This window comes from Desulfovibrio gilichinskyi (assembly GCF_900177375.1).
In the GTDB taxonomy this organism is placed as follows: domain Bacteria; phylum Desulfobacterota; class Desulfovibrionia; order Desulfovibrionales; family Desulfovibrionaceae; genus Maridesulfovibrio; species Maridesulfovibrio gilichinskyi.
The window spans coordinates 865,074-922,744 of record NZ_FWZU01000001.1 but is presented as its reverse complement, the minus strand read 5'-3'; the positions used below and the strand labels follow the sequence as shown (position 1 = coordinate 922,744).

Genomic DNA, 57,671 nt, shown 5'->3' with positions numbered 1-57,671 from the left:
CCTTGTTGATGGTCCCAACACTAACGATGCTGATGCAATCAGCATGGAAAATGACCTTGGCGGACGCTGTTACGTCGTTGACCCGTGGGTAAAAGTTTATCGCAACGGGGTTTATGTAAATGAACCGCCATCCGCGCGCGTTGCAGGGCTGATTGCCAAGATTGATAATGATAAAGGGTTTTGGTGGTCGCCATCTAATCAGGAAATTATGGGTATTTCCGGCACGGCCCGCCCTGTTGATTTTGCGCTTGGCGATGCAAATTGCCGCGCCAACCTGCTTAATGAAAAGAATGTAACCACTATCATTAATGAAGACGGATTCAGGCTTTGGGGCAACCGGACTTGTTCATCGGATGCTAAATGGGCTTTCCTTTCTGTTCGCCGTACTGCGGACATGATTAATGAATCCCTGCTTCAAGCTCACCTTTGGGCCGTGGATCGCAACATAACCAAAACATACATGGAAGATGTAACCGAGGGCGTTAATAACTATCTTCGTTCTCTGGTTAATCAAGGCGCAATACTTGGCGGCACTTGTTGGGCTGATCCAGAACTTAATTCACCGGATCAGATTGCGGCAGGTAAGGTATATTTTGACTTTGACTTTACCCCGCCAGCACCCGCCGAACACGTAACTTTCCGTAGTCGTATGGTTAACGATTACTTTGAGGAGATTTTCTAATGCCAGTTGCAGATTATATTCTGAAAAATTTCTCTATTTCGGTTGATGGTAAAGGTTATGCCGGAAACGCTGAAGAGTTTAAGCCCCCAAAATTGGGGGTTAAAACAGATGATCACCGTGCCGGGGGTATGGATGGTCCAATAGCAATTGATATGGGCATGGAAGGCCTTGAAACATCATTTGTTTTGACCGGGCATTTCCCTGAAGTTTTAAGCTTATGGGGTGTTGCCGTTGGTGAAAAAACACAGCTCACCGCGCGGGGCGCGCTGGAATCTTGGGACGGTTCTGTAAAGCCCGTTGTTATCAATATGCGTGGGACCGTAACATCTATTGAAGATGGGTCTTGGAAAGCTGGCGAAAAGAATAATCAAACATTTACCATGAAGCTTGAATATTACAAACGGGAACAGGACGGCACAATCCTGCATGAAATTGATATCCCGAACATGAAGCGCGCTATTAACGGTAAAGACCGTCTTGAAGAAATTCGCAACGCAATAAAAGTATAAATCAAAACGGTTATAGGAGAATTTAAAAATGAGTGAAATTAAACTTGAATATCCGGTTGAGGTTGGCGGGGTTCCGCTAGATAAAATTAATATGCGTCGCCCTAAAGTTAAGGATCAGCTTGTCGCTAAAAAATCCAGCAAGTCGCAGGATGAAATTGAAGTACAGCTTTTTGCCAATCTTTGCGAAGTTGCTCCGGCAGTGATCGAAAATATGGACATGAAAGATTATTCAAAGCTTCAAAAAGAGTACCGCAGTTTTTTATCCTAGAACCTAAAGAGGTTCGGCAAAGGGTGTTGGCTCTGGCCCATTTTACAGGTTGGAGCCGCTCCGAAATTATGGACATGGATACAGAAGATTTTCTTGATGATTTAAGCGAGGCAATGAGGTTGCAAAGTGGCAAATAAAAAGTTTTCCGCAGTTGTTGAGATAGGCGGAGCCGTGAAAGAATCCTTCCGCTCAAGTATTAAAGTCTTGGGCGGTGATCTTTCCGGAGTTGGTGATGCTGTTCGCAACACTAAAGATAAACTTGATATGCTTGAAAAGTACGATCCTCAAGCTGTTGGTAAACTCGGCAAAGAGTATGACGAACTTAAGCGCAATGCCGCTAAGCTTCGCAAAGAGCATGAAGCAACCTTAAAGCCTTCTAAAAAAATGACTGCGGAGCTGGCCCGTGCGGATGCCGCCGCAGAGAAAGCCGGACGGGCTTATAATGCAGGTCGTGAAAAGCTAAACGATATGGGCGCGGCCTTGCAAAAGGCGGGGGTAAAAACCTCTAATCTTACGGGCGAGCATATTCGCTTGTCTGCTGAACTGAGCAAAGCCAAGCGCAATATGGATAGCCTGAACCGTGCGGTTGAAGCTGGCAGCAGAATGAAAAGCCAGATAGGTGACGCGGCCCGTATCGGGGTTGGTGTTGCTGCTGGAATTGGTGTTGTTGGCGCGGCTGTCACTATGACAAATAAGGCCACGGGTGAACAAGTGGCCCTCGCCCGATCACTGAATATGTCTGCGGACAGTCTTCAGGCGTGGGGCGGAGTTGCCAAAGAAGCCGGGTTTGAAATCGACAATGTGGGCGACCTTGTTGAAGAAATGAATAACAAGCTCGGTGAAAGTGCCGGGCTTGAAGAAACAACACCTGTAAAAGAATCACTTGAAATGCTCGGTCTGTCTTTTGAAGAGCTTAGAGATATGAAACCGGAAGAACAGTTCCGGGAAATAGCAAAAGCCATCAAAGATATGCCTGATCAGCAGGCGGCTGTTTCCGCCGCTGATATGCTGTTCGGCGGTGAAGCTAATAAATTTTTTGGTTATCTTCGATCACGTAAAGAGGGCATTGATGAAATTCTAGATCAGCAAATGCGGCTAAATGTTCTTTCTGACGAAGGGCGGGCAGGTGCGGCGGCGTATAATACGGCCTTTTCACATCTCACTACCGTTGTCGGGTCTGTTACTTCTGAATTTTTTGGTTTGATAGGTGGTGCAATTGCTCCGCTGGTTGATGAATACGGTCCAAAGCTTGCCGATTGGGTTACAAGTAACAAAAAAGATTTGATCGGCATAGGGGATGCCGTCAAGGATTCAATACCGGGCTTTCTGGCATTTGGGCGCGGAGTTTATACCGTTGTTTCAACAATAGGTAGTGCGGTTTCGACGGTAGCCTCATTTGTTGGCGGTTTTGATAATCTCGCTATTGCTATCGGGTTTGCTTTTGGAGCCAAAGCCGCATTGGGTATTGGACGCTTTGCAACTAATCTTTTCACTGTGGGCAAGGCTATTGTCCCGATTGTTTCAACTTATTTTCCGGCGGTTGTTACGGGCATTCGTGCAATAGGTGCGGCAGTAATGGCAAACCCTATTGGGCTGGCTGTTACTGCGGTAATCGGCGCGGCTGTGCTTGTCTGGAAATATTGGGACCCGATTTGCGACTTTTTCGGCAACTTTGGTTCAATGATTGGCAATGCTGTTTCCGACGGATTCGACTTTATTAAATCTGTCTTTATGAACTTTACCCCGTTGGGGCTTGTCATTCAGCATTGGTCGCCAATCAAGGCTTGGGTTGGCGATTTATTCGGCTGGATTGGTGACAAAGCCGCCGCTGTTTTTGGCGGGATAGGTTCGGCAATTTCTTCTGTAGCTGGTTTTTTTGGGTTTGGTGATGATGAAGAAAAGGATCAAACGGTTATAGTTGGTAAGGCCGTTGCTAAAGCTATCCCTGTTGCGACGGCCCGTGCTGAAACAATAACCGAGGCAATGCCTGTTGAAGCACGTTCAGTACAAGCCAGTTCTTCAACATCATCTAATAAATATACTATTACTATTAATGCCGCACCGGGGCAGTCTGCCGAAGAAATAGCGGATGAAGTTATGCGGAGAATTGAAGAAAATAATCACGATAATGCACGCCTTGCCCTGCATGATTAGGAGTTTTTTATGGCAATGCTGAAACTAGGTGAATTTCTTTTTAGTGTTGATACAGCCGCATACCAGACCTTGCAACGTTCAACGGCTCAAAGGTGGGGTAAAATTAATAGGATAGGTAAACGAGCCGCTATGCAGGATTTGGGGCCGGGGGATGATTCAATAACATTGCCCGGTGTTATCTATCCTCATTACAAAGGCGGTTTAGGACAGATTGATAAAATGCGGGCAATGCAAGCGAAGGGCGACCCGCTGATGCTGGTAGATGGGCTTGGCAATGTCCATGATGAATGGGTGATTCTTTCCGTTGGTGAAAAGGACAGCGTGTTTTTTAAAGATGGTGTTGCCCGTAAGCAAGAATTTACACTTAAAATTCAGCGGTACGAAGAATGATTTACAGAACTAAAGACGGCGATTTGTTAGATAGAATTTGCTTTAAATATTACGGGCGTGAATCTGCCGTTGCCACTGTGCTTGAAGCTAATCCCGGCCTTGCTGATAAAGGTCCGGTTTTTGATGCTGGTATTGAAATTGACTTGCCGGAACTGGCTACACCGGAAAAAGATCAAGGCATAAGTTTATGGGATTAACTCACAAGCCAGCATACAGAGTTGAAGCGGACGGAAGCGACATAACCGAAGCTATTCGGGAAAATTTAATTTCTTTGACTATAACTGATGAAGCTGGCGTAAAATCTGATTCTTTGTCTATTTCCCTGCACGATAAAGGGTACAGGCTACCGAAAGCAGGTGGACAGCTTAAAGTATGGCTTGGTTACGGAGAAGCGGCAACATATATGGGGCTGTTTGTTTCGGACGAAATTACGCTTTCAGGTCCGCCGGATAAAATGTGCATTAAGGCGGCGGGCGCACCGCAGGAAAAGAGCAAGGCGTATTATCATCTTCAGACACAGAAAACACGTTCATGGCTACCGCAAACGATAGGCGCATTAGTGGCAACGGTAAGTGCTGACCACGGACTTGACCCTGCCGTTGCTTCTGATTTGTCCGGCGTAGGTTTACCGCATATCGACCAGATAAACGAATCTGACATGCATCTATTAACCCGCATAGCCAAAGATCACGACGCAATAGCCAAGGCTAACGGGGGCAAGCTTGTATTTGCTCACAAGGGGCAGGGTAAAACTATTTCCGGCAAATCAATGCCTACCGTGGCCCTGATCCCCACAGACGTTACAAATTACCGTGTAACTATCACCGCCAGAACTGACTATAATCAGGTCGTTGCTATCTGGCGTTCTGTAGAATCTGCAAAGGATATTGAAGAGATTGCAGGAGCAGGGGAACCCATGCGTCGCATTCGGCATATTTACCCCACGCAGGAGTCAGCGGCAAAAGCGGCAAAGGCTAAACTAGAGGCTTTCCAAAGGGGTAAGCAAAGCCTTTCCGTAAGCCTTCCGGGAAGGCCAGAGCTAAGGGCAGAATGTAGGCTTTCGCTTTCCGGTTTTCGTGATGGGGTTAATGGTCTTTGGAGTGTTACCCGTGCGACTCATAAGTTGGGGAGTGGGGGGTATGTTACTAGTGTTGAGGGGGAGAGGGTGTGATTTGTTTTTAATCCATAATATATTTATATCTAAGTAACTATGACTAATTGTTTGAAAAAAAAGTGTCGTCAAGGTTTGCTTTATCAAAATTTGCCTCCGCAAGGTCTACTCCTCCAAGGCCTGCCCATTGAAGGTCTGACTTCTTAAAGTTTGCCCCTTTAACGTCTGCATTTTTGAATCCTGCCCATTGAAGGTTTGCTCCTTCAAAGTTTACCTCTTTAAGGTTTGCGCCTTCAAAGTTAGCCTCTTTAAGATTTGCCTCCTTAAGGTCTGCCCCCTCGAGATTTACATTCCAAAGTATTGCCTTTTGAAGATTTGCGCTCTGAAGGTTTGCCCCCTGAAGCGTTGCTTTCCAAAGGGAGGCCCCTTCGAGGCTTGCCCTTTGAAGTTGTGCTTCTTCGAGTTTTGCATTTTCAAGATCTGCATTATTAAGGTTTGCATTTTCAAGGTTTGCCTTTTTAAGATTTGCGTTGTGAAGGTTTACACCTTCAAGGCATGCCCATTGAAGGTTCGCTTCCTTAAGGTTTGCACTTTGAAATATCACACCATCAAGTTCTGCCCCATAAAAGTTTGCTTTCTGAAGATTTGCGCTTTCAAGGTTTGCTCCTTTCAGATTTGTGTCCTTAAGGTCTGCTCCCTCGAGGTTTAGATAGCTAAGGCTTGCGCCCTCAAAATTAACATTCTTAAGGTTTGCCCCTTTAAGTTTGACTTCCCAAAGTCTTGCCCCTTGAAGGTCTGCCCACTGAAGGTCTGCCTCATGAAGATCTGTTCCCTGAAGGACTGCTCTTTGAAGGTTTGCGTGCTGAAGGTTTGTCAGTATAAGGTTTGCACACATAAGGTTTGCCTTTTTAAGATTCGCCGTATGAAGGCTTGTACAATTAAGATTTGCATTATGAAGGCTTGCATTCTCAAAGTTTGCTTTATCAAGGTTTGCCCTCTGAAGGTTTGCTCCATAAAGGTTTGCCCCTTTAAGGTTTGCTCCATGAAGGACTGCTTCCTTAAGGTCTGCCTTAACAAGGTCTGCCTCATTTAAGTTTGAATTTTGGAGATTACAAGGATAATGTTTAGTTAGCTCAAAACTTGAAATATTTTTTGTAATTAAGGTTAAACAAATTTGTACATCCTCTCGTATTTTGTTTTTTTCGTGTATTTGTTTTATTTTCCCATATTTATTTTTTAGATTAAAGTGTTCTAAATCATGATCACTTCTGGTTGGGCTACGAATATATGCACACAGCATATCTAAAATCATGATTTTATCTGTTTCTAGTTTAGTATCTTGTGCTGTTCTCCATAAAGTATATATAGCGCCAATTCGAACATGGAGTTCTGGACTTCCTAATTGCTCAGTCGCTTTTATGATCCTATCTGTGATGTGCCCTTGTTCGGCAACTGTTGCTTGTCTTGAAAGACTTTTTGAACGGGAATAGGCAAAGCTAAGCCCTATCAGTCCGGCAATTGAAAGGCCCATGTTTCTGTATATTATATAGTTTGCAACTTTATCCTTACCACCGTTAGCACCTTTTTTGAGGTGCTCTATTGTACTAGACAACCATTCGGGCCATATTGCTGTCAGTGTTATGGCTATAACACCAAGTGTTAAAATGGTTATTATGATATAGGGGTGGTTTTTTTGGGATTTAATAAATATTTTTTTCATTCTTCAATTCTCCGGGTCGTTATATGCCTTAATTGTGGATAGGTTATGCTTGAAATAAAAGCAAGATGTTGAAGATACAAAATCAATTTATGATGATTATTTAGATAGGTGATAGCCTCTCACAGAATATTCTGCGAGAGGTTGAATCTTTTACTTCCGCACCAACTCCAAAACCGCCGCAGGCTTACCCTTCCTATCCTTTTTCTTTTGCTCTTCCACTTCGTACATACTAAAGGCTTCGGCACCTTCTGAAACTTTCTTTCGTATTAAGTCTAGTAGGTAAGCTTCGCCATAGCGGTGTTCCAGTTCCATTTGGTCCCGTAAATATTCGAGGGAACAAGCCGCTGACATCATATCCGAAACGTGGTGGCATAGATCATTACTATTCATTTTCTGCCTCCACACTTAAAACCTGTTCTGCTTCAATAAGGGCATCGTAGGCCATTAGCATTGCTTGGCGTTCTGCTCTTGGGAGTTGTTCCAGATTTTGGAATATGATCGTTTTTGCCGTAGCTATGGAATTTTTCGGGGAGCTATGGCCATAAATCTCTGGTTCGGTTTTGGGCGCAGGAAGCTTGGGAACTTTTGATGGTGCATCGAGCTGAGGATATGGCGCAATGCCTAAAAGCATACGGCAACGATGCCCGTCTATGCGTGGCCGTGTTTCTCTTACGTCTTTGAGCATAGAGTATAGATCAGCAAAAAAGCGTGCACGGTGCATGGCCAGTTCGTCGTTCCGTTCGCAAAACAGTTTGTAATATTGATACAGCTCTGTTTTTGAAACTCGGCCCCATGATGCTATTTCGCACGCTTCATTAATAAATGCATGCACGGTGTTGTCACGTATCAAGCAATCCGAAATAGCCTGTATGGTTTGGTTGTGGCTTGTTTTGTTCTGAATCCGTAGAAGCTCTTCTTCCATTGTATTAAACGCTTCAAGATAACGTATTTTCCATGCGGATGCTTTTTTGCCAGTAAAGCCCATGACCAGATAGGCGAAGCCGTCACGAGTGAGGTTATAGCAGGGCATTTCTTTGTTCTGAGCATTGACATAAGAGGACTCCGCAAAATTGCGGAGTCCAAAATCATCCGGAATATCGAGCTGTTTAATCTTTTTAAGCACGTCATCATGGCGTTTGCCAAAATGTTCAGCAATCGTAAGGGACGAAACAACGGGCTTACCATCAGCAATAGCAAGCGTAGGGGAGCTAACAACTGAACTGTTGTCAGAAGTGTGTGAATTGGCTAAGTTCTTTTCAGCCATAACGTACCTCCTGTTAAGGTCGTTTTTGGTTAGGCTCGTCTAGGTGGTGGTACACCTTGGCGGGCCGTCTTTTTTTGGGCTACTTTTCTTCTTTTTCTTTCTTCTTTGCCTCTGCCATTCGCTTTTCCATACATTCAATGAACATGTCTTTAATGGTCATTTCCTGCTCTGCGGAAAAGATTTTGATGCGTTTGTGTAGGTCTTTGTCCATACGCATTGAAAATACAGTTTGTTCTTTTGCCATATGTAAGTTGTAAAGCTGTCAAGATTGCTTGTCAATGTTAAATTATAATTATTTGTTGAATTTATAGGGTGGGGTGGTTGGCAAGGATGTTGGAGGTTCACGTCTTTCAAATTGAATGTTTAAGCCCCTTGCAACGGAAGTTGCGAGGGGCTTTCTTGTTAGAATGGAATCAAAATTAAAATGGTTGCCCATTATTAATTTGAGAATGAGCTGATACTAGTCCAATTGAGTTGCCTCCTGCATTCCTCAATAGACCAATAAGTGCTTTATGAGGTTTTGGATCACTTGAACTCCATTGAATATATGCATGCCCAATTCTATATTCTTCATTATTAGTTGTTTCTAAACTGAAAATACGCGTAGAATGTGCTGGTATGTCAGCTTCTCCCGTTCCTGCTGCGAGAATAATCTGCCATGAGGCTGAGGAACCTGATCTAATTTTTATACGTGAAGACATATCGTTACCGTCGTGGTCATAAAAACATACACGACATCTTATGGTTTCATTCGTAATATTAGATAGATATAATGCTGAAGACAGTGAAAAACCACCATGTTTACCAAATTCTATACCGGGGACTAAAGCGCTTCCTTGTGCATTAAAATCATCCGCCCCCGCAGTTCCGCACACCAACATCAACATTGCCAAAGACAATACATATGCTTTTATTAAACGTTTCATAATAAAACCTCATTAATTAATAGTTATATTACAATGTTATTATTGCAATATAAGTTGTGTATAAAGAGTGTCTTTTAATGTCAATATATAGCTAATGATTGGAGTGGATTATGAAAGTAATTTATCCATTTAAAATAGTAAGCCCCTCACAATGTTAGTTGCGAGGGGCTTGTTATGGTTGTCTTTTGGGAAAATAGTTTAAAAAGGATCTCCGTGATTAACAAGGAAGTTTCCGTGGCTGAAATTAGAATTGCCCATTACAAAAAATGTCCATCCTCCTGCAATAAGGGCTTTCCTTAGTTTTGCGTCATCAGCGGACCATTCAATAATGGCATGTGCAATAATGGACTTAAGTGGATAGGTATTAGCTAAATGGAAAAAGCGTGATCCGTGAGCTGGAATTTCAAAATCAGCAGAACCAGTAGAGACTGTGGCCCAATTTCCATTACCACCTGTTAACGCTATACCATATGAGCTTATGTCGTTTCCTGAATGATCATAGACCAATACCCGGCATTTTACTGCAACATTGGTTATATTTGTAATTGTTATGTATGAGTCTATGCTTTGCTCGGAAGACCAAAATTGATACAATAAGTTAGGAACAATTGCGCTTCCTCTAACCGGAAAATCTTGTGCTCCAGCCGCCCCGCACATAAGTACTAGCATTGCAACAGACAGCATGCCTAATCTCATTAAACGTTTCATAATAAAACCTCATTAATTAATAGTTATATTACAATGTTATTATTGCAATATAAACTGCGTATAAAGGGGGTCTTTTAATGTCAATGGATAGCTAATAATTGGAGGGTATTATGAAATTAATTTATTAGTGAAGTTCTTTATGGTGTGAATCGAATCTAATAAATTTTGCTCACTTTAAAATAGTAAGCCCCTTGCAATGTTAGTTGCAAGGGGCTTTGTCTGCTGGGATGTAATAAGTATTAGAAAGGTTGTCCGTTATTAATGAGGGTCCATCCCATAATAGTATTTGTCCATTGTCTCATCGCACCTATAAGGGCCTTTCTTGTCTGTGTATCATCAGAAGCCCACTCAACTATGGCATACCCCACAGTCCAAATCGGTACAGTCGATTTGAGAGTTACTTGTCTAGTTGCTCGTGCAGGAAGCTCAAAATTTCCTGTGCCAGAAGAAATAAGCTTATAGGTAGTTCCTCCTGAATAAATCTTTACATAGGAGGTGATATCCGCTCCTTCATCATTATAAAATGCTACTCGACACTGAACCTTCTCACTTGTAATATTGGTTAACACTAAATCAGTAATATTCCCTTTCCCATTACTAAACGAAAGGGTTACTCCAGGGACAAGGGCGCTTCCTTGTGCATTAAAGTTGTCCTCGGCATTTACAGCACCGCACGCCAACATCAACATTGCCAAAGACAATAAATATGCTTTTATTAAACGTTTCATAATAAACCCTCATTAATTAATAGTTATATTACAATGTGATTATTGCAATATGAACTGCGTATAAAGGGGGGCTTTTAATGTCAATGGATCAATAAAATCCTACTCACGATTTACTCACCTTTCCACCTGAAAAAGCCAAATTTTAAGGGAATAGAATGGGTGTTAACTAGCTGAAATAACATGATGCACATTCGCTTTCATGGCCTCCGGAGCTGAAGGTCGCAGGTTCGAATCTTGCATTGCCCACCATAGAAATCAAGGGTTTACGTTGCTAAAGCATCGTGAACCCTTTTCTTTTTGCTACCCTAATGCTACCCAAAATTCTGAAATGTGCTCTGAGGTTCTGGTTGAAACCTCACCTGTTTAAAATGCTATTATTGGTTGTCTTGCGATAATGCGGGAAATGTCATTCAATAAAGTTTACACCACAAACCCTGCTATAGTCATCGCAACCAGCACCAGCGTTACAACTCCTTCAAACCATTTTAAATCGCTCAAAAAAGTAAACCGCATGTATCCGGTTTCATCCTTTGGAAATGGGCTTAATTTTGGTATTCCCATCGGGGTTATGGCATCTAACAGTAGATGTGATGCCCAGCCTATCGCTACAGGTTGAAGTCCTATAGCGTAAAGTATGATGGGGATAACCCACCAATGGGTTAGTTTTCGATGTATTGCCCACCATGATTTTTTTGCTTCAAGCATTTCGCTGAATTCTCGTTCTGAAAGCCATTCGCCCGCATTTTTTTTGTATTGCAAGTGTGTCGCCCGCTTGTGGCCTGAGAACGCTCGATCAACTATATCTGGCAGAATTGCGCCAAGAATCATTAATAATAGTGCAGCAAATTCATGATGTAACCAAGTGGGAATCCATGATGCACTTGCGCAGTATAGATTTCTCATTTCATGCCTGAAGTGATCTGGGGTTTCCATTAAACCCATAATATTTATTGGGAGTAAGGCGTGGGCTAGTGTGTTCATGGGCTATGAGTTTAGCTGATTAATGGTCTAAGTGTCTAGGCGTATTTGAATAGAATATTTATAGTGTGAGGTTATGCGGACTCCGGTTACCGTATCGCCTAAGTGAGATGGGGGATTAAGGTTCGGTCTCATAAGTGTAATAATGATGGGCTATTGCTTGCTGAGATGGGACAGGGTATTAAGAGTATTCAGGGGATTTATAATGACAAAAGCACAAAACATTCCATTAGCTAAAGATCAAGTTGGATGGCTTAAACGATACGTAAATTGTACTAATTTTATTCGATTTTATGCCAAATCTGTTTCTATATCGAAAGTTTTTGATGAAGATAAAAGGGGTCCTGATTGTTGGAGATATACAGTAAAAGATGGTGAGAGGACAAAAGCTGAAGTTAGGGAGAGCGGGACCCTTGATACACTGGGTTCTTGCAATGTCGCAGATTATTGTTGTAAAGATGGTAATGTGATATTGCTTTTGTTAGAATTTCCACATTATAAAGAATATGATGGTCTTGATCCTGAAGGAATGAGGCCTATTGCTCCTGCTCAAGGTTCTACAGGGAGTAGGATTCGTAATCAGCTGATCAAAAAACTCGAAAGTTGCAATTTGGAGACAGGTAAGGAATACCACGTGGTTATTTCAAATCCTGTTCAATTTCAAGCTTCGCTATATAGTTTGCATGGTCAGTCGACTAGGGGAAATATCAAAGCAGGTTCTTTGCGAGATGCGGTTTGGAAAGCCTTAATGGTACGAGAAAAAAATAATTTTATTGAAAGGCTAAAAAGTTATGATCCTGTAATTATTATTAACGCCTGCACTAAAGGGGTAACGGAAGATGTTGATTGTTTAGTTTATGAATTTTTCTTTAATGCAAGAAAAAACAATGTTAAGCTACCTAGGTACTTTCATTCTAGTGCTCACCCAAGCTCTTGGGATAAATACACTACAATTGAAGAACTTTAGTTAGGATGATTTAACTAATTCTTTCAGTTAAGAAAACCCGCCTTCCGGCGGGTTTTTTCATGGCCAATTATATTCCCATCATGATTCCATTGTATATTTTATACAGTAATCTCATGAACACGTTTAAGTGTGATGGGTGGACGAAGAATCTTTATATGTGGAATCACCTAGCATGCTTTTAATCATACAAGGGGGATTTTTTATTGCTGCACTAACTCAGTAGTCGTAGGTATTCTGAAATCAAAAGGATTTTTGTACCCAAAAAAGCGAAGCGGCATAATAGCTTCTTTGAAGTGTCCGAATTTTATATCTGGAGTTCTGTCACAAATTAAAGTTAGTCTTCTACTTTCATCAGGAGCAATATTAATCCAAGCTCCTGATGAAATGATTTTACCATCGATATTTATTTTTTTAGCATAAAAATGTGTTCCTCCGTTAGACAAGTAGGCTCTGTCGAAGTCGCCTGTCTCAAATTTTCTATCCTTATCTGTATTAGAAATTAGTATTGTGCAATACGCTTGCATCCCTTTTATTTGAATGTCTTCAAGTTTAATTACTACTTTTCCATGCTCTTGTGCATTCTCAGTTGGTTTCATATGTTCAACTTTAACTTTTGGATAATCGTAATTAATGTAATACCTGTTATCATCACAAACTCTAAATTTCATGAGTACAGATTGGAGAAATGGTACGTTCTTTTTTACGAGAAATCGTGTCGTGAAGGATCGCACAACATTTTTAGGAATATAAATATCCTGATTAGCATGTACTTCCTCGTTATTAATTCTAATCTTTTCTATGTTTATTGCTCCACCGTTGGCTACTATTTTTGATTTCTCTGCCATGTCTAGTGTGATATCCTCACTTGTATTGTTGAACATATCAAAGAAACATTCGATTTCATCTCCAGATTGGCGGGCTTCTTTCAAGGTAAGAATAATATCATTTTGGTCGATTGGTCTAAGTTCAGCTGTTTTGGTAGTTATACTTAATTTACCATCTGTGTACGTAGCTGCTGATCCTAGCGCTAATAGTGTTTTGTTTAATAGATTTTCAACTTCTTTTGATTTAGGTTTATAAGCATTTGCGAGTGTGAAGAAACCAAATGCAGCATTGTAATTTTGAGTGTCGAGAGCTTGTTTACCTTCAGAAATGAGTTCTTCGAATTTTATGTTGGCTGCTTCCAAGTGTTTCGCTTCAACTAATGATTCAAACGACTTGCCTTCTTTTTCTAGTAGGTTTTCAAGTCCTGTTTTTAAAGCACTTTTCACACCATTAGTAGCTAAATCGTTTTTGGTTATATTTAATTCATCAAGAAAACCATTAAGTGTGGCGTTGAGTTGTTTAACTTCTATTTCTCTTTTTTCTGCTATTATAGTTTGTTTTTCTGCTATTAGATTTTGTTTTTCTGCAAGCTTTGTTTGTTTTTTAGCATCAAAACTTGAGTATGCGCCAAAAATACCAAATCCTATTGTTGATATTATTCCAGCAATTGCAATTATGTTTGTAATAGTCGGCCCAAATAAGAATTTTTTCATAATTATTTCCCCTTTTATATTTCATAAGTCTAAGAATGATCGTTTGTATAAACAACGCATTATATTTTGTCACCACCAAAATATAATCCCCACTTAACTTTTTTGCATGCCCGTACAGCCATATGCTTATGGCTAATTAAAAATCAGCGTTACTTATCAAACTAAACACGGAACCACACTAGCGTTACAAACTATACGCAGTGGAGCACGGCCCCATAAAAAAGGCCCGGAACGGTGCGCCAACACCAGAACCGAGCCTGAATATAATTTAGATTTTACCTAATTTATTACGTGCCTTACTCCCACATACCCATCCCGCGCCCATGCTCCGCAGGAACACATATTAACTGATCGCCCATGCCGTTCATTTGCAGGCAGCTTCCGGTGATAGTCCTGCGCGGAGTTTGAAAAGAACACGGGTCTCCCCGAGACATGTCTACGCATGCAGTTGTGGCTTGTGGTGGAGGGCCTTGCCGCATGCCTTGTCCTTGACCCTGCATCATACCGTTTCCGTTTCCATATCCCATACCTTGCCCACGCCTTTGACCTTGGCCGTTTCCATCCATTTGACCGTACTGTCCCATTCCGCTCATATCATTTTGCATTTGATTATTCCCTCTTGGCGGTGGCGGAGGGGGTGGCATCATTCTATTATTGCTTGGTCCATTGGTGCTGTATAACTCCGGTGATGGCGGTGGTGGATTATCCGGTATTGCCTGTCCGCCGGAAACGCAGCGTACATAATTATTAATGCGGATATCATCTCCCTGCGGGCCGTGTCCGTTCGGGAACTGCTGCGGATCACCAGTTTTAGGGTCACTGCGCTGTGCGCCTGCTCCGTGAACATCCATCCATCGACCTTGAGAACTTCCGGGCCGTTTCATATACCCCATTGCACGTCCGAAAGCGATATACACGGCGTTGCCCGGTCTTGGTCCGTTTAGGTGAGTGGTTGCGGTCCAGTAGTATGATTCTTTACTTGTTACGGAAAAGATCGGGTCGATCGCGGCAGAATCCGTTGCTGCGGGGCTGCGCTTATAGTCCACTATGGATTGAAGCTCTTTCGCATTGGGTAAACGCCAGTCTGAACGGCCCGCAAGACTTAGTTTATCGCAATAGTTGAGAGCTTCTTTCCAATCTAATTTTGTTGTGCTGTCATCCTTTTGCCAGATTAAACCTGTGGCCGTATCGGTTACAGTCTTGTCGCTGTTATCAACAAAAATATTTTTGCCGTATTCCGGGTTGCCGCGTACATAACGAATATAAAGTTTATTCTTTTGATTGTTTTGATGTTTAATTATCGGATACCCTTTAATGCGCCCATCTGCGAAGTTAACGCCGAAGACTGTGGGATTTCCGTTCATGGTTGTTCCAGTATACTTTGTCGCGGACCAGTCCTGACAGTCTATGTCCCGTTCGCCGGCCTGTGTGTTACCATATTTAAAGTCGAAATATTGTGTATTGATAAACGGCTTACCGCTTGGCGCGGCAAACAGCCATCCGTTAAAATCAATTAATGAGTATAGTTCTTTAATTGTCGGTGTCCGCCAGTCGGAATAACCGCCGACTTTGCAGGATTCAGCTCCGCTTAAAGCTTGATCCCATGTAACCTTGTTCCCGCGATTTTTTACCCACATCAACCCTGTGACAAGGTCGCTGACGGTTCCATCTCCATTGTCGCGATAGGTCGGCTGGTTTCCTTTGTACTGAGCATCCTGACCGGAAAAATCTGCACCGGGTGCGGGGCAGGGGATAGGTGATGTGTTATCGAAGCAGGTAGTTTGTCCCGTATCTACAATAGGATAAGTGTAGTCTTGCGCAAAGCTGGGTGATGACAGGAACAGCAAACAGATAACCAGATTTGTGATGAATTTTTTATGGTTCATAATTACTCCTATGATTGTTTACTACATATCATAAGCAATGTTAATTTAACAGGCGATTTTTGAACTTAGATCATTGTCGGATAATGATCTGATTTAAAGAGGCGACCTTAATCGTTTGAAGCTTTTTAAAATTAAAGTAAAATTACATTGACAATGAAAATCAATTTCAATAAATAAAGATTATTGTTCGAGCAAATTAAACGCTAACTAATAGAATTAAATAAGATATTATATTTTAAGGAGCAGACTATGTGCGGATTCAGCAATGCATGGAAATTAAACAGAGAAGGGATGGCAGCGTGTAATGAAGGTGATTTTGATAAAGCCGAAGAGAATATTTTAAAAGCTATCAACCTTGCATCTTGCAATTCCCGCAAAATTCATCGGGCTACAATGTATAATAATTTGTCGGTAATATATCAGATGAGTGGCAGGATTAATGACGCTGTGCAGGCATATGGCACTGCAATCAGTTATTTAAATCCATCACATAAAGGGCAGGCGGCATTAATTGCCCGAATGAAGGGTAAAATTGAATCTTTAAAAGATATAGCTGCATAAAATAGGTTTTCTTATTTCGTAAAATTCCGGTAAATCTGAAAGGGGTTGCCGGAATTTTATTTTTTCCAAAATCAATTATCCATATATTTTAGCCTAAATCCTAAACGAAACCGTAACAGGGGTTGACTTTGTATGGAAACTGCCTAAATAATCCCAGTTCTTTTGCTATCGAATGTGAAAGGGTTCACTAACCTAATTTTATAGCATTGCTTACGTACACAACCGTCGTATTTTTCGACCACGGCGAATATATTTTAGAAGGAGTACATACAATGGATTTTAATATTGAAGAAGTTTCCCCGGTAGAAAGAACTGTCAAGGTTACTGTTGCCGCTGAAGAAGTAGGCGCAGCACTGGATGCCACTATTGCGCTTTATAAAGTGCAGACACCTATTAAGGGTTTCAGAAAGGGCAAAGTTCCTACCTCTGTTGTTCAGTCAAAATACAAAAAACAGATTGTCGGCGAAGCTACAACTGACCTGATCAATTACCAGATCAATGAAATTCTGAACGGTCAGTCGATTGTTCCTGTTTCTAAAATAGATGTTGATGCTGCTGAACTCGTAAGAGGCGAAGACTTCACTTATACTATCAAATTTGAAATTGTTCCTGAATTTGATACTCCTGTATACCTTGGACTTGCTGTTGAAGAAGAACGCGCAGAAGTTCCTGAAAGCGAACTTAAAGATGTTGAAAAAAGACTTCTCCAGAACATGGCTAAAATTGAGCCTATCGAAGAAGATCGCCCTGCAAAAGACGGCGAACTTGCTTCTGTAACTTTCTCCGCTGAAATGAACGGTGAACCTATTCCCGGTGTTCAGGCAGACAACTTTGACCTTCCTATCGGTGAAGGCCACTCCCTGCAGGAATTTGAAGATTTCGTAAAGACTCTCAAATCCGGCGAATCCGGTCAGACTGATATTACTTTCCCTGAAGATTTCATAAACGCTGATCTTGCAAACAAAACAGCTACTATGAAAGTTACTGTTCACGCAGTTAAAGAACGCAAAATGCCTGAACTGACTGATGACATTGTCAAAAAAATCGGCGGTTTCGACTCAGTTGAAAAAATGCGTGAAATCATTAAACAGTCATACACTGCCAACCGCAAACAGCTTTGCAAGAGCGCAGCTCTTACTAAACTGATCAGCGCTATTGTTAAGGATCTTGACTTTCCGCTTCCTCCTTCTCTTCTTAACGACCGCATCGACCGTATGGTTGCAGACGTTATTACCCGTGCTGAACGCTCAGGCCGCAGCTTTGAATCACTCGGTAAGAGCATGGATGAACTTCGCGCAGAACAGACTCCTCTTGCAGAAGAAAGTGTCCGCACTGAAATCTTCCTTCTTCATGTTGCCAACCGTGAAGAACTCACTGTTGAACCTCAGGAAGTTGAAGGAGCTCTTCACCAGATTGCTCAGCAGACCCGTCAGGACTTCAGCTCTGTTAAGTCTTACTACGAAGAACACAATCTCATTATGCCTTTGAAAGATAGACTTATTGCAGATAAAGCTGCTGAGTTCATCTACGAAAACGCAAATGTTACTGAAGTAGAACCTGAAGTAAAAGGTGATAATTAATATCTCAGTTTTTTTATAAGCAAAAAATGGCGGCACAGTTTATCAACCGTGTCGCCATTTTTATTTTTCCGGGAAAAGGGTTGTCTATGATCGTATATCTAGTTAACTAGTTAAACTAGAAAGGACGAAGTCGGAGTTACTCTGATTTATACTTGAACATAGACTTTCAAACGATTAGAATGTTCTTTGGAAAAATGGCCCTTATGAGGGGTGGTTTAGTTCGCACTTATGAGAATTTCACCCTTTTTAATTATATTACATTTCTTCTCTCGGGAGATATAGATGTCTGGAACCATACCTATTGTTATTGAAACCACAGGACGCTCTGAACGCGCTTACGATATTTACTCACGCCTTCTGAAAGACAGAATTATCATGCTCGGAAGCGCGATTGACGACCATGTTGCAAGTGTTATTTGCGCTCAGTTGCTTTTTTTAGAATCAGAAGATCCTGAAAAAGAAATTTTTATGTATATTAATTCTCCTGGCGGGGTTGTTACTGCCGGTATGGCGATTTATGATACCATGCAATACATTTCAGCTCCTGTAGCCACCCTTTGTATGGGGCAGGCCGCCAGCATGGGTGCATTTCTTTTATGTTCCGGTGAAAAGGGCAGTCGTTACTCTTTGCCGAACAGCCGTATCCTTATCCATCAGCCACTCGGCGGTGCACAGGGACAGGCTACTGATATTGAAATTCAGACCAAAGAACTTCTTAGAATCAAGAACAACCTGAACAGCATAATGGCTAAGAATACAGGTAAGACTCTTGATGAAATTAAAAGAGATACAGATCGCGACTTTTTCATGTCTGCCGAAGAAGCTATTGAGTACGGACTTATTGATAAGGTTCTTACTTCGCGTGGAAATCTTGAAGCCAAGGAAGGTTAATTCCTGATGAGTAAAGATAAAAAAGGTTCAGGACAGGACCTTCATTGCTCCTTTTGTTCTAAATCTCAGGATGAGGTTCAGAGACTGATTGCCGGACCTGATGTTTATATCTGTGACGAATGTGTTCAGCTCTGTAATGACATCATGGCGCAGGAAGCAGTCAGCGAGGAGTTTGATGCAGGGAACCTGTTATCCCCACAAGAAATTAAAAAACTGCTTGATGAATACGTTATCGGACAGGATCATGCTAAAAAGATTTTGGCTGTTGCTGTTCATAACCACTACAAGCGTGTTTTCTATGCTAAGTCCAGTTCTGATGATGTTGAAATAGACAAAAGCAACATCCTTTTGATCGGACCTACCGGTTCAGGTAAAACTCTGCTTGCACAGACTCTTGCAAGGGTTCTTAAAGTTCCTTTTGCAATTGCAGATGCAACAACTCTCACTGAAGCCGGCTATGTCGGTGAAGACGTAGAAAATATCCTTGTTCAGCTTTTGCAGAATGCTGACTATGATATCGAATCTGCTTCTCGCGGAATTATCTATATTGATGAAATAGACAAAATTTCCCGTAAAGGTGATGGACCGTCTATTACGCGTGATGTTTCCGGTGAAGGTGTGCAGCAGGCATTACTGAAAATAATTGAAGGAACTGAAGCTAATATTCCTCCTAAGGGCGGCCGTAAGCACCCTCAGCAGGAATTCATTAGACTTGATACTTCAAATATTCTGTTTATTCTCGGCGGTGCATTTATCGGACTCGATACGATTGTACAGCAGAGATTGCAGGGATCAGGAATAGGTTTCGGTGCAAAAGTTGAATCCAAAAAAGAACTTGGTGTCAGCGAAATGTTCCGTAAGTCAGAACCTGCCGACCTCGTAAAATTCGGTTTAATTCCTGAATTTGTAGGTCGTATTCCTGTTCAGACCGCTCTTTCTGAGCTTACTGAAGAGGATCTCATCCGCATCCTTCAGGAACCTAAGAATGCACTGATTAAACAGTACAAAAAAATGTTTGATCTGGATGGCGTGCGTCTGACATTTACATCAAATGCTCTTAACAGCATTGCCCACATGGCTGTAAAAAGAAAGACCGGTGCCCGCGGACTTAGAAATGTTCTTGAATCGATCATGCTTGATATTATGTACATTCTTCCTTCTCTTACCGGAGTAAAAGAGTGTGTCATCAATAAAAGTGTTGTTGAAACAGGAATGGAACCTTTGCTCATTTATCATAATGAAGTAAAAAGTGCATAAACTTACAAACGCCTTCAGCCGATAAGACTGGAGGCGTTTTTTTTCAGTTCGCCTGCCTTGATCATTTTTCTATATCTTATTCCTATTTTTTGTTATTTTTTAAAATTGAAACAAATATCCATTTCAGGATTTGACAAAACTATTGCGGGTATTATTTCACTTACTCAGAGTTATTGTTAAATTCGAAAACTTTTCCAGATTAAAAGCAGGAGGATAAATGTCGTCCACAATATTCGAAGGTGGCAACGAATCCGCCGAAAAAAATATTCTTCCAATGATGTCACTGCGGGAAGTCGTAATGTTCCCGCGTTCTATCGTACCCCTTTTTGTAGGGCGCGAAGCTTCTATAAAAGCCATTGAAGAAGCTATTTCGGAACATGATAAAAAGATTTTCCTTGTAACCCAGCAGTTTCCAGAGAAAGAAAAGCCAGAACCTGAAGATTTATTCAGAGTAGGTACTGTAAGTAAAATTCTCCAGATGCTCAGGCTTCCTGACGGCACAATTAAAGTCCTTTTTGAAGGTCTTTACCGTGCGCAGTGGGACCCGAAGGCTGACGGGGACACCTTTGAAGATGTTTTCCCTTTGGTCACTCTTGAAACGATTGACGATCTTCCGGCTGATGTAAATGTCACCGAAGCTCTTGTCCGGTCAGTTCACGGCGCGCTGGAAAATTTTGGAAAAGTTAATAAAAAACTTGCTCCGGAAACAATTCTGGCCATTTCGACCATTAGAACTGCGGGGAAACTTGCTGATTCAATCATGCCTCATCTTAAAATCGAGTTTACCAAGAAACAGACTATTCTTGAAATGGTAGATCCGATTAAGAGACTTGAAGCTGTGTATGAGCTTTTGCTCGGCGAAATTGAAATCGTGTCCATTGAAAAGCGTGTTAAAAATCGCGTAAAAGGGCAGATGGAGAAGAATCAGCGCGAATACTATCTTAACGAACAACTCAAAGCCATCAATAAAGAGATGGGACGTGAGGATGATCCGCAGTCTGAAGCACAAGCTCTTGAAGAACAGCTTGATGCTAAAAAGATGGGAGATGAATCACGTGAACGTGTTCGTAAGGAAATTAAAAAACTGCGCCAAATGGCTCCTTCCTCAGCCGAATACACAGTTGTACGCAACTATGTTGACTGGATTATGGAGTTGCCTTGGAATGAGTATAAATCTGTTAAGCTCGATATTGCCGAGGCTCGCAGAATTTTGGATGAAGATCATTACGGTCTTGAAAAACCAAAAGAACGCATCCTCGAATATATGGCTGTTCAGTCTCTCGTCGAAACTATAAAAGGACCTATTCTTTGTTTTGTAGGCCCTCCCGGAGTAGGTAAGACCTCAATTGCCCGTTCCATTGCAAGGGCTATGGATCGTGAATTTGTCCGTCTGTCTCTCGGCGGAGTGCGTGATGAAGCTGAAATCAGAGGGCATCGCCGTACTTATGTAGGCGCGCTCCCGGGTAAAATCATTCATTCACTCAGGCGTTGCAAATTCAGCAACCCTGTTATCTGTCTTGATGAAGTAGACAAAATGAGCACGGATTTCAGAGGAGATCCATCTTCTGCATTGCTTGAAGTGCTAGACCCTGAACAGAACAGCACTTTCAGTGATCATTACCTTGACTTGGATTATGATCTGTCAAAGGTCTTTTTCATAACAACGGCTAATGACTTGAATTCTATTCCCGGTCCATTGCAGGACAGAATGGAAATCATCCGTCTGCCGGGGTATCTTGAAACTGAAAAGACTCAGATTGCCAAGGACTTCCTTCTGCCTAAACAGATTGAAGAGCATGGGTTGAAATTAGAAAACCTTGCTGTTTCCGACAGCGCAATGCTTGAAATTGTTCGCACATATACAAGGGAAGCCGGAGTCCGAAGCCTTGAACGTGAGATTGCAAAAATCTGCCGTAAAACAGCAATGAAAATTGTTGAAGCAGACGATAAGTCTCAAAATATTCATGTCACCATGAACAATCTTGCAAAGTTACTTGGTGTTCATAAATACAGTCATGGTTCCAGTGAAGAAAAGTCGCTTATAGGTGTTTCAACAGGGCTTGCGTATACGCAGGTCGGCGGTGAAATGCTTATGGTTGAAGTTGTCCTTATGCCCGGCAAAGGTAAAGTTGTTATCACCGGTAAGCTTGGGGAAGTTATGCAGGAGTCTGCGCAGGCTGCTCTTTCATACATTCGTTCGCGCTCGGATCTGTTCGGGCTTAAACCGAACTTTCATGAACATATAGATATTCATGTTCATGTTCCTGAAGGAGCAACTCCTAAAGACGGACCTTCAGCCGGTATTACTCTTTGCACCGCGATGGCGTCAGCGTTCTTGAACGTTCCGGTACGGCACGATCTGGCCATGACCGGAGAGATCACACTGCGTGGAAGGGTTCTGCCTATCGGCGGACTGAGAGAGAAGCTTCTTGCTGCCCATAGAGGGCTTTCAAAAGTAGTTCTGATTCCTTCTGAAAATGAAAAAGATCTTAAGGAAGTTCCGGATGCAATTTTAAAAGATCTGGAAATATTCCCGGTTGAAAATATGGATCAAGTTTTAAGTCACGCTCTTGAGAGCTTGACTGCGGAAGAGCTTTTCAGAGGTAAAAATAATATTACCCCTGTGGCCTTAACTCTTGTTAAAGAAGAGTATCAGACTTCTGCTCACTAGTTCGGCGTGTTTTTAATAGATTTAAAGGGTGCTTACCAATTGGTGAGCACCCTTTTTTTATGAACATTTTTTGATCAGCTGTTTTTTTTAAGATGAACAAAGAGCACTCTTATTTTTCAATAGGGCTGAAAGTGCGGACAGATCCTATGTCTTCCCAACTATAATAAGTGTTAATTGATTCTCCGTCTTTTTCCTGCGTTATGCGAACAAATTCTTCACCGAGAAACAGTACTGCAGATTCATAAATAGCCCCTTCATTAATCTGAATTTTGAGCTGTTTTCTAAGCTTGCGAGACAGTGTTCCGTGCAGAGGCATTGATGCGTATTCAAAAACTTTCTCTAATGTCGTTTTTTGCATTTTTTAAGTCTCCTTTAGTTGTTGATATTGACAAATATTTACAATTTACGAAATGCATAGTCAAGATGTTAGATAATTAAAGCTTAATAATACAAAAATGACAAATACAGAACATATAGGTGGCATTGTTTGAGGCGGATAGGGACATAGGGACTTTCTGAAGGTTTAGGGTAGGGCAGAGCATGTAAAAAAAGGCTGCGAGGTCACCCTCACAGCCTAGTCGTAAACTAATATAAAACTACCAACTTATTTCAGGATGTCCTGAATATTCGGATAGTTTTAATACAAAGATTTTAACAGATCATTACTTGCTTTCGTTATCAAGCTTACTGGTAATATTGTTTTTTATCCATGTGTCATCCCACCATTCATAAGGATTAACCGGGATTCCGGAACACAGAACTCCGAAGTGCAGGTGGTCTCCGCCTGCCATGCCTGTTGCACCTGTTTTACCGATAATCTGTCCCCTTTTGACTATGTCGCCGACGGCAACATCAATCTGGCTGAGGTGGGAGTATAGAGTCTGCAGTCCTAAGCCGTGATCGATTATGACTGCATTGCCGTATATTCCGAAATCATGTGCTGCTGTCACAACTCGTCCGGCATTGGCTGCCGGAATGGGGGCATGCCGCGTGCTGGCAAGGTCGATTCCCAGATGGGTCTGATTATCTATTTTTTTACCGTTATGCACGTAAGTACGCTGATCTCCGAATCCGGCTTTGGCTGCTGAATTTGGGAGTCTGAGGAAGTTTCCCTTGAATGTAAATTCAGGAGAAGTGTCGAGTCCTATCTTGCGAAGTTCAGCTCTGTTTGTCTTACGTAATTCTCTATTAACTCTCAAAAATAATTCAATCTGATCTGAAACTCCAGGAAAGGCTGCTTCAAATTGAGGCATTTTTGCGTTTAAGAATTGATCTGAGATGTTAATGTCATCGTGACGGTAACTTTTTGGGTTCGTATGATACCAGAAGGTGCTGGTTCTTATGTTTTTAGCAGCATCTTCTACTATCAGTCTCGGGCTGAATGTTTTTGCATCTGAATAAAAAGGCATAGCAAAAAGACATGCATATTCGCCGTTAGGCTGTTTGTAACCGGGGAAAAAGTCTTCGCCGGCCTCCACTCCTGATTTTGCGGGCGTTTCATCAAGCGAATAAATAACTAAGGCACAACCGCCTTGAGTCAGGTTGTGAGTGCTTGTTTGAACCGTTATTTTGGGTGCGATTGTATCAAGAGTGTAGTTACCTCTGGCAATAATAGCATTCCCGCTGCCGAATCCGGCAAGTGAGCTGTCTACGGCCCATGTCGCAATTTCAAAACTACCTTGTTTAATCTGATCTTTAGTAATCAGAATCTCTTGATTATATTCAAAAGTTTCTTTCGGTAGAATTTTTTCGGTAAGGGTAGTTTTTGTTTCACCTTGAGTTAAAACAATTTTTACAGCTTTAATCCCTGACTGAACATCTGTGATGTTGACGGTGATAGGCGTTGTAAAATTAATGAATCCTTTGTCCGGTGTCAGTGTAATTTGCGGAGCGTTTGTATCTTTATACAATAAATACGCTCCTCCGCAGAGAATCCCTACTATCAAAAGTAAAAATATGATCGGAATTACTCGACTTGTGTTTCTTGCCATTACGTATCCTTTAGTTCGTTAATTAAACCATAAAAAAATATAAAATCTGTTTACCTCTGGTTCCCTAACAGAAAACAGGTGGATTGTTCAACGTGCAACATTGGTATGTTTTAGCAAGCCTATCGATAGTATAGATATTTCTGATGAGTTAGTCGATTTCATATTGGTAATTATTGACGTAAAACTTTGGACTGTGTATGTGACATTAAAAAATATAGCCGGCGTGGCTATATTTTTTAGTAAGTAAGGACGGCTCCTTACTAGCACTGGCAACTGTCAAGGAGGTAGGGATGAGTTTGACCAGGCGAGATTTTGTGAAATTGTGCACAGGAACAGTGGCTGGCTTTGGGGTTTCCCAAATGTTCAACCCGAGTATTGTGCATGCACTTGAGAAGTTTGTACCGCATGTGTTCTGGATACAGGGACAGGGCTGTACCGGATGTTCGGTTTCACTTCTTAATTCTGTGCATCCTTCCATTGCGAAGGTTTTACTGGATGTGATTACGCTTGATTTTCACCCGACCATTATGGGCTCGGAAGGTGAAATGGCTTGGGGCCACATGACAGATGTCGCCAAAGAGCAGAAGGGTAAATACATTTTAATCATCGAGGGAGCAGTTCCGGTGGCGGAAAACGGTCACTACTGCGTTCTCGGTGAAGTCGACCACAAAGAGCAGACCATGCTGGAAACTACTCTTGAGATGGCCAAAAATGCAGCTGTTGTTGTAAATGTCGGAACTTGTGCTGCTTACGGCGGAATTCCTGCTGCTGCAGGTAATGTTACCGAAGCTACTTCAGTTCCCAAAGTCCTTGCGGATAACGGAATTAAAACTCCGGTAGTCAATGTTCCCGGTTGCCCTCCACATCCTGACTGGATGATTGGAACTCTTGTTTTCGCTATCAACGCGATTGAAGAGAATGGACTTGAAGCCGGACTTGGCGAAGTTGTTAAAATTCTGGATTCAAACGGACGTCCTACACCGTTCTTCGGTCAAAACATTCATGATAATTGTCCTTATCTTCCAAAATTTGATGAGGATTCATACGCAGAAGTTTTTACTGACAAAGAAAACTGTCGCTACGAGCTCGGCTGTAAAGGCCCGAGTGCTAATTCTGATTGCTATAAACGCAAATGGAACGGCGGCGTTAACTGGTGTGTAGAGAACGCTGTATGTCTTGGTTGTGTGGAACCGGGTTTTCCGGATGAAATGTCTCCCTTCTACGAAGCCGGTTAATCGGTAATAGGAGTATTGTTCCTAATGTCGACATCTAAAATACCCGCTAAAGACGGGAAAATTAAAATTGCCATTGATCCGGTCAGCCGGATTGAAGGTCACCTCAAAGCTGAAGTTGTTGTTAAAGACGGAAAAGTTGTAGATGCATGGCTCACTGGCGGTATGTATCGCGGATTTGAGAATATTCTGGTCGGCCGCGATCCTCGCGATGCTGCGCAGTTGACTCAGAGACTTTGCGGTGTATGTCCTACAGCCCATTCAACGGCAGCCTGTCGTGCTCTTGATGATGCTTTCGGTGTAAAGCTTACCACAAACGGTAGAGTTACCCGTAACCTCATTTTCGGGGCTAACTATCTGCAGTCTCATCTTCTTCACTTTTATCATCTGGCAGCTCTGGATTTCGTCAGAGGTCCGGGTAAAGCTCCTTTTGTCCCCCGTTTTGATCATCCTGATCTTCGTCTTGATGAAAAAACAAATGCTGTTGCAGTAGACCAGTATATCAAGGCTCTTGAAATCCGCCGTATCTGCCATGAAATGGTAGCTCTTTTCGGTGGTAAAATGCCTCATATATCCGGTCAGGTTGTGGGCGGAACTACTGAAATTCCTACGCAGGAAAAACTTGCAGAATATGCCAGTCGCTTCAAGGAAGTTCAGAAGTTTGTAGCAGAAACATATCTTCCAACCGTTTATCTTATCGGGTCTGTTTATAAAGATCTGTTTAAAATCGGCGGCGGATACAAGAACTGCATGTCATACGGCGTATTCCCCATGAATGATGATGAGTCTACACAGCTCATTAAGTCCGGTGTTTACATTGAAGGCAAGGACGAAAAGTTTAATCCTGATCTTATCAAAGAGTATGTAAAATACTCATGGTTTAAAGATTCCTGTACGGATCTTCATCCAAGCAATGGTAAAACTATTCCTGATCTTCATAAAGAAGGTGCATACAGCTTCGTCAAAGCTTCCCGTTACAACAAGAAGCCTGTTGAAGTCGGCCCTCTTGCGCGTATGTGGATACATAACCCAGAACTCAGTGAAATCGGTAAAAAGCAGCTTAAAGATCTTTACGGTATCAAAGCTGTTAAATTCCGTGATCTCGGCGAAGATATGGCTTTTTCTCTCATGGGTCGTCATGTTGCCCGTGCGGAAGAAGCATTTATGGTTGCTAATGCAATTAGTTATTCCTGGCTCAAGGAAGTTAAACCGGGCGAAGAAACCTACGTTGAGTCCAAGATTCCTGTAAAGGCTGAAGGTATCGGATTTACCGAAGCTCCACGCGGTTCTTTGCTGCATTACATAAATATTCAGGACTCTAAAGTAGCCAACTACCAGCTTATGCCGGCTACTCTCTGGAACACCAACCCCCGTGATGACATGGGACAGCGTGGACCTGTTGAACAGGCTCTCATAGGATGCCCTGTTCCGGATACCGGAAGTCCTGTAGATATATCAAGGATCATTCGATCCTTTGATCCATGACTTGGCTGTGCCGTGCACGTGTTGCACGCAGAGACTGGTAAGACTACTGTTCATCACATTCAGGAAGGATGCTAGGCTTGCTGGTATAGCCATAGTCAGGATATAATCCTTCATTCCGACAGTGAGAACGGTTTCTGGATTAAAACCGGCTCCCGGGCGCAGGAATTATCCCGTGTCCGGGAGTTTTTAAATGCTGCTTGTTTTGAGTTAAATATATCGAACACGGTTTCATTGAATTGATTCAAAGGATTAAATATGAAAAAGCTGCTTGTTTTGGGCGTTGGAAATATTCTTCTTATGGATGAAGGGGTAGGGGTTCATGCCATTGAAGAATTACGCAAAGAAGAATGGCCTGAAAATGTTCATATGGTCGATGGCGGAACATTTACGCAGGATCTTTTTCATGTGCTTGAAGGATATGACGGACTTCTGGTGCTGGATATTGTCCATGCGGATAAAGAACCCGGAACAGTTATGACTTTTGAAGAAGAAGATCTCATTCAAAATGAAGACCAACGTTTATCTTTGCACGATATTGATCTTATTGATTCACTGCACATGGCCGAGATGGTCGGAAAACGCCCTAAAATGCGCGTAATCGGTATGGAACCTAAAAGCTACACTGATTGGAGTCTGGAAATGACTCCCGAAATTAAAAAAACTTTTCCGCATTTTTTGGAAGTAGCACGGAAAGAAGTGAACAGATTTCTTGATGAATTTAATAGTTGATCAAATTTTATTAAACGGTTCCGGTTTAGCTGTTCCGGAACCGTTTTTATTTTTTGCTGCTATTCAGTCGGTTCCAAGGCTTCCATAAGGCTTATGGTCAGTTTAAGGAAGTCCGCTTCAGTTAAAATGCCTGTCAGTTCATTTGCTTCATTTACCACCGGTAAGCATCCGTATTTGTGATGGAGTAATAAATGCGCGGCTTCTTTCAGCAATGTTTCACCGGTAACGGTTTTAATGCCGGTTCTCATTATTTCACCAACGGGAATACCTGAATCAATTTCACCCTGCGTTACAGGGTCTATTCCGGCCAATTGGGAAATTGTCGCGCCGAGTATGTCTCTGTGGGTAATCAAACCGATAAAAACACGATTCTCGTTTACGATGGGAATATGTCTGATTCTTTGCAGATCCATCAAGGAACGGGCCATTTTTAAGGTGTCAGTCTCATTAAGTGTAAACAGATTGGTTGTCATAAGGTCATTAACTGTGAGCATGTGGTCCTCCTTTGACTTACTTATAATCTCTCTTTATGACGCTTTTGTGTCAAGTGGCGGATACATAAAAATGAAGTTTAATCAGCTTGAAGCTGTATTCAGGTTGACTTGCCCGGTAAAATCTGATTTGCAACTGCAAACGATATGCTTAAAAAATTAATAGGTCCGCGGTTTGATATCTTTAAGTTCCTGAAAGTTACTTTATAATATTGTTTGAATACCTCAAGTATGGGGCCTAACATAGAATTTCGCAGACTTACATGCTTAAGAGAATAGAGTTTCTTTTAATAATATTTACATGATAACTCAGGTTCATTTTAGTTTATGTAGTTTGTTTTGAGGCAGAACCTCATCAGGAGAAAGAGTGCGGATTGATCCAAAGTTCAGCAGAGCTAAAATGGTAGAAGAGCAGATTGTGGCCAGAGGCGTGGTTGATCAAAATGTTCTTTCAGCCATGCGGAAAATTCCAAGACATCTTTTTGTTCAGGGAGCTCTTGCTGATAGAGCCTACGCGGACAGCGCGCTACCTATCGGAGAAGGACAGACCATTTCTCAGCCGTTTATCGTCGCTTTCATGTCAGAATTATTGCAGATTGAGTCCGGTCATAAAGTTCTGGAAATCGGGACAGGATCTGGGTATCAAGCTGCGGTGCTAGGCGAAATGGGCGCAGATGTCTATTCTGTGGAAAGGATACGTAAACTGTTTATAGCCGCGCGAACTCTTCTGTTTGAAATGAGATATTTTAATATTCGTCTAAAGCTTGATGACGGAACTATGGGCTGGCCGGATGAAGCTCCTTTTGATCGAATTATTGTTACAGCCGGCGGACCGGAAATACCTCAATATTTGATAGATCAGCTTGCCGACAATGGAAGAATGATTATACCTGTCGGGACGGAAAAAAGACGGCAGCAGCTGATTCTGGTCACCAAGGAAGACGGTAAAATTACAGAAAAAGATATGGGTGGATGCGCGTTTGTTGATCTTGTCGGTAAACAGGGTTGGTAATAGCGGATTTGCCGGAGACTAAATGAATTTAATTCAAGCATGGAACAACGGACCCGGACCGAGCTCAATTCGTGAGTATCTTATTTTGATACTCAAAGGGCTTTGCATGGGCGTTGCCGATATAATTCCGGGAGTATCCGGCGGTACAATGGCTTTCATTACCGGTATTTACGATGAATTAATAGACTCAATCCGTTCATTTAACGGAACTTTTATAAAAAAGTTGGTTACATTCGATTTAATGGGCGCAGTGGCGGAACCTCATTTAAAATTTCTTATTCCGCTTCTCTTCGGTATACTTCTGGCTATGGTTTCAGTTGCCAATATAATCCATTCTCTTCTTGTCAATCATCCGGTACAAGTCTGGTCACTCTTTTTCGGGCTTATTGCGTCTTCCATTTTAGTGGTTGGCAGAAAAATCGGTAATTTTTCGGCAAAAAATATTTTCTGCGGTATACTCGGGGCAATTTTCAGCTTTATTTTAGTTGGATTGATTCCTGTTACGACTCCTGATACTTTATGGTTTGTTTTTCTGTGTGCTTCGATCTCGATTTGTGCCATGATTCTGCCGGGGATAAGCGGAGCCTTTATTCTGCTCTTACTTGGTAAATATGAGTACGTAACGGGAGCATTGCGAAATCCGGCTTTACCTGAGAATACAGCTATATTGATTGCTTTTGTTTGCGGATGTGCGTTTGGAATTTCTCTTTTTTCACGTGCGCTTCATTATTTTCTCGAAAAGCACCATGGTGTTACAATCAGCATTCTTACCGGGTTTATGGCTGGAGCCATGCGGAAAGTATGGCCTTGGAAAGATGTACTTGAGTCTGTGGTTATTCGCGGAAAAACTCATGTTTTGAGTGAAGCCAATGTTCTTCCTCCCGCGTATAACGGTGATTTTGCAATGGCTGTCGGATTAATGCTTACTGGTTTTGCAATAGTACTGATTCTAGAATGGATATCTTCAGCTCAAAGGGGCTGATTTTGTTGGGAGAAATCCTCCCTTAGTTTAATATACAACAAAGGCAGAAAAATGAGTTCATCATGTGGGTCCTGTTCATCAGGACAGAAAGACGGCGATAAAACAAGTGCCGCCCATGCTCTTCAGAATGAGTTAATTTCTTCTACCCTGAAGAGAATTAAATACAAAATTTTTGTTATGAGCGGTAAAGGCGGCGTCGGCAAAAGTTCTGTGGCTGTCAATATTGCGGCAGCTCTTGCGGATAAAGGCTTTAAAGTCGGTATCTTGGATGTTGATATTCACGGACCGAGCGTTCCTCATTTACTTGGAATTACCGGACAGCTTGAAGTTGAACGTGGAAATCTGGTTGTTCCTAAAAGAGTGAATGATAATCTTCATGTTGTTTCCATGGAATCATTGCTTAAAGATCCTGATCAGGCTGTTCTGTGGCGCGGACCGATGAAAACATCCGCTATCAGACAGTTTATTTCTGACGTTCAGTGGGGAGATTTGGATTTTCTGGTCATTGATTCCCCTCCGGGAACAGGTGACGAGCCTATGACAGTTCTTAAGACTATTCCTGAGTCCTTAGCTGTTGTTGTAACAACTCCACAGGAAATTTCTCTTGCAGATGTCCGCAAAGCCATTAATTTTCTCCAGTACGCCAAGGCTAATATCATGGGTGTTGTAGAAAATATGAGCGGTCTTATCTGCCCTCATTGCAAAGAGCACATAGATCTGTTTAAAAAGGGTGGCGGTAAACTGCTTGCCGAAAAATACGGATTGCCGTTCTTAGGGGCCATTCCTTTAGATCCAACAGCCGTTGTTGCTGCTGATCTTGGTAAACCGGTTGTTCTGCTTGAGGAAGATTCCCCAGCTAAAACCGCATTCAGAGATGTTGCGGATAAAATAGCAAAAGCTGCTGAAAGCAGTTTGGAAATTGCTTCCAGCACTCATATCTAGGATTAGATAGCCGATTTTAGTTTTGTATTGAGTGATAAGTATCGATTTAGGTTGCGGGGAGCCAAATAGTCTCCCCGGCAACTTTAAAATCTGGCCAGCATTCAGAGTACAGTTATAAAAATACTCTGATTAAATGAATTTTAGAACCGGGACACGCCATGTTCAATCTCGCTAATTCCCTGACTCTTGGACGCATTTTTACTGTACCAGTAATAGTGGTCCTTCTTTATTTTCCTAACCAGGTAACGATGTTTCTTGCAGCTTTGATGTTTTTTATAGCATCGCTGACAGATATTTTTGACGGCATAATCGCGCGTCGGCAAAATCAGGTAACATCACTTGGTAAATTTTTAGATCCATTAGCGGATAAACTTTTAATAAGTTCTACTTTAGTAATGCTCACACAGCTCGGTTATGTGGCCGGTTGGATAAGTGTTGTCATTATCTGCCGTGAACTTATCATCACAGGGCTGCGCGCTATTGCCATGGATATGGGGTTGGTCCTTGCCGCTGATAAATTCGGCAAGATGAAAACTATGGCGCAAAGTCTGGCTTTAGGTCCGCTTTTGCTCAATTATTCTTATTTCGGGGTGGATATGCACGCCCTCGGAACATGGATTCTATATGTGGCATTAGCATTGACTGTCTTTTCCGGTGGTAATTATATGTACAATTTGCATAAAATTTGGTTAACTAGCGAATAATTTTTTGAAAGCAAATAAATAATACTCAGCTAGGTGCAGCATGAACCATACTGAAAGAAATAATCTTATAATCAGGCTGAACAATTGTCTTGAGACTATTCTTGAACTTGAGCAGGACTTGGAAAAGCTCGATCTTAACCGCAATTTCCTTGAAGAACTTGAGGTTTTAAAGGAATTTATGCAAAAAGTTGAGAAGGTTCAAATTAATGAAGACGATGTTCAGAGAATTGAAACCGCAACAGGAAGTTTTTTAAAAGAACTGAGGCATCCGCTTCGTCAACTAGATTCGTCTAAAAAGCTTTTTATGCGTCTGCAGTAGGAGTTTATAGTGCTGAGGCGTAGATTTTTGTTAGGGCTTCTAGTTTTGATAAATGTTGTTTTGATTTTACGTCTCGGCTTTAGCGAGCAGGGTTATTTCGGGTACCGCGAACTGGATCAAAAAGTTCAGGAACTCGAACTGAGAATTGAAAATGCTGATAACCGTACTCTTGAATTAAGCAGAGAAATCAGACGTTTAAAATCTGATAAAGCTTATCAGGAGAAAATTATACGTAACCGTATGAATTATGTTAAAGAGAATGAATTGTTATATATTTTCCCCGAAAGCGGGGAGTTAAAGCCACAGGGAGAAACTACAGATGCAAAGCAAAATTGAGTGGTATCAGGAAGTCTTGGCACTGGAACCCAGCTCTAAAGTTTTTTTCCCTTTAGCTCGTCTTTATGTTGAAATGGGTAGTCTTGAGAAAGCTGTAACAGCTCTCAGAATGGGGCTTGACCGCCACCCTGATTACCTTGAAGCCCGCTTGCTGCTTGTTGAAACTCTTGCCAAGCTCGATAGAGCTTCTGAAGCTAAAGCTGCGGTTGCTCCACTCACAAGACTATTTTCTTCATATCCCTCGTTTTGGAAAATGTGGGGAGATTCCGTATCTGAAGGCAACACTGATGTTGCAGGAGCAATGGCGTTTTTGTTTTCTGCGCTCCACGGCACGCCGCTTTCATGGTCTGATGTTATGTCTGAGGGAATTAGAAAGTTAACAGGCATCGGTTCCTTTTCAGCTGGAACAAGTATGTCTGAAACTGATAAAGAATTCGGTTCCAAGACAATTAAAAATGTTGATTTATCCGATAGTGAAATTTTATCTCGCGAGATTGAGCTTGCTTCAGCCGGAATTGATGCTGACGGCGAAATCGATGATGATGTACTGACCAGCCCGACAGTTATGGATGGTTTACGGACTAGAACCATGGCCGATGTGTTAGCTTCGCAGGGAGAACTTGTCGGGGCTTTGGATATCTATCGTGATCTTCTTGCCCATGCGGATGTTTCTCATAAAGATGAATTGCTTAAGATTATGGCTGATATTTCTTCTCGAATCGGTACAGAACACAATAATTGCAAAGGCGATGATTGTGATGAATGTGATGATCCATATGTTAAACATTCTAAAAGTAAATTAATGAGCACACTTGAGCTGCTTGCTGAACGGCTTGAAGCCAGAGCATCCCGTTAATTTTCTTTCTGTTTATTTTTAAATTATTCAAAATCAATTTTCTATAAACGTACCACTGGATTTAGTTATCCGGCATTTGGGTTAAATATGAGATTTAATAATTCAGTGCGATTTGTCGCACTTTTTGTTTTGTTAGTATTGTCTATGTCTGCCACAGGGTGTGAATACGGAAGTAAAGTCTGGCGTGATGCACAAGACTCTGTAAACCCTAATCCTACAATTGATTTGAAATCTGCAGGACTCAAAAATGTTAACGATAATGAGTTAGCTCTTTTGTTTACTCCTGTGGATGAAAAAATACTTTCTTTAACTTCATTTCTTTCCAACATTGACTCCCATCCTGATGAAGATTGGTTTAAACTTTTGTTTTTACGTTTTCCTTGGATTACCGGCGTGTTCACTGTAGATGATGAAGCAAATGTTCTGGTTAAATTGCCGCAAGAGAGCATAAAGCCGTTTAAACCCGGACCACTAGTTGAATACGAAGGGGACTGGTCTGAGATAAAAATGAAGTCTTTCATTAATTACTCGGAATTCGGTCCTGAGATGTATCTTTGCAAACCCTTTTTTAAGGATGCAGAATTTAAAGGGCTTGTGGTCGTACATTTTGATCCAAGAGTCTTACTCAATTTTTGTCCGTTCCCTCAGAAGCTTGTAATTATGCAGCCTGACGGTGGCGGCATATGGAGTGGCGATCAGACTTTAGAAAAAGAACCTTTTTTAAAGATTGATTGGGATGCTCTTCTTGATAAAGAAGTGCATGGTGTTACTAAAATAGGTAAAGATAAATATGTTTGGCTGTCACGTTACGTTAGTGATACTCAGATAGTGTATGCGACAAAAATAGTGACAAAAGATGACGCAGATGAAGGTGAAGCATTTTCGATTTTTTAAAATTGTTCAGTAATATATGTTCTACTTTAATTGAACTTCTGAACAACCGTGCACCAGGGACATTCCTTAAGGAGGATAAATGACCCAGCAGATAACAGTCACTGAACACCTTTTACTGCATCAAAAGCAGATTCCGGGTGCGACAGGACAGTTTACGCATCTTTTTAATGAGCTAGTTCTTTCGGCGAAGATTATATCACGAGACGTTAGTAAAGCCGGTCTTGTCGATGTTCTGGGATTTACCGGAGAAATAAATGTTCAAGGTGAAGAAGTAAAAAAACTTGATGAGTTCGCCAATAGGATTTTAATTCATCGCATGGCCCGGTCCGGAGTTCTGTGCGCAATGGCTTCAGAAGAAAATGCCGATATCATTGATATCCCGCACGGACTGCCACAGGGAAGTTATATAATAATTTTTGACCCTCTTGATGGATCGTCCAATACTGATGTTAATGTTAATATAGGAACTATTTTTTCGATTTACCGCCGCAAAAGTAAGGTTGGGACTCCTGTTCAATCTTCCGATGTACTTCAGTGCTGTTCAGAGCAGGTTGCGGCCGGCTATGTGCTGTACGGTTCATCAACCATGCTTGTTTTTACAACCGGAGACGGAGTTCATGGTTTTACTCTTGACCCGGGGGTCGGTGAATTTTTACTTTCGCATCCGAATATGAAAATTCCGGAAAGAGGAAAGATCTATTCAGTAAACGAAGGTTACTGGTCATATTGGGATGAGGCAACTAAGAAAGTCATCAATCATTTCAAATCCGCTGATAATATTAACGGACATCCGTACAGTCTGCGTTACATCGGTTCCCTAGTGGCTGATTTTCATCGTAACCTCATTTATGGCGGTATATTTATGTATCCGGCCGACCATAGGGATCCGCATAAGCCTGTCGGTAAACTGAGACTTATGTGTGAAGCCGCTCCAATGGCAATGCTGGTTGAGCAGGCCGGCGGTATGGCTACAGACGGCACAAAACGTATTCTTGATATTGTTCCTCATGAACTGCATCAAAGGGTTCCGCTGTTTATCGGATCAAAACATGAAGTCTCGGTTGTTCGTGATATTTATGAGGAGCAGAACGGCTAATGCTATGTCTCGGAATTGAAAGTTCATGCGATGAAACCGGACTGGCCTTGGTTCGAGATGGAAAATTTATTGCAGAAAAATTGGCTTCGCAGGTGGATGTACACGCTCTTTTCGGTGGCGTTGTCCCTGAAATTGCGTCCAGAGAACATTTGAGGGCTCTGCCTGCGTTGTTCCGTGAACTTATGCAGGAGCAGGCGCTTACGGCTGATGATATTGATGTGATATCTGTTGCCCGCGGACCTGGTCTTCAGGGATGCTTATTGATGGGGCTTAACTTTGCAAAAGGGCTGGCTCTTTCAACCGGAGCTACCTTGATAGGTGTTAATCATCTTTGGGCGCATTTGATGGCGGCAGGGCTTGAACAGGAATTACAATTCCCTTCACTCGGATTGCTGGTTTCCGGCGGGCATACGCACATTTATCTTATAAAAAGTTCGTCAGAATTCATTCTTTTAGGTAGAACTCTTGATGACGCTGCCGGTGAGGCTTTTGATAAGACTGCAAAATTATTAAATATTCCATATCCCGGTGGCAAAATTGTTGATGAACTGGCTCGCGCTGGTAATGCAGATCGTAAAATGTTTCCAACTCCTTATATTAACAATGATAATTTGGACTTCAGCTTTAGCGGACTGAAAACAGCGGCGGCTATGTACGTTCAGGATCATCCTGAACTTCGGCTTTCTAATATGGGAATTCCTGACTCAGAAACCGAAGATCCTGAAATCACACGGCAAAGAAATGATATGTTTGCATCGTTTAACTACTCGGTAGCAAAAACTCTAAGTGTTAAGACAGAACGCGCACTGGAGAGGAATAAGGGTGTTAAATCCCTGATTGTTGCAGGGGGAGTTGCCGCAAACTCGGTGGTTCGAACTGTCATGACTAAAGTTGCTCGTAAATTTTCAATTCCTTTAGTTTTGCCGTCGCCTAAATTTTGTACAGATAATGGTGCAATGGTTGCGTTTTCAGGTTATCTTCTAGCTAAAGAAGGGTTCAGGCACGGGCTTGATCTTGAAGCTATTCCAAGAGGTCGGGTTGTCCCCGAGGACTGGATTCGTGTTGCACAAATATAGTCTGCAATTATTGCCATTTCAGCTATAGGTAGTTATCTTGATTATGTTGGAGAATGTTATAGCTCAATACAGCTTGACACTTTGCCTAACGATAATTAAATTTCATAATTGAGTTGGGGTCTTAACACTCCGCTTGGAAAATAAATTTGATCCACTTTTAAAGTGGTGTTATTATTAAAATATTACAACAAGGAGCACGTCATGTCTTTACAGGTAACAGATTCCACTTTTCAAGAAGAAGTTCTAAATAATGATAAACCGGTTCTGGTTGATTTCTGGGCCCCCTGGTGTGGCCCTTGTCGCGCTATGGGTCCTGTAATAGATGAACTTGCTGAAGAATTTTCAGATAAGATTAAAATTTGTAAGATGAATGTTGATGACAACCCTTCATCACCCGGTAAGTACGGCATTCGTGCTATTCCTACTCTTATCCTTTTTAAAGACGGAGAAGTTGTTGATCAAACTACAGGTGCTGTTTCTAAAAGCAGTATTAAGGAAATGATTACTAGCAAGGCTCTGTAATTTAATGAAGTCTTATGACGCTATTGTTATAGGGGGCGGACCGGCCGGAATGGCGGCCGCCCTTTATCTTGTCAGGGCAGGTGTGAAAATACTTGTCGTTGAGAAGTTAGCGTCCGGCGGGCAGATGCTTCTTACAGAAGAGCTTGAGAATTATCCCGGTTTTCCGGATGGAATTAAAGGTTATGAGCTTGCTGATCAAATGGCGGAGCATGTTAACAAATATAAATTTGATAAAATTCTAGATGAAGTTCAACAGATTATTCCTGGAAAAGGGTCGCATGAGATTATTGTAGCTGGCGTTTATTACAAGGCCAGAACTGTTATTATTACTACCGGGGTTGTTTTTAGAAAGCTAAAAGTTCCTAATGAAGAAAAACTTCTCGGACGCGGCGTTTCGTATTGCGCTCTATGTGACGGTAATTTTTACAAAAATAAAGTTGTTGCTGTTGTCGGTGGTGGAAATTCTGCCCTTGAAGAGTCACTTTACCTTGCAAGGCTCGTAAAGAAAATATATCTCATACATCGCAGATCAGAGTTTAGAGGGCTTAAGTGTTATCAGGATAAATGTAACGCTGATTCTAAAATCATTCCGGTTTTAAATTCCGTAGTATCCCGCATTGTCGGAGATAGCGAAGTGGTAGGTATCGAAATAAAGGATACTGTTACCAATGAATATACTGTCTTAGATGTTGATGGCGTTTTTATTTTTGTAGGATTCAATCCTGTAAGTACTTTTTTTCCTGCTGAGCTTCAATTGGATCAATCCGGTTTCATCAAAACGACTTGTGAAATGGAAACCAATATTCCCGGTATCTTTGCCGCCGGAGATATTCGATCCAAAAATTGTCGGCAGGTAGTTACCGCAGTAGGTGACGGCGCAACGGCTGCAACTGCAGCTTTTGCGTATTTGGAACACAACAATGCGTAATAGAATATTTTGTTTTATAGTTTGTTTGATTTTGATGTTCTGCACCACTGGATGTGGTGTTATCGATTACTATTTTCTTCCTAAACCTGAGGATACCGCGCAGGAACTCTATGAAGCCGGCGTTGAATCCATGAAGGATAAGAATTATAGTCAGGCGTCTGATTTTTTTGCGAAGTTAAAAGATAGATATCCATTCAGTCCTTACACCGTTAAAGCTGAAATCAGCCTAGGCGATTCATATTTTCTGGATGGCAAATTCTTCGATGCGTCAGAAGCATACAAAGAGTTCGCAGCTCTTCATCCCGGTAACGATGAGATTCCATATGTTCTGTTTCAAATAGGACTGAGCAATTTTTCATTGTTCAGCTCGATTGATAAGCCTCAGCAAAGTGTGAGCGAGGCTCTTGAGTATTTTTATCGTGTTGAAGAAGCCTATCCTGACAGCGAGTACGCAAAGTCCTCAAAGGGTTATATTATTAAATGCCGGCGGGCTCTTGCGGATCAGGAACTTTATATTGCCGACTTTTTCTGGCGATCCGGTAAATTCGGATCTGCGTGGAAAAGGTATGCTTTTGTAGTCCGTAACTTTAAGGACCTTCCTGAAGTTCGTAAGTATGCAATAAAACAGGCTGAAATGTCATACTATGAATATCAGAAAACTCTCTCGCAAGAAGAGAGAGAAAAGCTTCAAGGTTCATGGAAGGAACTTGTGGACTGGCTGTAATTACAGCTGTAAAGCGTATTAATTATTTAAAGCTAATTTACCCGGCTGACCGTTGTCTGTCGGGTATTTTTTTCGCAATTTTATCTAATTGTTTAACTGAATATTTCAGTTTATATTTATTAAGTAATATTTCATTTGTTTTAAAGTCCTTAATCTTTAAAAGAACTTAACAGACGCAGGTAAAAAAAATGACTTCAGATTCCTTTGCATTTCCTGATTGGCTTGAAGAATTTCAAATAACAGATGAAGTTTTTGCTAAAGCTTATGAGTCTGTTCTGCCTCCACAAAGGGCATGGATGAAGAAGACTATTGCGCAGGTATATGCAATCAGCTCCCCGGATTCTCCGCAAAGCAAATGGACTGTTAATACTTGGAAAGGGGGTTTTGAAACTGAAGTTGCGAATTCTCCTCTTGATTGCGTTCTTATGGTTATTGATAAAGGATCAAGTTCCGCAGTCAGAATTTTAGCCGCTCTTACACCGGCTTTAGCGGTCGGGGTTAAGAATATTATGGTTGTTTTTGTCGGAGACGGCGAAATTTCCGAAGCTGTTTTAACGGGCTTTGAGCTGGCCGGGCAGGAATCAGTTGTTTTGATTTCCGAGGATAAATTTTCAGAATTAGTTTCTTTTGTTTATGAATCAGACGCTTCTGCTGCAATTTTAGATCTGAGATCAACTCCCGCTGATCTTAGCTATTGCGAAAATGTCCGTTACTGGCGTGCTCCTAAAATATCTCTCATTTCAGTGTGCATGGATGAAGATGATCCGGATATGGACGTTATTAAATTTGCTCATCCTGATGTTGAAATCAAAGAAATCACAATTGAAGATCTTGCAGAATCCGGCGGAGATGCGGCCATTGTCCCGGCTGAACTTATCGGCGAAGCTCTGGTTGATTTTAAAATTGTTCTTTCGCATGACCAGGAAGGTTGCTGGCTGTGGAATACCATTACGGATCAGTTCTTTAGGAAAAATTCAATAGCTTTGACAGTTTGTTCATAGAAAAATAGTTGCTCAATTGCTGCCGAATATGCAGATCAGCATAGTTGAAAATTGTTTATGAATAAGAATTTTATACGGAAGGTAATTTTATGAGTGATAAATCTGATTTTTCTTCCACGAGTATCGGTAAAATACGAAATATTGGAATTATTGCACATATTGATGCCGGTAAAACAACTGTTACCGAGCGCATACTCTATTTTTCAGGCAAGATTCACAGGCTTGGCGAAGTTCATGAAGGGACCGCCACTATGGATTATATGCCGGAGGAACAGGAACGCGGCATTACCATTACTTCCGCTGTAACCACCTGCTTATGGAACAAGAATACAATCAATATAATTGATACCCCGGGCCATGTTGATTTTACTATTGAGGTACAGCGTTCACTTAGAGTTCTCGATGGCGCGATAGGTGTTTTTTGTGCTGTCGGCGGTGTTGAACCTCAGTCTGAAACTGTTTGGCGGCAGAGCGAAAGTTATAAGGTTCCGAAACTTATTTTCATAAATAAAATGGACAGACTCGGAGCAGATTTTGAAGCTGTTCTCGAATCTATAACAGATAAACTCAAAGCTAATATTCTTCCTGTACAGATTCCGGATGGCGCTGGAGAAGAGTTCGCTGGCGTTTTTGATCTTATCCGTCTCAAAAAACTTGTATATGATGACGATCAAAACGGCGAAGAATTTGAGGCGGTTGACCTTAGCGAAGAAGAATTAGAGCGGGTGTCTCCATGGCGCGGAAAAATGTGTGATACTCTTTCCGAGTTTGACGATGAATTTTTAGAGCGTTACCTGAGCGATGAAATTGATCCGAAGTACATAGAATCCGTTATTCGTAAAGCTACATTACAGCTTGCGCTTGTACCTGTTTTTGCCGGATCAGCTTTAAAAAACATCGGGGTGCAGCCTTTAATGGACGCGATAGGTAAATATCTGCCAAGTCCGCATGAAGTTGCGCAAATTAAAGGCGTTGACCCGCTTACAGGGGTTGAAAAAGTCGTAGAACCGAGTGTTTCGGCTGATTTTCAAGCTTTGGTTTTTAAGATTGTTATGGATTCAGGGCGCAAAATAGTGCTCATGAGAATTTATTCCGGCAAAATTGCAACTGGTGATACGGTTAAGAACGTAACGCAAGGGACCGTTGAGAGAATAGATCGCCTTTTCAGAATGCATGCCGGCCGCAGAGAAAAGCTGGATGTTGCAGGGGTAGGCGATATTGTCGCGGTGGACGGTCTTAAGAATTCCCGTACAGGCGACACTCTTTCTACTTCTGAAAAACCGATTATGCTTGAACAGATTGAACTCTATAAGCCGGTTATTTCATTAGCCATCGAGCCGCGCAATGCGGAAGAGTCCGAGAAACTTGAAGATGTGCTGGATAAATATCTGCAAGAAGATCCCACTCTTAATCTTAAAACAGATGAGGACACCGGACAGATAATTTTATCCGGTATGGGAGAACTTCATTTAGAAGTTGTACTTGAACGGATGCGCCGTGAATACGGGCTTGCTCCTAGAGCCGGAAAACCGCAAGTTGTCTATCAGGAAGTGCCGAGTATTTTGGCGGAAGCTGAAGAAGAATTTGACAGACAAATTGGTGATGAAAAATATTACGGATATGTAAAGCTGTCTGTTGAACCTTCTAAACGGGGCGAAGGGCGTAATGTCAGTTTTGAAATTGATACCGCTGTGTGGCCTTCCGTTTGGCTTGATGCTGTGGCTGAAGGTATAGATGATTCTCTACAAGTAGGCGTTTTGAAAGGATTTCCTGTTCAGGATGTCAGGGTTCGTGTGCTGGAGCTTAAAAAGAAAGAGACTGAGGCCACTACGCAGGGTTATCATTTTGCGGCTGGACGGGCACTTAAAAAAGCTTTAACTGCTTCATCTCCTAAGCTTATGGAACCGATTATGGATATAGAAATTTCAGTTCCTGATGATTTCATCGGAGATGTTATCGGTCTGCTTGGAGCTAAGGGCGCGCGTATTGAGAATATGCTTGATCGCCATGGACAGAAAGTCGTGCAGGCTCTTGCGCCACTTAGTAGAATGTTCGGATTTTCCACAGAGTTGCGGTCTTCAACTCAAGGTCGCGCTGGCTTTGTAATGAAGTTTCACAGCTTTGATGTCCTTGAAAAGTAATTCCTTCCTTGAGTGTCTTTTGTGTGAATCCTTAAATGCAGGCTTCTCATAAGCTGTATTTCAATATATTGGTTTTCTGATTTTGCTTTGTTATTAATCAGCCGGTAAAGAAGGAATTTTGATGTTAAAAGAAGAAAGCAGGTATGTTAAGTTAAAACGACTTATCCGATTTTATTACCTAAAAATTTTACGTCTTAATGGTTCCCCCTACCAAATTGCCATGGGGGTAGCCTGCGGTGTTTTCGGAGGATGTTTTCCCGTTATCCCGGGATTACCTTTGCAGACAGTTATAGCTGTGGCCGCCTCTTTCATAACCAGAAGTAATAAATTGGCAGCAATTATCGCAACATGGATTTCAAATCCTTTTAACTGGATTTTATTTTATTACATTCAATTTAAAATCGGAACATTTCTGCTCCCGATACATGTTACGTTTGATCCTGCAACATGGCAGGTTTCAGATTTTATGGAAATAGGTTGGCAAGGGGTTACTATTTTAATGTTCGGTGGTTTTGTTCTGGCTGTTCCTCTGTCCATAGCCGCATATTTTATTACACTGTTTGTTGTTAGAAGAAATAGAAAACGGAAAGCATTACGCATGCTGTCTCGTAAGAATTAATTGTAATTAACTAGTGCCAGTCAAATCAATTCGTATTAAGCTAAAGCCTCCCTTAGGGGAGGCTTTTTTAATAGTTCAATTTAAATGACGTTTATTGTAATACTTCTTGAAAAATATCAATTAAATGTTTAAAAATGCAGATAGAATTGATTACGAATAATGATTGGGAGACTTTTTATGTCTGATGATATGACTACGCAAGTTTTTAAAGAGGAGGCTTTCGAGCTTTTAGGTGAGCTTGAAACCTCTTTATTAGAACTTGAAGACCTTCCTAACGATATGGATTTAATCAACAGAGTATTCAGGGCTTTACATACAATCAAAGGCTCCGGATCCATGTTCGGGTTTGATGCAATTGCAGGATTTACTCATCATGTTGAAAACGTTTTTGATCTGGTCAGAAACGGTGAGCTGTTAGTTACTAAAGAATTGTTGACTCTTGTTTTGGCGTCCCGTGATCATATTTATTCAATGTTGCTGTCGTCGTCCGGTGAGGGGGAAATCGGTAAATCTGAAGAGATTCTTGAAAATCTTAAACAAATTGTGGGCGGAGGATCACCGGAATCAGCATCAGCTGAATCTGATTTGCCTGCTGCTGAAAATATTGAACCAGAAAAAATAAAAAGTGAATCTTCGGAAAAAGAAGAAATTAATATTAATAAATCCCAAATCGGGAACTCCGACGTTCTTTGGGAATGCTTTTTTAAGATTACAATCAGCTCTGTTGCCGCGGATAATGTGTCAACGGATTCTCTGCTGCCCCTTTTTGAAGATCTCGCAAGTATTGGAGAAATCAGATCTGAACTGACTTTTACAGATTTTGAGAATAATCCTGATCATTCCGGAAACTGGTGGGAACTTCTTTTCTTTAGCAATAAAGACAGCTCTTCTATTGAAGAAATTTTCTTTTTCACTGATGTTCCGATTACCGTACAAGTTAAAGAGCTGGATCAAGCTAAACTTGATGAATATATTTCTGAAATTGATACAGCTGAAACTGGTGCGTCAGAAAATTCTGGCATATCTTTCGATAAAGCCGATAAATCTTCTGATGAAGAACCGGTAACGCAGAAGCCAGATACGGTTAAGAAACTGGGTGAGATTCTTGTCGACAGAGGAGATGTATCGCAGAAAGATCTGGATGACGCTCTTGCTGATCAAAAACCTATCGGCGAACTACTGACTGCCAAAGGCATCGTTGCACGCGAAAAAGTGGACAGTGCTTTAGCCGAACAGCGCGCCAGTAAAAAAACTGACCCTTCCGTCCGTAAACCGGAGGCGGCTTCTTCAATAAGAGTTTCCGCAGATAAACTTGACTTGCTGGTTGACCTCGTTGGTGAGTTAGTCATTGTCCAAGCTCAGATATGCCAGGTTGTCAGTAAGAAAAATGACCCTGTTCTCACATCTCTTTCGGAAGAACTGGAACGCCTTTCGGATGAACTAAGAGACAGTACCCTTGGAATAAGAATGCTTCCGATCGGAACGACATTCAGTAAATTCAGACGATTGGTGCGTGATCTTTCCGATGAACTCGGTAAGGAAATGGATTTGCATACAATCGGCGCAGAAACAGAGCTGGATAAAACCGTTATTGAAAGATTGAGCGATCCTCTTATTCACTTATTACGAAATTCCATAGATCACGGGGTAGAACTTCCTGCTGTTCGTGAAGCGAGCGGAAAGCCGAGGCGCGGAAGTATCACTTTAACAGCAGAGCATTCCGGCGGCGAAGTTGTGATTTTGATTAAAGATGACGGTAAGGGCATGTCACAAGATGTTATTAGAGCAAAAGCGATAGAAAAAGGTCTTATTGCCGCCGATGCGGAGCTGTCATCAAAAGAAATTTTCAATCTTATTTTTGAGCCGGGTTTTTCTACTGCGGAGAAAATTACCAACGTTTCCGGGCGCGGTGTCGGAATGGATGTTGTAAAACGCGCAATCGATTCATTACGAGGGCGTATTGATATAGATAGTCAGGAAGGAAAAGGGTCTTTAATTACAATCAGATTGCCATTGACTCTTGCAATTATTGATGGATTGCAGGTTAAAGTTGATAACGGCTATTTTGTAATTCCTCTTTCGCTTGTTGAAGAATGCGTTGAACTGACCCGTAAAGATGTAGAAGCTGCAAACGGGCAGCAGTTCGTTAATTTGCGCGGTGAAATTGTCCCTTATATTCGTATTAGAGAATGGTTTGATGTGGAGGGTGAAGCTCCTGCTATAGAACAAATTGTAATAACAGGGCTTGAAGGTGAGAGATTGGGAGTTGTTGTTGATACTGTAATAGGAGAACATCAAACTGTTATTAAAAGTCTTGGCAGGGTTTACAGAGATGTAGAAGGTATTTCCGGTGCAACGATTAAAGGAGACGGAACTCTTGCTTTAATCCTTGATATACCGAAGCTTTTTCGTACTGTTCTTGCAGAAATAAAAGCAGCAGGCTAAAGTCTATATGAATAATATTGATGATATGAATTTCATCACTCCCAAAATGCAGGATGCTGATTTTAAAAAATTCAGTAACCTGATTAAGAGTGAATTCGGAATTAAAATGCCTATTACCAAAAAGACCATGCTCGAGGCTCGGCTTCAGAAAAGATTGAGAGCTTTGGGAATGAAGTCTCATTCCGAGTACTGTGATTTTATATTCAGTCCAGGCGGGCTTGAAAAAGAACTTACACAACTGATTGATGTTGTTACAACTAATACGACTGATTTTTTTCGCGAGCCTAAACATTTTGAGATCCTTCTCAGCACTGTTTTGCCTGAGTTTACACGGCGAAGTTCTTCTACTCTTAAAGTCTGGTCTGCCGGGTGTTCCAGTGGAGAGGAGCCATATACTTTGGCTATTGTTCTAAGTGAGTTTGCTGCAAATAATCCTGATTTTAATTTTTCAATACTTGCGACGGATATTTCAAACGAGATACTCAACAAAGCCATAAATGCCGTGTACCCGCTCAGCAAGGTTGATGTTATCCCGATGGCTATGAAAAAAAAATATCTGCTTAAAAGTAGGAATAAAGATAAGCAACTGATCAGAATTGCTCCGGAAATAAGACGCAAGGTTGAATTTCGCAGATTAAACTTCATGGAAAAGTTTCCGTTTAAAGATGAAAAAGATATAATCTTTTGTCGTAATGTGGTGATTTATTTTGATCGACCAACCCAATACACCCTTTTCAGTAAGTTTTGTGCACGGCTATCTAAAGGTGGATTTTTATTTATAGGTCATTCCGAAAGTATTTCAGGAATGGATCTTCCAGTAAGGCAAATTGCTCCTACAGTTTACCAGAAAATTTGAGGGAAGAATGAGAAAGAAGACCCGTGTATTAATTGTTGATGATTCTGCTTTGGTTAGAAGCGCGATGATGAGTCTGTTTGAGACAGATCCTGATATTGAAGTTGTCGGCAGTGCCGCCGATCCGTTTTTAGCTGCAAAGATAATGGAAACGGTTATTCCGGATGTCATTACTTTAGATATTGAGATGCCGCGAATGGATGGACTGACCTTTTTGCGGAAGTTGATGACTCAACATCCGATTGCTGTTGTAATTTGTTCAACTCTTACTGAAAAAGGGTCGGATAGTTATATGAAAGCTCTTGAATTCGGCGCAGTTGAGGTTATTACTAAACCTAAAGTTGGAACAAGACAGTTCTTTGAAGAATCCTGCATCAGAGTTTGTGATGTCGTTAAAGCTGCGGCTTTAACCAAGCCTAAAAAACTTACATCAAAACCTATGATCGTTCAGCCGAAGCTTACAGCCGATGCAATGCTGCCTAAAGCCAAAACCAATTGTTTGCAGACAACAGAAAAAGTGGTTTTAGTGGGAGCATCAACCGGTGGGACAGAAGCTTTGCTTACATTTTTACAAAGTATGCCTTTAGACTGTCCGGGGATTGCAATTGTTCAGCATATGCCGGAACATTTTACGGCGGCTTTTTCAAACAGACTTAATAATATCTGCCAGATCAAAGTTAAGGAAGCTGTAGACGGGGACAGTATACTCAGAGGGCAGGCTCTCATTGCTCCCGGAAATAAGCACATGCTGGTTAAAAGATCCGGCGCGCGCTATTACGTAGAAATAAAGGACGGACCGCTTGTCAGCAGGCATAGACCTTCTGTTGATGTCCTGTTCAGATCCGGTGCGCACAATGCAGGCAAAAATGCGATCGGTGTTATTATGACCGGAATGGGTGATGACGGCGCAAAAGGTATGAAAGAGATGCATGATGCCGGAACATACTGTATCGCTCAGGACGAAGCCTCTTGCGTAGTATTCGGTATGCCGCAGGAAGCAATTAAGCACGGCGGAGTTGATACTGTTATGCCGCTTAAAAAGATTGCATCCGAAGTTATGGCTAAGAGTTGCCGTTAGGCGGAATCGTAAATTTATTGGATATGCTGATTTTGAGGAGCTCTCAGGATATCTTAAGTATATCCTGAGAGCTTTTTTTGAGTTTGATGACTATATTTCGTGCGAGTGTGGTTTTTATTTCTTGCCCTGATTATGTTTATGAAAAACGACATTGACTTCTTCCGCAGTGACTAACCCTTCGGACATGGTTTCTATTAAATAATCTTTAAATGGTGCTATTTTTTCAGCGGTATCGACAATTTCTATGATCATCGGTAAATCTTCTGAAAGTCTTAAAATAGAAGTTGTGCGAACTTGGCTGTTCACTCCATAGCCCATTACCCCGCGATATACGGTTGCCCCTGCAAGCCCTCTTTGTCTGGCTTCATGCACAATTACTTCGAAGGTGGGGCGGTGGTCTATGCGGTTTTCTTCTCCTGTAAAAATCCTGAGTCGTACAGCTTTTTCTGGCAGATTCATTCTAAGCTCCGTTTTAATAATATTGGGTAAAGTCGGTCAGAATTTTATGAAACTATTGCTCTTCCAAGAGTGAGTCCTGCAATCACGCAGAGAAATCCAAATGCACTCTGTCCACCGATATTCAGGGCGGCCAGCGTCCATTGTCCGGATTTTGCGAGAGTGGTTGTTTCAAACATATAAGTCGAAAATGTTGTAAATGCACCCATAAATCCGGTGAGGACCATTAATCTCATATGCGGTGAAAGTCCTAGCCTATCCTGAAATGTTCCGGTAATAATTCCAAATAGTAAACATCCAAGCATGTTGACGGTAAAAGTACCTGCCGGGAAATTAGAATCAAAAAAACGTTGGGCTGCGCCGGAAACAAAATATCTGCAAAGTGTTCCGGCTGCTCCGCCTGCTGCTAAGAAAAAATATTTTTGCATATCTGCTGTCCTGTATTAAACTATATCATTGCTGAAAAATCAGTACCACTTCAAGCTATAAGAGAAAAGCGCAATGGCCTTTGAAATAGAACTTAAATATTTGAATGTTGATCATGATCAGCTGAAAAAATCTCTCAAAAATTTTGGCGGAGAGTTTCTTTCGCGTCATTTTGAGCGTAATGTTGTTCTAGATGATCCTTCCAGAACACTTTTTAAACGTTCGGCCTTATTAAGAGTAAGGCAGGCCGATAAAATAACCATGACCGTTAAACGTATTCCGGCAAACATAGTTTCCGGAAAAGCAAAGGTGTATATTGAACATGAAACAGAAGTTTCAGATTTTAATGAAACTGTTTCAGCTCTGGAAGTTTTGGGGTATTCTCCGGTCTTTAAATATGAAAAATTCAGAGAAGAATGGAAGTTTGAGGAATGCTTAATATGCCTCGATCTTCTACCGTTCGGGTCATTTATTGAAATTGAAGGAACTGAAGACTCGATTCTGGCATGTGCGGATAAACTCGGGCTTGATGAATCCTCTGCCAGTAAAAAAACATACCATGAATTGAACAGGGCCTACCGCGCGAAAGCCGGGCTTGAAGCTGATGAAAATTTTGTATTCAGCCCTGAAGAGTTGGAAGCTTTGGAATATTAAACGTATAAAATCTAAAAGATTATAATTCATAATTACGTTTTATTGTCATTTCGTGCTCGACAGATAGTGAATTAGTTCTTATTGTTAGCTAAGATAAAAAACAAATATTTTAATTGTGTAGTGAAATATGTCTAAATATAATGAAGAATTTGATTCAGATGTTGTCTTTAAGGATGAGCTTAAAGAACCTAGAAAGTATAAGGTTTTGTTGCATAACGATGATTATACTTCCATGGAATTTGTTATTGCTGTGCTAGTGCAAGTGTTTAGAAAAACAGAGGAAGAATCAACTGAGATTATGCTTAAAGTTCATAATGAAGGATTCGCAATCTGTGGTATATACACTGCAGAAGTAGCTGAAACACGCGTGGAAATGGTCAGGCAGCTTGCAACGCAAGCCGGCTTTCCTCTTAAATGTACAATAGAAGAGGTCTGATAATATATGCTTAGCAAAGCCCTTGAACAAGCTCTGACTTCTGCTGTTAATGAAGTCAGGCTCAGAAATCACGAGTTTCTTACCCTTGAACATTTGCTTTATGCCATTGTTCAGGAAGAAATAGGCGCGGATATTCTTTCTGGCTGCGGTGCTGAGCTTATACAGCTCAGGAGCCAGCTTGAAAAGTTTTTTGATGAAAATTTAGAACCGCTCCCGAGCGGAGTCGACACAGAAGTCATTCAGACTCTCGGTGTGAGACGAGTCCTCCAGAAAGCCATCTGGCAGAAAAAAGCAGCCGGTAAAGAAGTTGTTGAGGTCGGCGATGTGCTTGCCGCCATGTTCGAAGAAGAGGATTCATACGCCGTATATTTCATGAAAACTCATGATGTCAGCCGGCTTGATATACTTGAATATATTTCACATGCCTTAAGCAATGAAAATGACTGGACTGAAGGACTGAATATCAGCCCTAATTCAGGCGCAGGTCAAAATCCTGATAATGACTTAGGCCAAAGGGGTGGACAGGGAAGATCTCAAGGCAGACCGGGAAGTGGTAAAGATGATAAAAAATCTCCACTCGAAGAGTTTGCAACCAACCTGACCATGAAGGCTAAAGCCGGAAAAATTGATCCGCTTATAGGACGTGATTCTGAAATCGAAAGAACTTTACAGGTACTTTCACGCAGACGGAAGAATAATCCTATTTTTGTAGGTGATCCTGGCGTTGGTAAAACCGCTATGGCGGAGGGACTTGCTCTTGCCATTGCAACTGGTAATGTTCCAAGATCCTTCGAAAATACAGAAGTTTTCGCTCTTGATATGGGTGCTCTTCTTGCCGGAACAAAGTACAGAGGGGATTTTGAATCCCGTTTGAAAGGTGTTCTTGCGCAGATTAAGCATATTCCCGGAGCAATTTTGTTTGTGGATGAAATTCACACTATAGTCGGAGCCGGAGCTGTCAGCGGTGGATCAATGGACGCTTCAAACATCCTCAAGCCGTTTCTGGCTTCCGGTGACGTCCGCTGCATAGGTGCTACGACCTATGAAGAATATAAAAATCATTTTGAAAAAGATCGTGCTTTGTCTCGCAGATTCCAGAAGATAGATATTACTGAACCTTCGGTTGAAGAGACTATTGAAATTCTCAAAGGGCTTAAGCCTTATTATGAAGAGCATCATAAAGTTGTCTATTCTCCGTCAGCCATTAAAGCCGCTGCGGAACTTGCTGCAAGGCATATCAATGAACGTTTTCTGCCGGATAAAGCTATTGACGTAATTGACGAAGCCGGAGCTTTTTACGGTCTAAGCCCGCGTAAGCGCAAAGGGGATAAGATCCTTGTTTCCGATGTAGAAAAGGTAATTTCAAAGATTGCGCGTATTCCGACGCGGCGGATCACCATGTCCGACCGTACCCGTTTGCAGGAACTTGATACTAATCTCAAGTCTGTTGTGTTCGGACAGGATGAAGCTGTAGATATTATTGCCAAGGCTATTCTTCGGTCCAGAGCCGGAATGAAGCAGGTCGGACGGCCTACAGGATCATTTTTGCTTACCGGTCCTACAGGAGTGGGTAAAACCGAGCTTTCAAGGCAGCTTGCTAAAACTATGGGCATTCACTTCATGCGTTTTGATATGAGTGAGTATATGGAAAAACATGCGGTTGCCCGTCTTATCGGTGCTCCTCCCGGATATGTAGGTTTTGATCAGGGTGGTTTGCTGACAGAAGGCGTTCGCAAGAATCCGCATTGTGTTATCCTTTTCGATGAAATTGAAAAAGCGCACCCTGATGTATTCAATATCCTGTTGCAGGTTATGGACTATGCAACTCTTACGGATAATAACGGTAGAAAAGCCGATTTCAGAAATGCTGTATTGCTTATGACTTCAAATGCCGGTGCGCGCGAAATGACTAAAAGCGGAATCGGTTTCGGAGCAGGGGTTCATGGGGCAGAAGACAAGAACTTCGCAATCAAGGCTATTGAAAAGGTATTCAGTCCTGAGTTTCGTAACAGGCTTGACGCGATAGTTTCCTTTAACTCGCTTAAGATTGATGTTATGGAAATGATTGTTGATAAGTTCATTAATGAACTTAACGGACAGCTTGCCGATCAGCGAATCGTTGTTACGCTGGACGATAAATCAAGACGCTGGCTTGCAGAGAAGGGACATGATCCTGCATATGGCGCACGCCCTATGTCTCGGCTTATTCAGACTTCCATCAAAGATGAAATTGCTGATGAAATTCTTTTCGGTAAGCTTGTTAAGGGTGGTCAGGTTCTTATTTCCACCAAGAAAGATAAGAAAAAAGATGAAGTCCTGACTTTTGACTTCAAAGCCGTCGGCAGCGATTAACAGCTTTGATTAAGCGTATTTTTAAGAGTTCAGGAATTTACTTGTATTTAATTAAGGAGGCGGACGTTTTTACGTTCGCCTCTTTGATTTACAACTTGAAATAATTGAATAATGGATTATATTGAAGAATATTAATCAGTAAATTCCGGGGATTCTTATGGTTGTTTACAGACTCATTGAAGAGCCGCTTTTTCCTAACCCTGATGAAGCCGAACCAGACGGACTGCTTGCTGTCGGGGGAGATTTATGCCCTGAACGGCTTTTAGCCGCATATGCCGCTGGGATATTCCCATGGTACGATGAATCCTCTCCGATTTTATGGTGGTCCCTTGATCCTCGTTTGATACTTAATTTTGATAAATTGCATGTTTCAAAACGGATGAAACGTAAAATCAGAAAAAAAGAATATCGCGTTACTTTTGATGCTGATTTTACAGCAGTTATTACTAATTGTGCAGCTAAAGTTCGGCCCGGTCAGAATGGAACATGGATCTTGCAGGAAATTGTGGACGCTTATGTTGAATTGCATCAACTCGGATTTGCGCACAGTGTTGAGGTTTGGAATAAAAAAGGTGAACTTGCAGGCGGCCTGTATGGCGTTTCATTAGGCAGAGTATTTTCTGGCGAATCCATGTTTTTCCTTGAACCTGATGCCTCTAAAATCGGTTTTTCTTATCTGGTAAATTATTTGGAAAACAGAGAATTCCATTTTGTGGATTGCCAGCAACCAACAGACCACCTCAAATCGCTTGGAGCAGAGGAAATCCCACGAGATGAATTTCTTATAATGCTTGAGGATTCTCTGGAATATTCTGCGCTGAGGGGAACTTGGGATTTTTTGCCGGGTGAATATGAACTCATCACGGAAAAACTTTGCAGTTAAGATTGAGTGCATGACTGCAAAAAAAAGAGGACTTCAAAAAATGAAATCCTCTTTTTGTAGTTATCTCATTGAACTGACTAATTATCGTCTTCGCGGGTTTCAACAAGCGGGCGATGCGCGCTGAGATTATATAATCCTCTGAGTGCAAACGGCAGTTTAAAATGAGGAACTTTTTCAAATTTGATGAGGCCGATATCTTTTCCTTCGGACATATAGCAAAGCGGCGGAAGGCCGGAAGGGATTGGAAATTCCATCGGGTTTGAGTTGATAGAATCCAGCCTTGAAGAGTAATGCTCTTTAAGGTACTCAATAACTTGATCGCGCTCATCCAGAGTAAATGATTCCATAACTATTTTGCGATCTTTTTCTGCGTCCGGTACGGAGTCCAACATTGCCGGAGGTCCGAAAAGATTATCCCATGAAATTTCTTTTTCTTCGCTCGGCGCCCATTCCGGTCTGAAAAGGTGTACTTCCACATCACGACGTCCTTTAAAACTGCGAACGATCATAGATACAGCGTAGCCGCGAACAATAGGGATTTCGCCATTTTGTATTTGAATTATCGGAATCATTACTACCTCGTAAAATGAGTGTTTTGAATACTATCAAGTTGTTCAAGAATCTGATTATCATAACTTTTTTAATTTAACTATACAAGTCTGGAAGAAATATCAGCATGTCAGCAAAATTTGAGCTTGTCAGTGACTTTACATTAAAAGGTGATCAGCCGGAAGCGGTGAAGCAGCTTATAGAAAATCTTGAGCACGGCGTTAAAGATCAAGTCCTGCTCGGTGCTACAGGCACTGGAAAGACATTTACCATGGCAAATGTCATTAGCGAGCTGAATCGTCCTGCTCTTGTAATGGCGCCGAACAAAACTTTGGCCGCCCAGCTTTTTAATGAGTTTAAAGCTCTGTTTCCTCATAACGCCGTAGAATATTTTGTCAGTTATTACGATTATTACCAGCCGGAAGCATATCTTCCTCACTCTGACACTTTTATTGAAAAAGATTCCTCGATTAATGATGATATTGATAAGCTCAGACATTCAGCAACACATGCTTTGCTTACGCGGCGAGATGTTATCATTGTTGCTTCTGTTTCGTGTATCTACGGTCTCGGTTCTCCTGAATTCTACGCGCGCATGATAATTCCTATCGAAGAAGGACAGGAATTCCCCATGGAAAAGCTCATGGACCGGCTGATAGAAGTTCAATACGTCAGAAATGATTATGACTTCCATCGCGGAACATTTCGCGTGCGTGGTGATGTTATTGAAATTATTCCTGCCTACAGCCGTGAACAAGCTTTAAGAATTGAATTTTTCGGCGATGAAATTGATTCTATTCTGGAAACCGATCCTCTTACCGGAGAAGTGACCGGACGAAGACGTAAAACCGTTATTTATCCGGCAAGTCACTTTGTTTCGGACAAAGATAACCTTGAAAGAGCGGTTGAAGATATCCGTGTTGAGCTTTTCGATACGCTTAATAAGTATAAGCGGGAAAATAAACTTGTTGAAGCACAGCGCATTGAACAGCGAACAATGTATGACCTTGAAATGATTGAAGAGGTCGGATATTGTAGCGGTATTGAAAACTATTCCCGCCATTTAGACGGGCGTAAAGAGGGTGATCCTCCGGCAACATTGATTCATTATTTTCCGGATGATTTTATACTTTTCATGGATGAATCGCATATTGCCGTCCCGCAGGTCGGCGCCATGTATAACGGGGACCGTTCCAGAAAAACAACTCTGGTAAATTTCGGGTTCAGGCTTCCGTCGGCCCTTGATAACCGTCCACTTTGTTTTGATGAATTTTTAGAAAAAGTCGGGCAGACCGTTTATGTTTCGGCAACACCTGGTCCTTGGGAAATTGATAAAGCACAAGGGCTTGTAGTCGAGCAGATTATCCGCCCGACAGGTCTGCTTGATCCTGTCGTTGAAGTTCGTCCTTCAAAAGGGCAGATGGATGATCTGCTTGCGGAATGTAAAATTCGAGAGAGCAGGCACGAACGCGTGCTGATCACAACTCTGACTAAAAGAATGTCGGAAGATCTGACAGAATATTTTAATCAGATGGGTGTTGAAGCTAAGTATCTTCACTCTGATATTGATACTATGGAGCGTATGGCTATTATCCAGTCTTTGCGGGCCGGTGAATTTACAGCTTTAGTAGGTATCAATCTGCTTAGAGAAGGGCTTGATATTCCTGAAGTTTCCTTAGTTGCAATACTGGATGCGGATAAGGAAGGGTTTTTGAGGTCGAATCGTTCTTTGATTCAGACCTTCGGGCGAGCTGCTAGAAATTCAGACGGTTTAGTAATCCTTTATGCTGACAGAGTTACCAACTCAATGCGGACAGCTATGGATGAAACTGCACGCAGGCGGATTAAGCAGATTGAATACAACACTGAGAACGGGATCACCCCGCAAACTATACGTAAATCACTGGATAATATGCTTGGAAGTCTGTATTCTGCCAAAGCTTCCGGTGAAAAAGCTAAGATTGCCGCTGAAGAACTTTCCGAATTTGGATTTGATCCTGTTAAAATTGAAAAAATGGTCCGTAAGCTTGAAAAAGAAATGCGCAAATATGCAAGCGAGCTTGAATTTGAAAAAGCTGCCGAACTTAGAGACCGCATTCAGCGTTTACGTGATAAACTTATTACTTTGGGTTAACCCCCGCAAAGTTGTGGACAGTCAGGAATGAAATCCAAATCCATATATGTAAGAATGCTGAACCTCAGGCGCGAATTTGGTATATTCTGGGGGGTCGTTGCAGGTTTTATTTATATGCTGCTGGTATTTATCGGCGGCATTTTCGGTTACATGTGGATTGAAGGATGGAATTTTTTAAATAGTTTTTACATGGTTGTAATCACATTATCGACCGTCGGTTTCATGGAGGTTTTACCTCTATCGGAAAAAGGACGGATTCTGACTTCCCTGCTTATTTTAGGCGGAGTCGGTGGTTTTGCTTATTTGATCGGAGCCTTTTCGCAATTATTAGTCGAAGGACGTTTGCAAGCTATTCTCGGGAGACGCAGAATGCAGAAGACAATCGGAAAATTCAAAGATCATATCATTGTCTGCGGATACGGCAGAATCGGTGCAATTGTAACTGAAGAAGTTATGAATGAAGGGCTTGATATTGTTGTTATCGAGAGCAACCCTGAGTTGATAACTCAAATGGAAGCTGCCGGAATAACCTGTCTTGAAGGGGATGCAACTAAAGATGATACGCTGAAACTCGCCGGACTCGACAGAGCAAAATCCCTTATCGCCGCTTTGTCAGATGAAGCTGCAAATGTTTATGTAACGTTGATCGCCCGCCAGTTCAGTTCAAAAGTAAATATTATTGCACGCGGAAACAACAAGACCAGTATCTCGAGGCTTGAATTTGCCGGAGCAGACAGAGTTGTACTTCCGCATACAATAGGCGGGATCCGTATGGCCCAGTCTGTGCTGCGCCCGACCGTTACCAACTTTCTTGATATTGCTATGCGCGGGAAAATCGACCTGCAAATGGAAGAGCTTTTTGTCACTGAAAAGTCTGAATTAGTAGGTCAGGATTTAATTGCATCTCAAATTCGTCCTCGCTTTAATTTAATCATTATTGCTATTAGAAAAAATACCGGTGACATGGTTTTCAACCCCGGACCGAAAGAAATTATCGGAGCTGGTGATACTCTTTTAACTGTAGGTAAAATTTCTGACCTGTCAGCCATTCAGAAAATTTTGTAGTTGATTGAATAAGGTCATTCCGTTAAACCGCTGGAAGACCTTTCTGCTTCCTTTAACTATTGATTTTATAATATTAATTTATTCAAATTCTTATCAAACATAATCATCAAATATTAATATACCGTGAAAAAAACAGACGAAAAAAAGATTGAAGAGCTTGTAAAAAGACTCGAAAAGCATAACGAAGATTATCGCCGCGGCATGCCTACTATCAGCGATGCCAGATATGATGAATTAACTGAGGAATTACGTGACCTTGCTCCTGAGCATCCCTACCTTACGAAAGTTGAGCCTGAAAATTTCAGCAATAAGGTTGAAATAAGGCATCCTAAACCGATGCTTTCAACCGAAAAAGCTTATACTGTTGAAGAGCTTGAAAGGTTTGTTCAGAGAGTGGAGAAAGAAGCTAAATCGCTTGGTATTCAAAAAGTTGAATATAGAGTAACTCCCAAACTTGATGGCCTTGCTGCCCGTGACGACGGAAATATTTTTGCTACACGCGGCAACGGCGAAGTCGGATACGAAATTTCGAGTGCATTTGCTAAAGGCGTAATTGCTGTAGGCGGGCGCGGGCAGGGCGTTGGCGAAATTGTGTGCAGTCAGGATTATTTTGACGAACACCTTTCCGATATTTTTGAGCATCCACGTAATATGGTTGTCGGTATTATTACTTCTGATAATGTAAATGAAGCTTCAAAACAGGCTTTGCAGGACGAAGCTATCCGCTTTGTTCCTTACAGCACGCTTCCTAAAAAAGTTGTGGATGGTAAAGAACTTGTCCGCGATGTCTGGAAGATTACAGATGAGTTATGGGAACAGGCCGGTTATCCGCTTGACGGAATGGTTGCCGAAGTTACAGATGTGCGATTGCAGGAAGCGCTTGGATCAACTGCGCATCACTACAGGTGGCAGATTGCTATTAAAAAGAAGGGTGAATCCGCTGTAACCACTGTTAACGATATTCGCTGGCAGGTTGGTCGTATGGGAGCTGTTACACCTGTTATGGAAGTGGAGCCTGTTTCGGTTTCAGGCGCGACAATCAGCAACGTTACCGCTCATAATGCGGGAATGCTTCGGGATCACTCCATAGGCAAAGGCGCAGTGATACGGATTATTCGCAGCGGTGAAGTTATTCCGAAGCTTGAAGAAGTTATCAAACCTGCTGCGTCAGTGGAACTTCCCGCAAATTGCCCTTCGTGTAATGCTGAGCTTTTCTGGCAGAATGATTTTTTGAAATGTCCTGATTTTAATTGTCCTGCCAGAGCAGAACAGCGTCTTGAATATTGGTTTAAAACGCTGGGAAATGCTGATTGGTTTGGAAAAAAGACTATTGCCCGACTTGTAACAGCAGGGCGTAATTCCCTTGAGTCTGTTTACACAATGGGTGAAGAAGATTTCATTAAACTTGGTTTCGGTCCGGTTCAATCCGCCAATCTGGCAGAGGCAATTTATATCAGCCGTACTAAAGAAA

General features: G+C 41.8%; 58 protein-coding genes (2 of these 58 cut by a window edge). 42 read left to right on the top strand and 16 right to left on the bottom strand.

Features of this window, described 5'->3' with window-relative positions; translation table 11 throughout:
• The 7 genes from B9N78_RS04315 to B9N78_RS04285 all read left to right on the top strand — a co-directional run.
• On the top strand, positions 1–682 hold the 3' portion of the coding sequence (locus tag B9N78_RS04315; RefSeq protein ID WP_085098832.1) for a phage tail sheath C-terminal domain-containing protein. It extends 521 nt beyond the left edge of the window; the window shows 682 of its 1,203 coding nt (coding positions 522–1,203); the start codon falls outside the window, past its left edge; the stop codon is at positions 680–682.
• A complete protein-coding gene (locus B9N78_RS04310; RefSeq protein WP_085098829.1) occupies positions 682–1,191 on the top strand; it encodes a phage major tail tube protein in 510 nt (169 codons plus the stop codon). The genes B9N78_RS04315 and B9N78_RS04310 overlap by 1 nt, the downstream gene beginning before the upstream one ends.
• A gap of 28 nt (positions 1,192–1,219) precedes the next feature.
• Positions 1,220–1,459: a phage tail assembly protein gene (locus B9N78_RS04305; RefSeq protein WP_085098826.1), complete on the top strand. Its 240-nt coding sequence runs from the start codon at positions 1,220–1,222 to the stop codon at positions 1,457–1,459.
• Between the two features lie 126 nt (positions 1,460–1,585).
• Entirely contained in the window at positions 1,586–3,613 is a 2,028-nt protein-coding gene (locus tag B9N78_RS04300) for a phage tail tape measure protein (protein WP_085098824.1), read from the top strand.
• Positions 3,614–3,622: 9 nt separating this feature from the next.
• Complete coding sequence (locus B9N78_RS04295; RefSeq protein WP_085098820.1) at positions 3,623–4,003, top strand: phage tail protein; 381 nt, start codon at positions 3,623–3,625, stop codon at positions 4,001–4,003.
• Positions 4,000–4,200 (top strand): tail protein X, encoded by a 201-nt coding sequence (locus tag B9N78_RS04290; protein WP_085098817.1) that lies wholly within the window; start codon positions 4,000–4,002, stop codon positions 4,198–4,200. Before B9N78_RS04295 ends, B9N78_RS04290 begins: the two co-directional genes overlap by 4 nt.
• Positions 4,191–5,174 (top strand): contractile injection system protein, VgrG/Pvc8 family, encoded by a 984-nt coding sequence (locus B9N78_RS04285; RefSeq protein WP_085098814.1) that lies wholly within the window; start codon positions 4,191–4,193, stop codon positions 5,172–5,174. The genes B9N78_RS04290 and B9N78_RS04285 overlap by 10 nt, the downstream gene beginning before the upstream one ends.
• 43 nt (positions 5,175–5,217) lie before the next feature.
• Here the strand turns inward: B9N78_RS04285 and B9N78_RS04280 are convergent, their stop codons facing one another.
• From B9N78_RS04280 to B9N78_RS04250, 8 genes are all read right to left on the bottom strand, one after another.
• Positions 5,218–6,834 carry a pentapeptide repeat-containing protein gene (locus B9N78_RS04280; protein ID WP_085098812.1) on the bottom strand — a complete coding sequence of 539 codons (1,617 nt, stop codon included), beginning with the start codon at positions 6,832–6,834 and terminating at the stop codon, positions 5,218–5,220.
• Between the two features lie 150 nt (positions 6,835–6,984).
• Entirely contained in the window at positions 6,985–7,224 is a 240-nt protein-coding gene (locus B9N78_RS04275) for a hypothetical protein (protein ID WP_085098810.1), read from the bottom strand.
• Positions 7,217–8,098, bottom strand: coding sequence for a Rha family transcriptional regulator (locus B9N78_RS04270; protein ID WP_085098807.1), 882 nt, complete (start codon positions 8,096–8,098; stop codon positions 7,217–7,219). Before B9N78_RS04270 ends, B9N78_RS04275 begins: the two co-directional genes overlap by 8 nt.
• Positions 8,099–8,177: 79 nt before the next feature.
• Entirely contained in the window at positions 8,178–8,342 is a 165-nt protein-coding gene (locus B9N78_RS18110; RefSeq protein WP_170921368.1) for a ribbon-helix-helix protein, read from the bottom strand.
• A gap of 175 nt (positions 8,343–8,517) precedes the next feature.
• Positions 8,518–9,024: a hypothetical protein gene (locus B9N78_RS04265; protein ID WP_085098804.1), complete on the bottom strand. Its 507-nt coding sequence runs from the start codon at positions 9,022–9,024 to the stop codon at positions 8,518–8,520.
• Between the two features lie 198 nt (positions 9,025–9,222).
• Positions 9,223–9,732 carry a hypothetical protein gene (locus B9N78_RS04260; protein WP_085098801.1) on the bottom strand — a complete coding sequence of 170 codons (510 nt, stop codon included), beginning with the start codon at positions 9,730–9,732 and terminating at the stop codon, positions 9,223–9,225.
• Between the two features lie 239 nt (positions 9,733–9,971).
• Positions 9,972–10,460, bottom strand: a complete 489-nt coding sequence (locus B9N78_RS04255) for a hypothetical protein (RefSeq protein WP_085098798.1) — start codon at positions 10,458–10,460, stop codon at positions 9,972–9,974.
• A gap of 420 nt (positions 10,461–10,880) precedes the next feature.
• Positions 10,881–11,441, bottom strand: a complete 561-nt coding sequence (locus B9N78_RS04250; protein ID WP_085098795.1) for a metal-dependent hydrolase — start codon at positions 11,439–11,441, stop codon at positions 10,881–10,883.
• A gap of 202 nt (positions 11,442–11,643) precedes the next feature.
• On the opposite strand from B9N78_RS04250, the gene B9N78_RS04245 reads away from it, so the two are divergent.
• Entirely contained in the window at positions 11,644–12,405 is a 762-nt protein-coding gene (locus tag B9N78_RS04245; protein ID WP_085098792.1) for a hypothetical protein, read from the top strand.
• Positions 12,406–12,605: 200 nt separating this feature from the next.
• Here B9N78_RS04245 and B9N78_RS04240 read toward each other — a convergent pair whose 3' ends face one another.
• Positions 12,606–13,943, bottom strand: a complete 1,338-nt coding sequence (locus tag B9N78_RS04240) for a hypothetical protein (protein WP_085098789.1) — start codon at positions 13,941–13,943, stop codon at positions 12,606–12,608.
• Positions 13,944–14,239: 296 nt separating this feature from the next.
• Positions 14,240–15,829, bottom strand: coding sequence for an Lcl C-terminal domain-containing protein (locus tag B9N78_RS04235; protein WP_085098786.1), 1,590 nt, complete (start codon positions 15,827–15,829; stop codon positions 14,240–14,242).
• Positions 15,830–16,078: 249 nt separating this feature from the next.
• Between B9N78_RS04235 and B9N78_RS04230 the strand changes: the two genes are divergently transcribed.
• From B9N78_RS04230 to lon, 5 genes are all read left to right on the top strand, one after another.
• Complete coding sequence (locus tag B9N78_RS04230; RefSeq protein ID WP_085098782.1) at positions 16,079–16,390, top strand: tetratricopeptide repeat protein; 312 nt, start codon at positions 16,079–16,081, stop codon at positions 16,388–16,390.
• Between the two features lie 272 nt (positions 16,391–16,662).
• Positions 16,663–17,970 (top strand): trigger factor, encoded by a 1,308-nt coding sequence (tig, locus tag B9N78_RS04225; RefSeq protein WP_085098779.1) that lies wholly within the window; start codon positions 16,663–16,665, stop codon positions 17,968–17,970.
• Between the two features lie 282 nt (positions 17,971–18,252).
• Positions 18,253–18,861, top strand: coding sequence for an ATP-dependent Clp endopeptidase proteolytic subunit ClpP (gene clpP, locus B9N78_RS04220; RefSeq protein ID WP_085098776.1), 609 nt, complete (start codon positions 18,253–18,255; stop codon positions 18,859–18,861).
• Positions 18,862–18,867: 6 nt separating this feature from the next.
• Complete coding sequence (gene clpX / locus B9N78_RS04215; protein ID WP_085098773.1) at positions 18,868–20,118, top strand: ATP-dependent Clp protease ATP-binding subunit ClpX; 1,251 nt, start codon at positions 18,868–18,870, stop codon at positions 20,116–20,118.
• A gap of 217 nt (positions 20,119–20,335) precedes the next feature.
• Complete coding sequence (gene lon / locus B9N78_RS04210; protein ID WP_085098770.1) at positions 20,336–22,789, top strand: endopeptidase La; 2,454 nt, start codon at positions 20,336–20,338, stop codon at positions 22,787–22,789.
• 109 nt (positions 22,790–22,898) lie between these two features.
• Here lon and B9N78_RS04205 read toward each other — a convergent pair whose 3' ends face one another.
• Both B9N78_RS04205 and B9N78_RS04200 read right to left on the bottom strand, forming a co-directional pair.
• Positions 22,899–23,147, bottom strand: coding sequence for a hypothetical protein (locus B9N78_RS04205; RefSeq protein ID WP_085098767.1), 249 nt, complete (start codon positions 23,145–23,147; stop codon positions 22,899–22,901).
• A 304-nt stretch (positions 23,148–23,451) separates the two neighbouring features.
• A complete protein-coding gene (locus B9N78_RS04200; RefSeq protein WP_085098764.1) occupies positions 23,452–24,780 on the bottom strand; it encodes a M23 family metallopeptidase in 1,329 nt (442 codons plus the stop codon).
• A gap of 290 nt (positions 24,781–25,070) precedes the next feature.
• On the opposite strand from B9N78_RS04200, the gene hysB reads away from it, so the two are divergent.
• From hysB to hysD, 3 genes are all read left to right on the top strand, one after another.
• Positions 25,071–26,015 (top strand): NiFeSe hydrogenase small subunit, encoded by a 945-nt coding sequence (hysB, locus tag B9N78_RS04195; RefSeq protein ID WP_085098761.1) that lies wholly within the window; start codon positions 25,071–25,073, stop codon positions 26,013–26,015.
• A gap of 24 nt (positions 26,016–26,039) precedes the next feature.
• Complete coding sequence (gene hysA, locus B9N78_RS04190; RefSeq protein ID WP_137982479.1) at positions 26,040–27,497, top strand: NiFeSe hydrogenase large subunit HysA; 1,458 nt, start codon at positions 26,040–26,042, stop codon at positions 27,495–27,497.
• Positions 27,498–27,752: 255 nt separating this feature from the next.
• Positions 27,753–28,226, top strand: a complete 474-nt coding sequence (hysD, locus tag B9N78_RS04185; RefSeq protein ID WP_085098755.1) for a NiFeSe hydrogenase maturation protease — start codon at positions 27,753–27,755, stop codon at positions 28,224–28,226.
• 59 nt (positions 28,227–28,285) lie between these two features.
• Here the strand turns inward: hysD and B9N78_RS04180 are convergent, their stop codons facing one another.
• Complete coding sequence (locus B9N78_RS04180) at positions 28,286–28,720, bottom strand: CBS domain-containing protein (RefSeq protein ID WP_085098752.1); 435 nt, start codon at positions 28,718–28,720, stop codon at positions 28,286–28,288.
• 364 nt (positions 28,721–29,084) lie between these two features.
• Here B9N78_RS04180 and B9N78_RS04175 point away from each other — a divergent pair, with 364 nt between their 5' ends.
• From B9N78_RS04175 to B9N78_RS04085, 19 genes are all read left to right on the top strand, one after another.
• Positions 29,085–29,729, top strand: a complete 645-nt coding sequence (locus B9N78_RS04175) for a protein-L-isoaspartate(D-aspartate) O-methyltransferase (RefSeq protein ID WP_085098749.1) — start codon at positions 29,085–29,087, stop codon at positions 29,727–29,729.
• A 22-nt stretch (positions 29,730–29,751) separates the two neighbouring features.
• Positions 29,752–30,711, top strand: a complete 960-nt coding sequence (locus B9N78_RS04170) for a DUF368 domain-containing protein (protein WP_085098747.1) — start codon at positions 29,752–29,754, stop codon at positions 30,709–30,711.
• A gap of 51 nt (positions 30,712–30,762) precedes the next feature.
• Positions 30,763–31,653: an Mrp/NBP35 family ATP-binding protein gene (locus tag B9N78_RS04165; RefSeq protein ID WP_085098744.1), complete on the top strand. Its 891-nt coding sequence runs from the start codon at positions 30,763–30,765 to the stop codon at positions 31,651–31,653.
• A 158-nt stretch (positions 31,654–31,811) separates the two neighbouring features.
• Entirely contained in the window at positions 31,812–32,357 is a 546-nt protein-coding gene (gene pgsA / locus B9N78_RS04160) for a CDP-diacylglycerol--glycerol-3-phosphate 3-phosphatidyltransferase (protein WP_085098741.1), read from the top strand.
• A gap of 40 nt (positions 32,358–32,397) precedes the next feature.
• Entirely contained in the window at positions 32,398–32,676 is a 279-nt protein-coding gene (locus B9N78_RS04155; RefSeq protein WP_085098738.1) for a hypothetical protein, read from the top strand.
• Between the two features lie 9 nt (positions 32,677–32,685).
• On the top strand, positions 32,686–33,012 hold the full coding sequence (locus tag B9N78_RS04150) for an FtsB family cell division protein (protein WP_085098735.1): 327 nt from the start codon (positions 32,686–32,688) through the stop codon (positions 33,010–33,012).
• Positions 32,996–33,868, top strand: coding sequence for a tetratricopeptide repeat protein (locus tag B9N78_RS04145; protein ID WP_085098732.1), 873 nt, complete (start codon positions 32,996–32,998; stop codon positions 33,866–33,868). The genes B9N78_RS04150 and B9N78_RS04145 overlap by 17 nt, the downstream gene beginning before the upstream one ends.
• Before the next feature lie 87 nt (positions 33,869–33,955).
• Positions 33,956–34,762, top strand: coding sequence for a hypothetical protein (locus B9N78_RS04140; RefSeq protein WP_085098729.1), 807 nt, complete (start codon positions 33,956–33,958; stop codon positions 34,760–34,762).
• A 79-nt stretch (positions 34,763–34,841) separates the two neighbouring features.
• On the top strand, positions 34,842–35,858 hold the full coding sequence (gene fbp, locus B9N78_RS04135; protein WP_085098726.1) for a class 1 fructose-bisphosphatase: 1,017 nt from the start codon (positions 34,842–34,844) through the stop codon (positions 35,856–35,858).
• Positions 35,858–36,934 (top strand): tRNA (adenosine(37)-N6)-threonylcarbamoyltransferase complex transferase subunit TsaD, encoded by a 1,077-nt coding sequence (gene tsaD / locus B9N78_RS04130; RefSeq protein ID WP_085098723.1) that lies wholly within the window; start codon positions 35,858–35,860, stop codon positions 36,932–36,934. Before fbp ends, tsaD begins: the two co-directional genes overlap by 1 nt.
• A gap of 201 nt (positions 36,935–37,135) precedes the next feature.
• Entirely contained in the window at positions 37,136–37,456 is a 321-nt protein-coding gene (gene trxA, locus B9N78_RS04125) for a thioredoxin (protein ID WP_085098720.1), read from the top strand.
• Between the two features lie 4 nt (positions 37,457–37,460).
• A complete protein-coding gene (gene trxB, locus B9N78_RS04120; protein ID WP_085098717.1) occupies positions 37,461–38,384 on the top strand; it encodes a thioredoxin-disulfide reductase in 924 nt (307 codons plus the stop codon).
• Positions 38,377–39,108 carry an outer membrane protein assembly factor BamD gene (locus B9N78_RS04115; RefSeq protein WP_085098714.1) on the top strand — a complete coding sequence of 244 codons (732 nt, stop codon included), beginning with the start codon at positions 38,377–38,379 and terminating at the stop codon, positions 39,106–39,108. Before trxB ends, B9N78_RS04115 begins: the two co-directional genes overlap by 8 nt.
• Positions 39,109–39,296: 188 nt before the next feature.
• On the top strand, positions 39,297–40,109 hold the full coding sequence (locus B9N78_RS04110) for a histidinol dehydrogenase (RefSeq protein ID WP_085098711.1): 813 nt from the start codon (positions 39,297–39,299) through the stop codon (positions 40,107–40,109).
• 89 nt (positions 40,110–40,198) lie between these two features.
• On the top strand, positions 40,199–42,250 hold the full coding sequence (gene fusA, locus B9N78_RS04105) for an elongation factor G (RefSeq protein WP_085098709.1): 2,052 nt from the start codon (positions 40,199–40,201) through the stop codon (positions 42,248–42,250).
• Positions 42,251–42,371: 121 nt separating this feature from the next.
• Complete coding sequence (locus tag B9N78_RS04100) at positions 42,372–42,869, top strand: DUF2062 domain-containing protein (protein ID WP_085098706.1); 498 nt, start codon at positions 42,372–42,374, stop codon at positions 42,867–42,869.
• 177 nt (positions 42,870–43,046) lie between these two features.
• Positions 43,047–45,314: a chemotaxis protein CheA gene (locus B9N78_RS04095; protein WP_085098704.1), complete on the top strand. Its 2,268-nt coding sequence runs from the start codon at positions 43,047–43,049 to the stop codon at positions 45,312–45,314.
• A gap of 7 nt (positions 45,315–45,321) precedes the next feature.
• Complete coding sequence (locus B9N78_RS04090) at positions 45,322–46,170, top strand: CheR family methyltransferase (RefSeq protein ID WP_085098701.1); 849 nt, start codon at positions 45,322–45,324, stop codon at positions 46,168–46,170.
• A gap of 7 nt (positions 46,171–46,177) precedes the next feature.
• On the top strand, positions 46,178–47,245 hold the full coding sequence (locus B9N78_RS04085; protein ID WP_085098698.1) for a protein-glutamate methylesterase/protein-glutamine glutaminase: 1,068 nt from the start codon (positions 46,178–46,180) through the stop codon (positions 47,243–47,245).
• A gap of 114 nt (positions 47,246–47,359) precedes the next feature.
• Here B9N78_RS04085 and B9N78_RS04080 read toward each other — a convergent pair whose 3' ends face one another.
• Positions 47,360–47,704: a DUF190 domain-containing protein gene (locus B9N78_RS04080; RefSeq protein ID WP_085098695.1), complete on the bottom strand. Its 345-nt coding sequence runs from the start codon at positions 47,702–47,704 to the stop codon at positions 47,360–47,362.
• A gap of 44 nt (positions 47,705–47,748) precedes the next feature.
• Positions 47,749–48,129, bottom strand: coding sequence for a fluoride efflux transporter CrcB (gene crcB, locus B9N78_RS04075; protein ID WP_085098692.1), 381 nt, complete (start codon positions 48,127–48,129; stop codon positions 47,749–47,751).
• A gap of 73 nt (positions 48,130–48,202) precedes the next feature.
• Here crcB and B9N78_RS04070 point away from each other — a divergent pair, with 73 nt between their 5' ends.
• The 4 genes from B9N78_RS04070 (at position 48,203) to aat (ending at position 52,452) form a co-directional block, all read left to right on the top strand.
• Positions 48,203–48,781 (top strand): class IV adenylate cyclase, encoded by a 579-nt coding sequence (locus B9N78_RS04070; protein WP_085098689.1) that lies wholly within the window; start codon positions 48,203–48,205, stop codon positions 48,779–48,781.
• Positions 48,782–48,908: 127 nt separating this feature from the next.
• Positions 48,909–49,217, top strand: coding sequence for an ATP-dependent Clp protease adapter ClpS (gene clpS, locus B9N78_RS04065; protein WP_085098686.1), 309 nt, complete (start codon positions 48,909–48,911; stop codon positions 49,215–49,217).
• A 6-nt stretch (positions 49,218–49,223) separates the two neighbouring features.
• Entirely contained in the window at positions 49,224–51,569 is a 2,346-nt protein-coding gene (clpA, locus tag B9N78_RS04060; RefSeq protein WP_085098683.1) for an ATP-dependent Clp protease ATP-binding subunit ClpA, read from the top strand.
• Between the two features lie 157 nt (positions 51,570–51,726).
• Positions 51,727–52,452, top strand: coding sequence for a leucyl/phenylalanyl-tRNA--protein transferase (gene aat / locus B9N78_RS04055; protein ID WP_085098680.1), 726 nt, complete (start codon positions 51,727–51,729; stop codon positions 52,450–52,452).
• 77 nt (positions 52,453–52,529) lie between these two features.
• Here the strand turns inward: aat and B9N78_RS04050 are convergent, their stop codons facing one another.
• Positions 52,530–53,024, bottom strand: a complete 495-nt coding sequence (locus B9N78_RS04050) for a hypothetical protein (protein ID WP_085098676.1) — start codon at positions 53,022–53,024, stop codon at positions 52,530–52,532.
• Between the two features lie 104 nt (positions 53,025–53,128).
• On the opposite strand from B9N78_RS04050, the gene uvrB reads away from it, so the two are divergent.
• From uvrB to B9N78_RS04035, 3 genes are all read left to right on the top strand, one after another.
• Positions 53,129–55,135 carry an excinuclease ABC subunit UvrB gene (gene uvrB / locus B9N78_RS04045; protein WP_085098673.1) on the top strand — a complete coding sequence of 669 codons (2,007 nt, stop codon included), beginning with the start codon at positions 53,129–53,131 and terminating at the stop codon, positions 55,133–55,135.
• Between the two features lie 27 nt (positions 55,136–55,162).
• Positions 55,163–56,200: a potassium channel family protein gene (locus B9N78_RS04040; RefSeq protein WP_085098670.1), complete on the top strand. Its 1,038-nt coding sequence runs from the start codon at positions 55,163–55,165 to the stop codon at positions 56,198–56,200.
• A 123-nt stretch (positions 56,201–56,323) separates the two neighbouring features.
• A protein-coding gene (locus B9N78_RS04035; RefSeq protein ID WP_085098667.1) for a BRCT domain-containing protein crosses the window boundary here: on the top strand, positions 56,324–57,671 show its 5' portion. The gene runs 500 nt beyond the window's last position; 1,348 of the gene's 1,848 nt are visible here — the first part of the coding sequence; it begins with the start codon at positions 56,324–56,326; the stop codon falls past the right edge of the window.

Excerpts from the sequence above, each read along its gene's own strand:
- B9N78_RS04205 (WP_085098767.1), bottom strand. The coding sequence starts at position 23,147 with ATGCAAAAAACGACATTAGAGAAAGTTTTTGAATACGCATCAATGCCT.
- clpA (WP_085098683.1), top strand. The coding sequence starts at position 49,224 with ATGCTTAGCAAAGCCCTTGAACAAGCTCTGACTTCTGCTGTTAATGAA.
- trxB (WP_085098717.1), top strand. The coding sequence starts at position 37,461 with ATGAAGTCTTATGACGCTATTGTTATAGGGGGCGGACCGGCCGGAATG.
- B9N78_RS04305 (WP_085098826.1), top strand. The coding sequence starts at position 1,220 with ATGAGTGAAATTAAACTTGAATATCCGGTTGAGGTTGGCGGGGTTCCG.
- B9N78_RS04090 (WP_085098701.1), top strand. The coding sequence starts at position 45,322 with ATGAATAATATTGATGATATGAATTTCATCACTCCCAAAATGCAGGAT.
- B9N78_RS04070 (WP_085098689.1), top strand. The coding sequence starts at position 48,203 with ATGGCCTTTGAAATAGAACTTAAATATTTGAATGTTGATCATGATCAG.
- B9N78_RS04260 (WP_085098801.1), bottom strand. The coding sequence starts at position 9,732 with ATGAAACGTTTAATGAGATTAGGCATGCTGTCTGTTGCAATGCTAGTA.
- B9N78_RS04245 (WP_085098792.1), top strand. The coding sequence starts at position 11,644 with ATGACAAAAGCACAAAACATTCCATTAGCTAAAGATCAAGTTGGATGG.
- B9N78_RS04200 (WP_085098764.1), bottom strand. The coding sequence starts at position 24,780 with ATGGCAAGAAACACAAGTCGAGTAATTCCGATCATATTTTTACTTTTG.
- B9N78_RS04165 (WP_085098744.1), top strand. The coding sequence starts at position 30,763 with ATGAGTTCATCATGTGGGTCCTGTTCATCAGGACAGAAAGACGGCGAT.
- B9N78_RS04275 (WP_085098810.1), bottom strand. The coding sequence starts at position 7,224 with ATGAATAGTAATGATCTATGCCACCACGTTTCGGATATGATGTCAGCG.
- fbp (WP_085098726.1), top strand. The coding sequence starts at position 34,842 with ATGACCCAGCAGATAACAGTCACTGAACACCTTTTACTGCATCAAAAG.
- B9N78_RS04085 (WP_085098698.1), top strand. The coding sequence starts at position 46,178 with ATGAGAAAGAAGACCCGTGTATTAATTGTTGATGATTCTGCTTTGGTT.
- uvrB (WP_085098673.1), top strand. The coding sequence starts at position 53,129 with ATGTCAGCAAAATTTGAGCTTGTCAGTGACTTTACATTAAAAGGTGAT.
- clpS (WP_085098686.1), top strand. The coding sequence starts at position 48,909 with ATGTCTAAATATAATGAAGAATTTGATTCAGATGTTGTCTTTAAGGAT.
- B9N78_RS04295 (WP_085098820.1), top strand. The coding sequence starts at position 3,623 with ATGGCAATGCTGAAACTAGGTGAATTTCTTTTTAGTGTTGATACAGCC.
- tig (WP_085098779.1), top strand. The coding sequence starts at position 16,663 with ATGGATTTTAATATTGAAGAAGTTTCCCCGGTAGAAAGAACTGTCAAG.
- B9N78_RS04290 (WP_085098817.1), top strand. The coding sequence starts at position 4,000 with ATGATTTACAGAACTAAAGACGGCGATTTGTTAGATAGAATTTGCTTT.
- crcB (WP_085098692.1), bottom strand. The coding sequence starts at position 48,129 with ATGCAAAAATATTTTTTCTTAGCAGCAGGCGGAGCAGCCGGAACACTT.
- B9N78_RS04235 (WP_085098786.1), bottom strand. The coding sequence starts at position 15,829 with ATGAACCATAAAAAATTCATCACAAATCTGGTTATCTGTTTGCTGTTC.
- B9N78_RS04040 (WP_085098670.1), top strand. The coding sequence starts at position 55,163 with ATGAAATCCAAATCCATATATGTAAGAATGCTGAACCTCAGGCGCGAA.
- B9N78_RS04230 (WP_085098782.1), top strand. The coding sequence starts at position 16,079 with ATGTGCGGATTCAGCAATGCATGGAAATTAAACAGAGAAGGGATGGCA.
- trxA (WP_085098720.1), top strand. The coding sequence starts at position 37,136 with ATGTCTTTACAGGTAACAGATTCCACTTTTCAAGAAGAAGTTCTAAAT.
- B9N78_RS04155 (WP_085098738.1), top strand. The coding sequence starts at position 32,398 with ATGAACCATACTGAAAGAAATAATCTTATAATCAGGCTGAACAATTGT.
- B9N78_RS04100 (WP_085098706.1), top strand. The coding sequence starts at position 42,372 with ATGTTAAAAGAAGAAAGCAGGTATGTTAAGTTAAAACGACTTATCCGA.
- aat (WP_085098680.1), top strand. The coding sequence starts at position 51,727 with ATGGTTGTTTACAGACTCATTGAAGAGCCGCTTTTTCCTAACCCTGAT.
- B9N78_RS04095 (WP_085098704.1), top strand. The coding sequence starts at position 43,047 with ATGTCTGATGATATGACTACGCAAGTTTTTAAAGAGGAGGCTTTCGAG.
- B9N78_RS04265 (WP_085098804.1), bottom strand. The coding sequence starts at position 9,024 with ATGAAACGTTTAATAAAAGCATATGTATTGTCTTTGGCAATGTTGATG.
- B9N78_RS04110 (WP_085098711.1), top strand. The coding sequence starts at position 39,297 with ATGACTTCAGATTCCTTTGCATTTCCTGATTGGCTTGAAGAATTTCAA.
- tsaD (WP_085098723.1), top strand. The coding sequence starts at position 35,858 with ATGCTATGTCTCGGAATTGAAAGTTCATGCGATGAAACCGGACTGGCC.
- fusA (WP_085098709.1), top strand. The coding sequence starts at position 40,199 with ATGAGTGATAAATCTGATTTTTCTTCCACGAGTATCGGTAAAATACGA.
- B9N78_RS04145 (WP_085098732.1), top strand. The coding sequence starts at position 32,996 with ATGCAAAGCAAAATTGAGTGGTATCAGGAAGTCTTGGCACTGGAACCC.
- hysB (WP_085098761.1), top strand. The coding sequence starts at position 25,071 with ATGAGTTTGACCAGGCGAGATTTTGTGAAATTGTGCACAGGAACAGTG.
- hysA (WP_137982479.1), top strand. The coding sequence starts at position 26,040 with ATGTCGACATCTAAAATACCCGCTAAAGACGGGAAAATTAAAATTGCC.
- hysD (WP_085098755.1), top strand. The coding sequence starts at position 27,753 with ATGAAAAAGCTGCTTGTTTTGGGCGTTGGAAATATTCTTCTTATGGAT.
- B9N78_RS04285 (WP_085098814.1), top strand. The coding sequence starts at position 4,191 with ATGGGATTAACTCACAAGCCAGCATACAGAGTTGAAGCGGACGGAAGC.
- B9N78_RS04180 (WP_085098752.1), bottom strand. The coding sequence starts at position 28,720 with ATGCTCACAGTTAATGACCTTATGACAACCAATCTGTTTACACTTAAT.
- B9N78_RS04255 (WP_085098798.1), bottom strand. The coding sequence starts at position 10,460 with ATGAAACGTTTAATAAAAGCATATTTATTGTCTTTGGCAATGTTGATG.
- B9N78_RS04270 (WP_085098807.1), bottom strand. The coding sequence starts at position 8,098 with ATGGCTGAAAAGAACTTAGCCAATTCACACACTTCTGACAACAGTTCA.
- B9N78_RS04080 (WP_085098695.1), bottom strand. The coding sequence starts at position 47,704 with ATGAATCTGCCAGAAAAAGCTGTACGACTCAGGATTTTTACAGGAGAA.
- B9N78_RS04240 (WP_085098789.1), bottom strand. The coding sequence starts at position 13,943 with ATGAAAAAATTCTTATTTGGGCCGACTATTACAAACATAATTGCAATT.
- B9N78_RS04170 (WP_085098747.1), top strand. The coding sequence starts at position 29,752 with ATGAATTTAATTCAAGCATGGAACAACGGACCCGGACCGAGCTCAATT.
- B9N78_RS04115 (WP_085098714.1), top strand. The coding sequence starts at position 38,377 with ATGCGTAATAGAATATTTTGTTTTATAGTTTGTTTGATTTTGATGTTC.
- clpP (WP_085098776.1), top strand. The coding sequence starts at position 18,253 with ATGTCTGGAACCATACCTATTGTTATTGAAACCACAGGACGCTCTGAA.
- B9N78_RS04050 (WP_085098676.1), bottom strand. The coding sequence starts at position 53,024 with ATGATTCCGATAATTCAAATACAAAATGGCGAAATCCCTATTGTTCGC.
- B9N78_RS04140 (WP_085098729.1), top strand. The coding sequence starts at position 33,956 with ATGAGATTTAATAATTCAGTGCGATTTGTCGCACTTTTTGTTTTGTTA.
- B9N78_RS04310 (WP_085098829.1), top strand. The coding sequence starts at position 682 with ATGCCAGTTGCAGATTATATTCTGAAAAATTTCTCTATTTCGGTTGAT.
- clpX (WP_085098773.1), top strand. The coding sequence starts at position 18,868 with ATGAGTAAAGATAAAAAAGGTTCAGGACAGGACCTTCATTGCTCCTTT.
- lon (WP_085098770.1), top strand. The coding sequence starts at position 20,336 with ATGTCGTCCACAATATTCGAAGGTGGCAACGAATCCGCCGAAAAAAAT.
- B9N78_RS04250 (WP_085098795.1), bottom strand. The coding sequence starts at position 11,441 with ATGAACACACTAGCCCACGCCTTACTCCCAATAAATATTATGGGTTTA.
- pgsA (WP_085098741.1), top strand. The coding sequence starts at position 31,812 with ATGTTCAATCTCGCTAATTCCCTGACTCTTGGACGCATTTTTACTGTA.
- B9N78_RS18110 (WP_170921368.1), bottom strand. The coding sequence starts at position 8,342 with ATGGCAAAAGAACAAACTGTATTTTCAATGCGTATGGACAAAGACCTA.
- B9N78_RS04280 (WP_085098812.1), bottom strand. The coding sequence starts at position 6,834 with ATGAAAAAAATATTTATTAAATCCCAAAAAAACCACCCCTATATCATA.